This window comes from Salinimicrobium marinum (genome assembly GCF_014651535.1).
In the GTDB taxonomy this organism is placed as follows: domain Bacteria; phylum Bacteroidota; class Bacteroidia; order Flavobacteriales; family Flavobacteriaceae; genus Salinimicrobium; species Salinimicrobium marinum.
This window is the reverse complement of the sequence record NZ_BMXB01000007.1, coordinates 115,343-172,725: the sequence shown is the minus strand read 5'-3', so window position 1 is coordinate 172,725 and position 57,383 is coordinate 115,343. Positions and strand designations below refer to the sequence as shown.

Genomic DNA, 57,383 nt, shown 5'->3' with positions numbered 1-57,383 from the left:
AATAAAGTGGCACCTCCATTTAAAACAGCCGAATTTGACATTATGTATGGAGAAGGTGTTTCCAAAATAGGAGAGATCATTGATGTGGGAGTTGATTACGAGATCATCAAAAAGAGTGGTTCATGGTTTAGCTATGAAGACACTAAACTTGGCCAGGGTCGTGATGCAGTGAAAATACTGCTAAAAGATAATCCCGATCTTATGGATGAACTTGAGACAAAAATCAAGGAGGCCATCAAAATTGCAAAAGCATAATTAAAAATCCCGGAAACGGGATTTTTTTTGTTTTCAGCGCAACCTTTAGGAGTTATTTGCATCTGATAGAGAGACCCCCTCAAATCTTACAACCTGCGATGAAAAAATTTTTACTGCTTTTTATGGCTTTTGCCGTCTTATCTGGTTGCAGTCCGGATGATGATTCTGCCGATTCTTTTCTTCGTGTATTTGTTCCCGTAATTTCTGCTGAATTTCCTGATACTTTTATCGCCGGACAGGAATATGCTATCAAAGTGAGATACAGCCCTCCTACCCGTTGTCACAGATTTGACGGTATGGATTACGAGATCAACGAAAATGAGTTTTTCATTGGAGTGGCCAACTCCTTCTCTCCCAATGATCCATCCTGTAACGAAGAAGAAGGTTTAACAGCTGAAACCAGCTTTAGATTCACCCCCGAAACAAATGATTTTTATATATTTAACTTCTGGAGAGGCCAGGATGAAGAGGGAGAACCATTGTTTCTTACCATACAAGTTCCTGTAGAGCCTGTAGCTTCAGAGCACGAAAGTTGAAAATCGCACAGCTTGGGAATAAAGAAACTCATACGTAAATGCCAAAAGCAGGATATCAAAGCTCAGGAACAGCTTTACAGGTTGTATGCGCATAAGTTATTCCCCGTATGCCTCAAATATTCTTCAAGTTATCAGCAAGCCGAAGATAATTTGCAGGACGCATTTATGATGATTTTTGACAAGATTTCACAGTACCAAAACAAAGGTTCTTTTGAAGGCTGGATGAAACGGATTACCATTAATACAGCACTTCAGAAATACAGAAAACAGTCGGTTTTTGAGATCGTACGGGATGATCAGCTCAAAGAGCCGGAAATAGAAATTGATGATGAAACGGTATCTGTAGATTTTCTTCTGAAGATCATCCAGGAACTGCCGGAAAGATACAGGCAGGTTTTTAATCTCTATGCGCTGGACGGATTTTCCCATAAAGAGATTTCCGAATTATTAAAGATTTCAACAGGAACCTCTAAATCCAATCTGGCACGGGCCAGAATAATTTTAAAAGAAAAAATAGAAGCCGCCCAAGTAAAAACCATTGCCCGGACCGTGTAAAGATGAAAGAAAGAAAAAATATAGACAGATTATACCAGGAGAAATTCCGGGATCTTGAAGCTACTCCAAGAGAAGCTGTCTGGAAATCTATTTCTGCAAAACTGCAGGAGAAAGAAAGGCGGAAATCTGCTGTTAGGCCGTTGTGGTACAGAATTGCCGGGGTTGCCGCTATTATAAGTTTGTTGGTATTGATTGGAGACTGGATCCTTCAGCCTCAACAAACCCAGCTGGTATCTAGCGAAGAACAGACCCTGGACAGAGAAAAGGAAATCATATTACCAAATGAAATTTCCATAGCAGCCACAAATACTTCTGAAAAGGAGACCCTTTCAGAAGATGTGGAGGAAGTTGCTGACAAAACTAATACCAGCAACCTATCTCAGAAGCAGAAAACAGAAGTTTCAGAAATTTCTTCCATAAGTTTATCTGGAATCAGGAAAACGATTTCTTCCTTTACAGGTTTAAGAAGTTCTGTTTCTACGACTGCTGAAGAAAAAGATAAGACTCCGAAAAATTCAGAAGAAAACGCTATTCTGGAAGATTTGAAAGATACATCTAAAGAGGAAGAGATTGCCAGTTCTTTTGAGAAGAGAATCGAAGTGAAAACGCATGCCGCCCCCATTTATTACGGCAACTTCGGAAAAGGGAATTTTCTGGATACTCAGTTTGATGGGAACAGCAGCAAGGGAGAAGTAACTTATTCCTACGGAATTAACATTGCGTATGCCTTTTCTGAAAAGTTGAAGGTACGCTCGGGGATCAATAAGGTATCAATGAGCTATAATACCAATGACATTGCCTACCATTCGGTAGTGAACCCTGCGGCTGTGAGCAGCATAAACTATCGCGACCAGGGCAATATTGAAAATACTGTGATTGGATCATCATCTCCCAGAACCAAAGGTGATGCATTACCTGCCACGGCAAACAAATCTTCTTTTGGAAATTTAGCCACAGGTTTGCTTAATCAAAAATTAGGGTACCTGGAAGTTCCTGTAGAACTTGAGTACAAACTGATCGACCACAAATTTGAAGTAAATATTATTGGAGGGGCGAGTACTTTGTTCCTTGATGAGAATATGATCACAGTGAATTCCGGGAGTTTATCCACAGATCTTGGAGAGGCGAATAACCTAAACAATGTAAGTTTCAGCACGAACATTGGAGTGGGTGTGGATTACAACCTCACCAAACAGTTCAAATTGAATGTGGAGCCTATGTTTAAATATCAAATCAATACTTTTAGCGGAGCTTCTGCCGAAGCTCAGCCATACTACCTTGGAATCTACTCAGGATTTAGTTTTGAATTCTAAGATCCCACCCCTTCTCAAAGGGAAGGGAGTGAAAAAAATGAGTTTAAAAAGCCTGATTTACTTCAACCTGAACCTGGTTCAAGTTCTAAAAATTTCCGGGGAAATCACAGTAACATGATTCTTCTGGAGTAAATTCAGAATAAAAGCTTTTAAAAGATTCACTTTAGAAGCCGAACCTACTTTACAGTTGGATTGGTTAATTCCTCCAGAATCACAGCTCTAGTCTTTTCACGCAATTCCTTTTTTTCAAGCTGAGTTTTTCCGGCTGTTGGAATAAAAGGAAGGATTTTCACCCGCATTTTTCCGGGACTTCCCGAAAAGAATTTATACGAAAACCGTTTTTTGTTATCGTGGAAAACAATTGGAACAATGGAGATTTGATGGTCTATGGCAAGCCGGAAAGCGCCGTCTTTAAAAGTGTCTAATATTAAAGAGCGGTCATCTGGCACTCCGCCTTCAGGAAAAATACAGATACTGGTTCCTTCACTCAGCCGTTTCTGTGCGCGGTCAAAAACTTCTTTCCGGCTCCTTTGATTGCCCCGGTCTACCAGGATGCAGGTACGTTTGTAAAAATATCCGAAGAGCGGAATCTTTGCCAACTCCTTTTTTCCCACAAAAACAAACGGACTTTTCATGACGACCAGCATGAGCATAATATCTGTCATCGAAGTATGATTGGCCACCAGCATATAGCTTTTTCCTTTTTCAAGTTTTTGTCCTTTTTTGATCTTCGGAAGAAACCCCATTCCCAAAAGAATAAAGCCTGCCCATACCCTTGCCTGCCAGAAAAAAGCTGGGTACCACTTCTCCCGGGACGAGGAGATGACTAAAACGGGTAACATTACTATAATGGGAATAGCCATTAAAATGTAAAACCAGATGCGCCATAGTAGTATTAGAAACGATCGTATTATTCCCATAGGCACCAAAAATAAGGAATTGCATTGAGGGAATTCTTTAAAAAAAGTACCTTTGTAAAAAAATAAAAAAGGCAATGTCCAGAATACTTACAGGCGTACAAAGCACCGGAACCCCACACCTTGGAAATCTCCTTGGAGCTATTATTCCCGCTATAGAATTGGCGAATGATCCTAATAATGAATCTTTCCTGTTTATCGCAAACCTGCATTCTTTAACTCAAATCAAGGATGCCGAAACCCTGCGTCAAAACACCTATTCTACCGCTGCGACCTGGCTGGCTTTTGGACTCGACATCGAAAAAACAGTTTTTTACCGGCAAAGTGATATTCCGCAGGTGGCGGAACTTTCCTGGTATTTAAGTTGTTTTTTCCCGTACCAGCGACTTACCCTTGCCCATTCTTTTAAAGACAAGGCAGACAGGTTGGAAGATGTAAACTCCGGATTATTTACATATCCTATGCTAATGGCTGCAGATATCCTGCTTTATGATGCTGAAATTGTTCCGGTAGGAAAAGATCAGTTGCAACATATAGAAATGACCCGGGACGTAGCTGCCAGATTTCATGCAAAAATGGGAGAGATCTTTGTAATGCCCGATGCTAAAGTAGCCGAACAAACCATGTATGTTCCCGGAACAGACGGGGCGAAAATGAGTAAATCAAAAGGCAACACGATCAACCTCTTTTTATCCGATAAAAAACTTCGGAAGGAGATCATGGGGATACAGACAGACAGTACTCCGCTGGAAGAACCGAAAGATCCCGAAACAGATAATGTTTTCAACATCTATAAACTTTTAGCCACAAAGGAGCAGACGGCTGAAATGAGAAATAACTATACATCGGGAGGCTATGGATACGGTCATGCAAAACAAGCTCTGTATGATCTCATCATCTCGACATACGGAGAAGAGCGTGAAAAATATCATTATTACATGCAAAATCCTGAAAAAATAGAAGAAGCCCTTGCCGTGGGAGCAGAAAAAGCGAGAAAAACAGCCGATCAAGTGCTGAAACGTGTGCGGCAGAAACTGGGTTATTAATTTAAAAAGAAGCTGTCTGAAAGTCAGGAGTTAAATCCTTACTTTTCAGACAGCTTTCTATTCTTCTTAAAGTTGGGAATCTTCTAGATCCTAACGTAAACTGTTTCATATTCTCCATCTTCATCCTTGTCCATGACAGTAAATGAGGAGTTGTCTTCCGAAATTGTAATTGGAACAGAATAAGAGTCACCATCTTCAACTGTAAAGGAATAAATGTCATCTGCTAAATAATTCCAGGTTTCTTGCTCCGCCTCAAAAACACAATTTTCTTCAGAATCAATATAATAGTCAATATAAGTTAACTTTCCATTACTAAAAAATTCAATGGTCGACTGCGCTTCACAATCATCGGGTGTATAAAGGCTACCATTAAAAGTAGTACTCTCATACTGCCATTTTCCAATTACTGATTTTTAGTTTTTTGTTGCATGATCATCACTGCTACAGGATGAGATCCCCATCAACAGAAACAGGCATGCAAAAAGGGTGATTTTTTTCATTGAAAATATTTTATAATTAGACCCGGCAAATATGACATAACCTGCTGAAATAAAAAATTATATCGCTTCAAAAAGCTTTCCTGGTAAGGGTTTGACCACCCCTTTAATTTCCATGTTGAGCAACAAAGTTGCTGCTTTAAAGGTGGGAATATTGCATTTAAGGGCAATTAGATCAAGTTGTTCTTTTCCATTTCCTGCAGGAATTTAAACAAAACTTTTTCATCATCCTCCAGTTCAACAGAAAGCCGTTTCTGGACAACATTTTCTTTCCTTTCCGGTTGCCAGTTAAGCATAGAAATAAGATCGGCTGCACTGGTAAGCACATGTGCCTGCTGGCGTTTGATCAATTCGTTACAGCCCCTGCTCAGTAAATCTGCCGGCCTTCCGGGAACTGCAAGAACTTTCCTGTCGTACGAATTTGGAATATCTGCAGTAACGAGGGAACCTCCTTTTTCGGCACTTTCAATCACTATGGTTGCTTCACTTAATCCGGCGATGATGCGTTTTCGTTTCAGGAAATTACTGTGGTCGAAAGCATCTGTACTCCAGAAGTCAGTAAAAAATCCGCCGTTTTCCTCTACACTTTTCATGTATTTGAAATGTACTTTCGGGTAAATCTGATTTAATCCATGCGCAAGACAGCCGACCGTCTGGAGATTGTGGTTGATCGCTGTCCGTTGCGCAGTGATATCAATTCCGTAGGCAAATCCCGAAATGATCACAGGATCAAGAGGCTCCAGGTATTTAATAAACTGCTCACAGAATTCAATCCTATGAGAGGTTGCATTCCTGGTACCTACAATAATTATGATCCTCTTTTTATGAAGATCTATATTACCACGCTGAAAAAGGAGAATGGGACAATCAAAACAATGTTTAAATTTTTCAGGATAATCCTCATCCATGTAACCAAGACTTTTTACGTGCTGCTGCTGAATGAATTTCAGTTCCTTTCTGCTTCCGTTAAATGAACGGGATCCTCCAAGCCATCGATCTCGAAATTCCCGACCCAGTCAATTCTTAAAAGATTCGATTTTTTTCCTGATAAACAGCCTCTGCCGATCCTGCATAACGAATCAGTTTTTTTGCCGTGGCACCCCCCAGATCAGGAACATGTTGCAACGCCATAAGATATTGTTAATAAGAATCTTACATAATATTCATCATGCAATAAAAGAAAAATAATTATTTGTTGATAAAAATTGTGCAGGTTATTTTTTTCAAAAAGAAAATGTTCTACATTTGCTTCTAATGGCAATAGCGACTTACATAAACGATTTACTCTACAGGTACGAATGTGTAATCCTTCCTGGATTTGGTGCTTTTATCACCCAAAGACAATCTGCGCGTATTTACGCTTCTACAAATGAATTTTATCCGCCTCAAAAAACTGTGTCCTTCAACCGGCAACTGGTTAAAAATGATGGTTTGCTTGCAAATCACATTGCTGAGGTAGAAAACATTTCATATGATCAAGCCATCGAAAAACTGAATTTTTTCGTTCAGGATCTTCAAAATGTGCTTCAGAAGAACAAAATGGTGAATTTTCAACATATTGGTTCTTTTACTTTATCTGAAGAGGAGAAATTACAATTTGAACCTGCAGCACAAACCAACTACCTAAAAGAAGCTTTTGGATTAAGCTCTTTTGCTTCTGAAAAGATCCTTAGGGAAAGCTATAAAAAGCAAGCAGAAGAGATCGAAGCGAAAGCTCCTGTTGCTTTCACTCCCGAAAGAAGATCGAGAAGAAAATCTTACCTGCAATATGCAGCCGTTGGTCTTGTTGCCCTTGGTTTAAGTGGATTTGCCGGACTCAACATTTACAGCGACCAGGTAACTGAGCACAATGTAGCTGAGCAGCAAAAAGCTGCCAGCCAGCTGGAAAATCAAATTCAGCAGGCTACATTTGTAATTGACAATCCTTTACCAGCAGTTACATTCAAAGTAGCCAAACAAACCGGAAACTATCATATTGTGGCCGGTGCTTTCCGATTAGAAGAAAATGCTGAAAAACGCGTTCAGGAGCTAAAAAAAGAAGGTTATAAAGCCCGTCAGATTGGAGCCAACAAGTTTGGATTATATCAAGTGGTTTACAGTAGCCACGAGGGACGCAGAGATGCCATAAATGCTTTGAATGCTGTAAAAAGAGCCTCCAATTCCGGAGCCTGGTTACTGGTTCAGGAACTTTAATCCTACATTTTTCAGAAGTATTCCATTGTATTGCCTTTTTCAGGAATAGTAATTTATTATTCCTTTAACGAGGAAAAAATGCGATTCCACCTTACCTTTGCGCAAAAATTAGCTTAAATGGACGCAAAAACTCCCAGTGAATCAAGAACTACACTAACAGATTTAGTACTTCCCAGCGAAACGAACCCTTTGAATAATCTTTTTGGTGGAGAACTGCTGGCAAGGATGGATAGGGCCGCAAGTATCGCTGCTAGGCGACACAGCCGCAGGATTGTGGTTACTGCATCTGTAAATCATGTAGCCTTTAACAAAGCGATCCCACTGGGAAGTGTAGTAACAGTAGAAGCTGCCGTTTCCAGGGCTTTTAACTCTTCCATGGAAATATTTATTGATGTTTGGGTAGAAGACCGTGAAAGCGGCAGAAGAAGCAAAGCTAATGAAGCTATCTACACTTTTGTTGCAGTAGATGAAACGGGAGTTCCTGTTCAAATACCACCTTTGACACCGGAATCTGAGCTTGAAAAGGACCGGTTTGACGCTGCTCTTAGAAGAAAACAGCTTAGCCTTGTCCTGGCAGGAAAAATGAAACCTGCAGATGCTACAGAACTTAAAGCTCTTTTTAAAGATTAAATCCTGACTTTATCTCTATCTATTTATAATCCATTGTTCAGGATCCAGCTTCTGGTTGTTTTTGTAAAGTAAAAAGTGAAGGGTGGTTTTTCCGGAAGAATTACTGGTGGCCACTTCTCCAAGATCCTGCCCTATGGAAACATCATCCCCTCGTTTTACAAAGATCTTATCAAGGTTATTGTAGATGGAGATATAATCCCCATGTCTTACCATAACAGCCTTGTTAGCACCTTTTACAGCCTGGACCTCACTCACGGTACCGGCAAAAACGGCTTTGGCTTTACCGGCTTTTTCTGTATCAATACGTATTCCGTTACTGTTGATGGTTGTAGAAGTAACCACAGGGTGTCGCTGTTCTCCAAAATGCATGGAAACAATTCCCGAACGCACCGGCCACGGTAACTTTCCTTTGTTGCTTTCAAAATTTGCAGCCAAAGCTTTTGCTTCGGGCGTTAATTCAAAGATTTCCCTGGAGGTAGAGCCACTCCCGCTCTCACGGTTGTTCCTGGCAATAGCTTCTGCGATGATTCTTTCAATCTCTCTATCTATGGAATTTATTTCCTGCTGCTTTTGATTAAGTTCGGCAGCAAACTGACCTTCTTTTTTTCGAATGGAGGCTATTAATGTTTGCTGAGACTTCTTATTTTCTGCAAGCCTTGCGCGCGTCTTACGGTTTTCGGCTACCAAACGATCTTTTGCTTTCTTTTGTTCTGCCAGGCTCTCATTAAGGCTTTGTAGTTGAGCCGTACGTGTCTTTATTTCCTCTCCCTGCTGTTTTCTATAGTTCGTGTACTGCTTCATGTATTGAAGCCGTTTATAAGCCTGTAAAAAGCTTTCTGCAGATAAAAGGAACATGATCCTGCTTTGCTGGGATTTGCTCTTATAAGATTTCTGCACCATTCGGGCGTAATCTTCTTTCAGTTTTTTAAGTTCTTCCCGCAACTCCCCTATCTTCCGCTGGTTTGCATCCATCTCGCGGGTCAATAAATTTGCCTGCTGATTGGTTACTCTGATCAGGTTTTCAGTAGACCGGATCTGTTGGTCGAGATTTTCCACTTCGGTAAGGATGGATTTTTCCTTCCGAAGATTGGAGGTACGCAAATCACTGATCCTTTTTATCTCCTGCTGAAGCTGAACACGCCGGTTCTCCAGTTCCTTGCGTTTATCGGATTGTGCAGAAACACTGAAACTGAAAAGGAGAAATACAATAAAGAGACCTTTGAAAAAGAGACTTTTCATACTTATTCTATAATAATTTCATCAGATCCTGAAGGAATGGAAAACGGAAAAGAAACCGGTGCATTAAATTCTACAGATCGAAACTGCATATCAATTTGGGTATTTGAACTTCCTTCATTCGCCACGATTTTTATTTCCTGTGGAAAAATTTGCTGATTCACCGTTTGATATGACGGATATGTAACTGTTACACCACGGCTTGCACCTTCCTGGGATAACTGCTGTGCAAGAGCTTTGTAATTACCTCCGTCCAGCAAAAACAGCTTTTTAATGCCTTCCTCCCGGGCCGGAGCCAGTTGATATCCTCTCGAGGATTCGGTAAGCCTGTACCTTTCCTCCCTAAGATCATAAATGGTCTGGCCCATCAAAAGATTCTGCACTTTATCAAAATCCAGCGGAGTTCCTAAAAGATTACTCAAAAGGCTGAAATCCCCGTCAAAATAAGTTCCGGAGATCTTTTCATAGAATTGAACGCTTTTAGGAGTGATCATTACTTTGGCCAAAGGGAAACCCATCAACTGGGCACTCATCCAAATAGTTTCGTCCTTTTTTATACGATAAGTAACGGTGACGGTCTGATTTTGAGATTCATTCTGAAACTGCACTCTTAGTCTTCCCTGCGCCGTTTCAAAATCGGCTTCATTTTCATAATGGTTTTTGACCACAGCAGCCACGGCAGCATCTTCGGCAGGTGCAGTACCCATTGTTGGTGTCCTTCCGCTTCCGCAGGAAGAAAGTATTACGAGGGTAAGCAGTAAAACAGCAAGTTTTATTTTATTCATCAATAGTTTCCTTTTCTAATTCTGCTGCCATTTTTCGAAATTCCGCAGCTTTTTTATGATTTTTTAATCCTGAATAGGCGACTTCCAGTTGCCGGTAAAATTCCAGCTCCATTGGAAGGTCATCTATTAAGTAATCCAGGCCAAATGTAAGCATTTCCTCTGCCTCTGTAAACTCTCCCAACTGGTTAAGCGCCGTACCGTTAAAAAGGTACAACAGAGGTTGTGAAGGGAAATTTTCCAGCGCCCTTTCACTTAATTGCTTTGCTTCCTGTGATCTTTTTAACTCTAATTGCAGCGATAAAGTATGTTTGAGGAGCGTAAAATCTTTGATCTCTCCCAGTAGAGCCAGTTCAAAAAATTTGAGGGCCTGTGCTTTTTTATTTATTTCAAGGTGAAAAAGTCCTAATTTCCCATACAATTTGGGGTTCTCCTCATCTTCAGAAAATAACTTTACCACTTCTACCAGTTCCTCTTCCAATTCCGGATTTTGAGAAACATAAATTAAAAAATCGTTTAATACCTTAAATTTCGTTTCCATATCTATCTCCTCACTTCGGAAAATGATCTTCATGGAATTCACTGCTTCTTCTGAAGCTTCATCGGTAAGATGAAACTTATATAGTGCAAGGTGCACCAGCTCTGAAGCCGGATTCATCTCCTGAAGTTTTTTGGCCACTTCAAAAGCTTTGTCCGTATTCCCTTCTTCACTGTATACAAAGATAAGGTTCAGGTAATTCTGCTCCTCCTTCGGGTCCTCCTCTATTTTTCTTTCCAGGTCCTGGATATGCGCATCTATGTTTCCGGTTTTAGCGTAGATCTGGTTGCGCAGCATATTGCGGTAACTGCTGTTTCCCCATTGTTCATCCAATTCATTAAGTAACTGTAATGCGCTATCATACTTTTTGTTGATCACATATAAATTAGCGAGGTCCTCAGAAAATCCTGCATTCACCGCAGCCAGTTCTTCCACCACCGGCAAGGCTTCTTTAAACTGATTGTTCAGAAAGTATGTTTGGTATAATTCAGCAAGAACAGCCTCATTTTCAGGTTCGGCTGTTCTTGCTTTTTCTAAATAGGTTCTTGCTTCCTCATATTCTTCCAAAGCATTATAGTTCTTGCCTAATTCAAGAAAAACAGCAGCATTGGATGCATCTATTGCAAGACATTTTATAAGAGCATTGATGGCCTTTTCATGATTTTCAATGGCTTTTTGCTTCAGCGCTTCGAAGAAATACTCCTGAAATGCATCATCTACATTTCCCAGATCATCCTGAGAATCTATCTGAATCACCTTTTGTTCCTCCTGCGAAATGACTTCTGCAGAAAAAAGGAAGAGCGTAAGCGAAAATGCTATTTTCAAATATATTCTCATATCTCTTTTTCATAAGCCCCGAAATACAGGGAAATTATTCAAGTACGGAATAGTCACCAATACTTATCTCCTGAAACTCGCCGTCAAAACGGGCAAAATTACCAATCATGGCATTTTTAAGCTTTGCATTGCTCACTTCAGCAAAGGTTTGGATAAGACTGTTCTCGATACTGGCATTTGTTACCTTACTCCCATTCCCGATAGAAACATTTGGTCCTATTTTGGCATTTTTAAGCACCACGTTCTCACCAATGAAGCAAGGTTCGATGATTTCTGAATTTTCCATTTTCAAATCTTCAGAAACCAGTTGTTCTCCATCTTCCTGAAGGAAATTAAGGATTCTGCTGTTGGTTTCTACCGTTACATTTTTGTTCCCACAGTCCATCCACTCATCCACTTTTCCGGGAACAAAGCGCATTCCTTTGGCTTTCATTGCTTCAATGCCGTCATTGATCTGGTACTCGCCACCACGTATAATATTTTTATCCAGCACCGTTTGTAATTCACCCTTTAGTACAGCTACATCCTTAAAATAATAAATACCTATTACTGCTAGGTCTGATACAAATTCTTCAGGTTTTTCTACCAGATCCACGATCTCTCGTTTATCGTTCAATTGTACTACTCCAAAGGCGCTCGGATTCTCCACCTGTTTCACCCAAATCACCGCATCGGCGTCTTTATCTAACGTAAAGTCAGCTTTGAAAAGTGTATCGGCATAAGCGATCACAGCGGGGCCTTCCAGGGATTCTTTGGCACACATAATTGCATGGCCTGTTCCCAGAGGCTTATCCTGGTAGTAAATAGTACCTTTTGCACCTAAAGATTCAGCTATATTTTTTAGATCTGTTTCTACTTTTTCTCCAAAATCTGCTCCAATAACAAACGCAATTTCATCAATCTTCTCATCCAGCACTTTTGCTATATCCTCTACCAGGCGATGAACAATAGGTTTTCCTGCAATTGGGATTAATGGTTTTGGAACTGTTAATGTATGTGGACGAAGACGCGAACCGCGACCTGCCATAGGTACTATAATTTTCATTTTTTCTTAGATTTTAGATGTAAGATTTGAGATTTTAAATCTTATCTCTCTTTTTATTATTATTTATTGCTTTATTATATGGAGCTGATTCCCTCTAATGCTAATGCTTTTAATTTCTGGAAAAATACCACAGGTGTTTGACTTTTTGCTAAAAAAATTATGTCTACTGGGCGCTGCAAACTTATTTACTCCCGGTACTACCGAAACCTCCTGCCCCACGACTACTTTCTTCAAGAGCATCCACCTCCTGCCAAAAAATGTGCTCATGACGGGCAATAACCATTTGTGCTACGCGCTCGCCGTTTTCAATGGTAAAAGGTTCATTAGAAAGATTTACCAGAATCACTCCAATTTCTCCCCTGTAATCGGCATCTATGGTTCCCGGTGCATTGAGTACTGTTATCCCTTTTTTAGCAGCCAGTCCGCTCCTGGGACGCACCTGAGCCTCATAACCTACCGGAAGTTCTATGAACAATCCCGTTTTCACTATAGTTCTTGCCAAAGGAGCTAAAGTCACCGGCTCTGTCAGGTTTGCCCGTAAATCCATTCCGGCGGAAGAACCGGTGGCATAAGACGGTAATTCGTGTTGAGATTTATTGATTATTTTAACGTTCATTGTTTATCAAATTTCTTCTGATTTCAGGCTTTATCTTTTAGTAAGCATCTGCCGTAACTGATCTTTTTCGGTTAAATAAATAGTGGCAAAAAAGATAAGAATTAATATACTCCCGATGTAATAATTATTTCTAAAAACATAAAAATAGAGTGCTGAAAATCCTATAGAGAGGAATAAATAGCCTCCTATCTTTCCTAAATCATAAGGTACGGGATAATATTTTCTTCCGAAGTAAAAAGACAGCAGCATCATACTTCCATAAGCGGCCAGGGTGGCTACGGCAGATCCCATGTAACTATACTGCGGAATAAGCCAGAAATTAAGCGCCAGGGTAACCACCGCCCCAAAAACAGAAATATATCCTGCAAAACGAGTACGGTCACTGACTTTATACCAAACGGACAGGTTGTGATAGATCCCCAGGAACAGGTTTGCCAGTAATATGATAGGTACCACCGTCATTGCCTCCCAATAAGCAGCATTGGGTATGATTAGGAACTTAAGCAGGTCTGCAAAAACGGTGATTACCACCAGAATAATAGCCCCAAAGATCACGAAATATTTCGTGATCAATGCATAGGTATTCTGTGCATTATCTTCTTTGGCATAACTGAAGAAAAATGGTTCTATTCCCATTCTAAAAGCGGTGGCAAAAAGAGTCATAAACAGTGCCAGGCGGTAACATGCAGAATATGCCCCCACTTCAAATTTTGCAATATCCTCTGGCAGTAAGCGGCCCAAAAGAATTTTATCAAAGGCTTCATTCACAGCAAAACCAATTCCCGCAATAAGAATTGGCGTACCATAGGAGATCATATTCTTCCAAAGCTCAGGATCAAAACGATATTTTAATTTTAAATAGAAGGGTGATACAGCCAGTAAAGTAAGTCCACTCGCAATGAGATTCGCTATGAAAATATAAGCTATTTCAAAACCGGGTTGATAGATCGAGCTGAAAAAGGTATTTTCTTCAGCGAGGTCGGGCAGGAAAACCAGGAAAAAAATGTTCAGGCCCAGATTAACAGCCACATTTCCCACTTTTATAGCGGCATAAACCATGGGTCTTTCGGTGGCTCGCAGCCAGGAAAAAGGAATAACCACCAAAGCATCCAGTGCCAAAATGAGAATTACGTAAGCAATATAATGTGAGGCAATATTTGTTGCCGATGAGATATAATCTCGGGAAAAGAAAGCTAGAATAAGGAATAATATTGTAGACCCCACAAGGGAAATGGTGGAGGTAGCCGTCACCCGCCCTTTATACCTGTCATCATGAAAAAACCTGAAAAAGGCCGTTTCCATTCCATAGGCAAGCAGCACGTTAAATAATATTATCCAGGAAAAGACAATAGAAACCTCCCCAAACTCTTCGGGAGAAGGTAAATAGATGGCGAACAGCGGAGTCAACAGGAAGGACAGCATCCTCGGAACAACCGTAGCGATCCCATAAATGGCAGTTTGTTTAAAAAGCTTCTGGAAGAGCGCCAATATTTCTTTACTTATAATTTACCTGGACAAAGGTACACAGGCTAAACTAATGCTGAATATTTTCGGGATAATTTTTTATTATTACGTCACGGTCTTGTTTCCGCTCTACGACATCCATTTTGTAATAGCCTCTTTTTCCATTTTTCCTGAAGCTTAAAACTGCTTCATTTTCCTCAAGATCAAACGGAAAATCTTCCGTCATCTGAGGCAGCTGATTCCCGTATTCTTCAGTTGGATCTGAGCTCATAATAACGTCTGGCGCCTTATTTGAATTTTCTCCAGTCCTGAAGTATCCAATATATAGGTTCTCATTTTCTGGTTTGAATTGCAGCTCTGCTCTTTTTCCGCGGAAATAAACACTGTCCATTTCTATATCAATATCCTGCGTCTGGATCATCGGAATATAGAAATTTAATCCCGAACCGGCTCCTTTAGTACCGCCCACCCAGGTGGTGTAATAAGCCTGCTCAAGATCTACAGGCGCCTTCTCCTGAATATTTTTACTGTTGGCACAACTCGAAAAACTTATTACGGTAAAAATTCCGAATAAGAAAAAAACACCTGTTTTCATGCTGAAGGGTTTAGAGTTCTTAAATGTAAAGACAAAAGTAGTACCACGTTATCCTTTCTATTGAAAAAGAGCCAGAAAGCAAAAAACCTCATACTGAATATGAGGTTTTTAAGTAAAAAATTTGTTTATAAATAATGTCTGCTACTAGTGCAAACTTTAGTTATTTAAAGCTTCAGCCCCACCAACGATCTCAAGGATCTCGTTTGTAATAGAAGCCTGGCGAGCTTTGTTATAAGACAATTTAAGGGAATCCCTTAGCTCTGTAGCGTTATCTGTTGCTTTATGCATCGCAGTCATCCTTGCTCCGTGTTCAGAAGCGAATGAGTCGCTTAACGCCTTGTACAACTGCATTTTCAAAGACTTCGGAATTAACTCAAGAACGATCTCCATTTTTGAAGGTTCATAAATATAATCAAGCACAATATTCTCATCACTTTCTACCGGAACTATCGGCAGAAACTGCTCATGCTGTACCTTCTGAGTTGCTGCATTCACAAACTGGTTATATACAAGAACGATCTTGTCGTATTTCCCGTCCACGAATTCCTGCATCAATCCTTCGGCAATCTCCGCTACATTATCATAGGAAAGATCGTCGTAAATATCATTTACATTCTTATGGATCTCAAAAGTCTTGGAAAGAATATCATTGGCTTTTTTACCAATAGTCATCACCTCAATATTTTTTCCGGAGTATTGTCTCTCTGCCAGGTATTTTACAGCTTTGATTATATTGGTATTAAAAGCTCCTGCCAATCCTCTGTTCGAAGAAATAGCTACCACAAGAACTTTATTTACCTCACGCTGCTCTGCATACTTACTGCTTTGATCATCTGTTAAAGTAGCACTAAGGCTCTGCAATAATTCAGTAAGCTTTTCGGCATAAGGCCTCATTTGCGTAATCGCATCCTGAGCTTTACTCAACTTTGCAGCCGATACCATTTTCATGGCGCTCGTAATCTGCATGGTTGAAGAAACCGAGGTTATTCTGTTTCGAAGGTCTTTTAAGTTTGCCATAAATTTATTTATGTCATTCCCTCAAAGGAGGGAATCTATTCATTCTATAGGATTCCCGCTTTCGCGGGAATGACACTACTTATTATGCTTCTTTTTTATATTTAGCAGAAAGTTCTTTAATAACAGAAGTCAGTGTATCTGTTACTTCATCGGTTAACTTTCCTGCTTTTAGAGTATCAAGAACATCTCTGTGTTTGGCATCAAGATATCCTAAATAATCTTTTTCAAATTCCCTAATTCTGTCAACCGGTACATCTCTCAACAGGTTTTTAGAACCTGCAAAGATGATAGCAATTTGATTTTCTACAGGATATGGATCATTTTGTGCCTGCTTAAGAATTTCCACGTTACGCTTACCTTTTTCGATCACGCTTAATGTCGCAGGATCAAGATCTGATCCGAACTTAGCAAAAGCTTCCAGTTCACGGAACTGAGCCTGGTCAAGTTTTAAGGTACCTGCAACTTTCTTCATCGCTTTGATCTGAGCCGCACCACCAACCCGAGATACCGAAATACCCACGTTAATTGCAGGACGAACCCCTGAGTTAAATAAATCTGAAGTCAGGAAGATCTGGCCATCCGTAATCGAAATTACGTTGGTAGGAATATAAGCAGAAACGTCTCCTGCCTGTGTTTCAATAAGCGGAAGTGCTGTCAAAGAACCTCCACCTTTCACTTTGTCTTTTAATACTTCAGGAAGATCGTTCATGTTCTTCGCTATCTCATCATCATTGATCACTTTTGCAGCACGCTCCAGTAATCTTGAGTGAAGGAAGAAAACATCCCCTGGATATGCTTCACGTCCCGGTGGGCGACGTAAAAGAAGAGAAACTTCACGGTATGCTACTGCCTGTTTTGATAAATCATCATAAACAATAAGAGCAGGACGACCCGTATCTCTAAAATATTCTCCGATAGCAGCACCTGCAAACGGAGCATATACCTGCATTGGAGCAGGATCTGATGCGTTGGCAGCTACAATCGTAGTATAGGCCAATGCTCCCCTGTCTTCAAGGGTCTTTGCGATCCCGGCAACAGTAGAGGCTTTTTGCCCAATTGCAACATATATACAATATACAGGTTCCCCTGCATCGTAAAATTCTTTTTGATTAAGGATGGTATCGATAACAACAGCAGTCTTACCTGTTTGTCTGTCACCAATAACAAGTTCCCTCTGTCCACGTCCAATCGGCACCATTGCATCGATTGATTTAATACCGGTCTGCAAAGGTTCGGTTACCGGCTGACGATAAATTACTCCCGGAGCCTTTCTTTCCAATGGCATCTGGAAAGTTTCTCCTTCAATAGGTCCTTTTCCGTCAATTGGCGCACCCAGAGTATCTACTACCCTTCCTACAATTCCTTCACCTACATTAATAGAAGCAATACGTTGCGTTCTTTTTACAGTAGCACCTTCTTTTACCTGTCTGTAAGGTCCTAAAAGTACAACCCCAACGTTATCCTCCTCAAGGTTAAGAACAATTCCTTCCAATCCGCCTTCAAATTCAACCAACTCTCCGTACTGTGCATTTGCTAGTCCGTAAACATTGGCAATACCATCCCCAACATTGAGCACGGTACCAACTTCGTCTAAAGAAGCCTTAGCTTCATAACCGGAAAGTTGTTTTTTTAATATTGCTGATATTTCAGCGGGATTTATTTCTGCCATAATATTTCAGAATTAAATGTCACCTTAACAGGTGACCGTTTTAATTAGATTTTAGATATGTATGTATTATTTTGTAATTCTCTTTTTATGGAGGTTAACTGAGAAGCAACACTGGCATTAAACTGCAAATCGCCTACTCTTAAAATAAAACCTCCAATGATGCTTGCATCAACAGTATTTTTTATCTCAGCCTCGTTTCCGGTAAGTTCTTTTACTTTAGCCTGAATCTTTGCTTCAAGTGCCGGGGTTAATGGTACCGCAGTTGTCACCCTCGCTACCTGGATTCCCATCATAGCATTGTACTGTTCATTGTACCGGGTAGCAACCATTGTTAACAATTCTAAACGGTTATTTTCCGCAAGCACTCCGAACAATTGAAAAGTAATAGGATTCACATCTTTAAAGATTTGCTTTAAAGAATTCATCTTTGCACTTTCTTTAACCACTGGACTTTTTAAAACTGAACGCAATTCACTGCTGGACTTTACCGTCTTTGCAATGTAAGTCATGTCTTCATTTACCTCCTTAGCCAGATTCCTGTCTTTAGCCAGACTAAGAATTGCTTTGGCATATCGTTGAGCTGCTCTGCTTCCTGTCATAACCTTAGTTTAAAGTTACATCATCAAGCATGTCATCAACCAGCTTTTGTTGCTCTTCACGCGATGAAAGCTCATGTCTTACCACCTTTTCTGCTATCTGGATAGATAGGGCGGCAACTTTATTTTTAATTTCAGCCAGGGCTGCATTCTTTTCATTCTTAATGGAAACTTTTGCCTGGGAAATCATTTTATCTCCTTCATTTTGAGCTTCTGCACGAGCTTCAGAAATCATTTTTTCTTTGATCTCTCTAGCCTCTTTGATCATGGAATCACGTTCTGCTCTGGCTTCCTGAAGCAATTTTTCATTATCGGCCTGCAGGTTCTGCATTTCCTTTCTGGCTCTTTCAGCAGAATCCAACGCATCCTGAATTCCCTCTTCCCGGCTACTTAAAGCTTCAAGAATAGGTTTCCATGCAAACTTCCAAAGTAAAAAGGCAAGTACAATTAAAATCAGTAACTGCCAAAAAAACAATCCAAAAGAAAAATCGTTGACTAATTTTTCCATAATATCTTATGTAATGTTTAATTTAATGATAATTCAGGCTTTGCAGCCAACCGCTGCAAAGCCTGAATTTTACTAATTTTGATTAGGCTGCGAAAAGTGCAGCAAAAGCAACACCTTCCAGAAGTGCAGCGATAATAATCATCGCAGTCTGAATTTTTCCAGCTGCTTCTGGCTGACGTGCAATTCCTTCCATTGCCGAGCTACCGATCTTTCCAAGACCCCATCCGGCTCCAAGAATAATAATACCAGCTCCAATCATGCTTAAATCTAAGGCTTCCATACTTATCTATTAAAAATTAAACTTACTTACTCTTATTGTTTTTAAATATTGTTATAACACGGGAATATCTTCGTTGTCTGCAGGGTGATGATCATCATGCTCTTCAACAGCCATCCCTATGTAAAGCGCACTCAACAAGGTAAAGATATACGCCTGTAAAAATGCTACTAACAGTTCGATGATCGATATGAAAATGGTGAACCCGAAAAATGCAGGTCCTGCAATCCAGTTTTGGAATACTACGATCAATCCAAGCAACGTCATAATAATGATGTGCCCGGCCGTCATGTTTGCAAAAAGACGAATCATCAATGAAAACGGCTTAATGAAAATCCCCAGTAATTCTATTGGGGCCAGCATTATTTTCATGGGTACCGGTACTCCAGGCATCCAGAAAATGTGTTTCCAGTAATCTTTGTTTCCACTAAATTGTACGATAAAGAAGGTACATAAAGCCAGAGCAAAAGTAACAGCGATATTTCCTGTAACATTCACCCCCAGTGGAGTCATCCCTAAAAGGTTAAGGATCCAGATAAAAAAGAAAACCGTTAAAAGGAATCCTACGTACTTTCTGTAATTCTTACCAATATTCGGTTTTGCGATGTCATCTCTCACATAGATCACTAAAGGCTCTAGCACCCGACCAAATCCTTTTGGGATTGTTCTCGATTTATAAGAGGTCGCAAGGGAACGGAAAAGAATAAACATTAGAACAGAAACCAATAACATTGTCAAAACGTTCTTGGTTATGGAGAAATCCAAAGGACGCTCGTTGGAAGGAAATCCATCCTCGCCATAAGCAATATCTCCCTCGGCATTAGTTTTATAAATTTTACTGTGATACAGTCTGTAATATTGTCCATCTGCCTCAACAACCTCATCACCATGGTGAAATTTTGAAGAAGAGAAAACCTTCAGTCCACCATCCCAAAGAATTATAGGAAGCGGAAAACCATAATGTGCTCCGGTCTCAGCATCTGAAAAGAATGTAAAATCATGTGAATCCTGAAGGTGATGGTCTATATATTCCTTCACTTCTTCTTCGGTATCAATGGCACCAACTTCATCATGCTCAGCAGATTCCTGATGAGTAGCATGCTGCTCGGGCTCAGGGTGTTGGTCATGTTCTTGAGAAATGGCCGGCGTGCTGAACGACACAACCATTAAAAGGCACGCTAAAAAAATCTTCAAAATGTTTTCCTTTTGCATTTTCAGGTAAAGTTTCAGTCCTCCAAATTTGGCTGCAAATGTAAACAATTAAATAAAAATAATTACCCCCTAAAGCTAATTACTTTTTTCACTTAGGAAACTCGCTAATTATTTGTCCTGTCGGAAGTTAGCGGCATTTAACAGCTTTATTACATAAAATAACTCAAGGATGACACACACAACATAAGGCACAAAGAAATGCAAAAACACTGATTTACTAATGGATACGTCTGAAGTTTGGATGAGATAAGCAAAAATTCCCAGCTTAACCGCACCACCTAAAAGATAAATAAATCCCAGTTGATCCTTCAGTTTTTCACTGGCCAGAATGATGGAAGTCGTAAATATAAAAGTAAATCCCACGTTGAATTTGTAGGCGAAGTTGATGAGCTCCACAGATACATCAAAAAAGAGCTGATTTATATAGAGATGAAGGCCATAAGCTATTCCTGTCACCAGGAATAGCAGCAGGGAAAACCTTAAAAGGTGTTGCAGCATGAAAAGATCAATTATCGAATTTTTTTAATTGTTTTAGCACTAAAAATATAGAAGCAAGTAAACCAAAAAGCACCAATCCAATGGTGAACCAGTTCTTATTGGATGGGTATCGCTCGTCCAGTTGTTTGCCAATCCAGGCACACACAAAAATAGTACCGCCCATTTCAAAAGCGATTCCGGTGAAGATGGCCCAGTTTCTAAGCTGACTTTTCTTTTCCTTTTTGGGTTTGTTCCTGTCCTCCTCTTTCATTGTTAATGGTTTTTACGCCGCCTTTCATAGAGCAGGTAGCATTAAAAGTGGCTCCCGGTTCAACCGTTAGTTTTGCCACAATAGCCTCTCCTTCAATCAGGGCCGTAGATCGCAGGCTAAGGGTGTTTTTGATCAAGAGCTTGCCAATAAATTTACCTTCAATATCTGCATTCTCACACTCCAGGTAACCTTTGATAAAACCATCTTTCCCTATGACGACCTTTCCGGGTGTTTTGACATTACCTTCTACAATTCCGTCTATTCTAAAACATCCTTTTGCCTCAAGGTTTCCAATGATCTTTGTGCCTTGTGCTATCTTGTTCTGGTCTTTGCTTCCTTCAGAAGAAAATTTAGACCTTTTTTCTTGTGTAAACATTATTTGGGGGGATTTGTTATGCTTTCTATATAAGAATCTACATTTTTATGTATTTGTACGATCCTGTAGTTTGGGGTGGAAATATAAAAAGAATTTTTGTCGATTTGATACTTCTCATTCACAGAAAGTAATTCTGCAAAGCCTTTTGCTGTACCCGGGCTGGAAAAGCCATGTACCACCACGAAGTCCTGATGCGGATTATAAACATCTATAGACACTTCCTGACCGCTGTAATTCAACTCCTCCAAAGCTTCTTCTATCTCTCTTCTGAAATCTGCTATTTCCTCCACTCCATTTTTTTCAAACGGAAAAACAAGCTTAAAAGAGCGGGCAATACTGTCCTGCTGAAAATTCTTGTCGGCCATTCCCGGAAGGGCATCGTTAAATAACTGCTGCGCTTTCTTCCCCTCTTCACTCTGCGGATAATTGAGGGCCACAAAATTCAAAGCTTCTTTATAAGCCTCAAAACCTTCAAGCCTACCTATGGCCATGGCCTTTAAAAGTTCTAGTTTTGGAGCCATTTGATCTCCAGTAAACCTCACCGATAGTTCTTCAGATTGCAAGATTACTTCCTGATATTCCTGATCCTCAAACATTGTATACAAATCACCGTAAAGAGCCTCCGGACTGTTTTCATCCTGAAGTAAAGCCTCAGGATCCTTCAGGATCATAGCATACCTGGAATCTGGGTGCTGCTCCATAATATCTATTTTTAATGCCTGAGCCTTTGCAGTGAATCCTCCTTCAGAATATATTTTATAAAGATGATATTTTGCAGGCAGCACAAGTCTTTCTTCCGGATTTCCTGCCAGTAACAACTCCAGTTTTTCTGCAGCTAATTCATCTTCTTTGAATTTCTCCCTGTAAATGAGCCCTAATTGATAATAAGCAAAATTTCTCTCTACCACCAGGCTATCGAGAATTTGGGGATCATTGGGTATCTGACTAATATAAGTCTGTGGATCGTACAGGGGATCTGCTTCAAAAGCAGCTTCGGCTATGGGCATCTCATTATCTTGATCCTGATTGCTTACACCGCTCGCTGTCCTCCAGTTATCTGTAAGATCCCGCTCTCCCCATGTCCTGAAGAATTCCTGTTTACCATAAGCAACAGCAGCAGTATTATAGAAATAAAAAGCATTTCCGGGGTTTGGAACTCCCGGCACTCCTGTCCTGTTATTTTCAAAGAATTCCTGAGACCGGGATTGAGCCGGAGCCTGGTTTTCAGCCACTCCCTCTTTCTTTGCTTCGGCTTTAAGTCTTTCTGTATAATCCGTAAAATATTCAATTCGCCCTTCTTCTGAAAGATCTGAGAGGTATAAAATACTGTCACTTTTTCTTGCAATTTCTTCATAAGAAATCACGTCTACCAAATTATCGCGCTTCTTTTTTATAAGCCTGAATTCACGTGAATTGGGTGGTAATCTTGTTAAGGTACTATCGTAATAAGCTCCCGCAACCTGGTAATTGGCAGCGTCAAAATGAATATTTCCCAGTGTTTGATAATCCAGACTTTGCAAATAAGCGTCTTCTGTAGGGGTACGCAGGGATTTGTTATAATAATCAATAGCAAGGTTCACAGAATCTGCCTGATAATGGAATTCTGCCAGCTGAAAATAAATTTTATCTAAAAACGGCCTGTTTTCACGATCCTGTTCCATATCTGTAAGCAGCTCCAGGATGGCTTCCTGGTCTTGCGCACTTCTCGAAAGATTCTGTGTCTTCGCAATATAAGCATTGATCAAATAAATGCGGGGCGACCTTCTCTTAAGATCAATCACTTCATCAAAAGCCATATTGGCACTGTCTTTCATACCCAGGCGATTGTACAACTGCCCAGTGATATAAAGATATCTTCCCTGCTCGGCTTTGTCCCGGGTGAATTCTGCCGCAGTTTGGAGTGGTGTCACCGCACTGTCCAGCTGAGTCAGGTTAATATAGGCCTCTGCAAGCATGGCAGCAGCATCTGCTCTGTCCTGATCCTCCAGATTTTCCTGTTCAAGGATCTTCTTGAGATTTCTTATAGCAAGTTCCTCAAATTCGAGACGGATATTTGCTTTTTCTCTCCAAATCCTGGCGTGATTGATCGTGTTGCTAAGCGGGTATTTATGAAGAATATAATTAAAAGCCTCCAGTGCAGGAATGAACCGCTGATCAAAATACCGGGCTTTTCCCAATAATAAATACGCTTCATCTATCTGCGGATTTTTTTCGCTGCCTTCTATCAGCATCGAGTGCCGCTGAATTGCCTTTACCGCCTTTTGTTCGGCTATTTCGAAGTTAGGATTTCTTGCATCTCCAGGTAGCATTACCTCTTCACTCACCTGCATCCTTTCCACAGGAAGAATATCCCAGTAATTATCAAGGTAATTCTGGTTTAATTCTTCTTTCCCCAGTTCCAGCGCCAAATTCCCGTTATACAGCGTGTTATATTCTGCAGTAACAGCATGCCAGTTACGGTTCAGAAAAGTATTATTTTTCCTTGAACAACCCGCAATACTCAATATTGTAATAAGTAGAAAAAGGCCTTTTGTAAATGCTTTCAAATCAAACGATTCTTTAGTATAGGGATAACTGAATTGTACCTAAATTATTGTGAAGGCAAAAATAGGTTAAATTTTGATTAAAGCATTAGCCGCTATGCTTTAGAGGATTTTAGAGGAGATTTCTTTCAAGTGAGGAGATCTGCACTTTCATGAGGATTTGGTACCATTTCTCCTGAAGAATTTTTATAGTAATATATAGATCCGGCAAAAATAACTATTTGTGCAAAAACGGAGAATATGGAGCCTTCAAAACCAAATTCCCCGCCATTCATTAAATTTGGAGAAGTATAATTAAATTCAATAATCGAATAAAAATCCTGTCCGCTTACGTTGAAACCTAGGTGGGTTTGAAAAAGGTTCCAGCCAAAATGTAAACCAATAGGATACCATAAGTTTTTTGTGTAGATATAGGTGATCCCCAGAATCATCCCGGCGCAAAAAAGATCAAAAAAACTGAACAGGCTCATATTCGGATTGAATCCGTGCATGAGTGAAAAAAGAACAGAGGAAATCACTAGCGCCACATACTTATTGAAAGAAAGCATCAAATTCTTTAACACATAACCCCTAAACAAAGCTTCTTCCACCACTGCAACAATTAGAAACAACAGTACTGAGATGACTATTTCATCATTATTCAAAACTATTTCTGAAAACTTTATTTCCTTCAACCCGAGCAATACAAAAAAACCTAAAACCATCGCCACAAGGGCCACTCCCGTTCCCACAATAAAATCCCAGAATCTGTTTTTCGTCTGAAAACCAAGATCTATAAATCTCTCCCGGTCTATATACTTCATAAAGATCCAAAGCACCAGGAAAGTGCCCAGAAAACCAAAAAATGAAATAATTAATTGCTGTTCAGATGATTCCTTAAAATCCATTTCACCATAAGAAACATCCGATATCGTAAGTCCTATGAACTGAAAGATTCCTACAATAACCAGGTAGGGAAATATAATGAGAAGTATTCGTGCCCAGCCTTTGATTTTTATTTCATTATCCTGCATGTGAAGTACTATTCTGTAGAATGATTTTTTGTGATCTAGAAAAGATAATCTGTCATTAAATTATAGATTAAGACCCCCAGAAAAGCCGTTAGAAAAGGAATAATAAATCCGCCTGATTTATAAGATTGTATTACTGGCTTATTGTCCTTGTAAAAATCTATTGCCAGCCCATACCTGCCCATACCCGTTACCAGCCTGCAATTAACTTCGGAATCCGAATCTTTGATCTTGAAGAAATGTTCGGTACCCGACAAAGATCTTTTTTCTGAAACTATCTCTTCATTCACCTTCACTGTTTCCTTCCCAAAAATTGAATTGAAAAATTCAATTTTTGAATCTCCTGATTGTATGGTCGTAACTTTCAAACTTATGAGATTTTAAGATAGATCCTCCTGAACTTCCTGCACCTGCTGGTCTCCTGCAAAATAAGACTCCAGTTCTTTAAGGGTAGCTTCAGAAGTTTTGATGTCATTCACCACTTTTCCCTTGTCGAGAACCACAATACGTTCACAAACTTCGGTCACATGAATAAGGTCATGGCTGGAGATAAGCACCGTAACTTCTGAACTTTCAGTAAGATCCCTTATTAGCTTTTTCAGTTTGATTTGTGTGGTAGGATCAAGGTTGGCAAAAGGTTCATCAAGAATAATGACCTTTGGATCACCAATCAAAGCAGCGACAATACCCACTTTCTTCTGATTTCCCTTCGAAAGGTCACGAAGATATTTTTTCTGATTCAGGATCTCTCCGTTAAAGAAATCCTCGAAATCCTTCAGGAATGTGGCTACATCGGCTTTATTCCGGTTCCGGAGTTCTCCAATGAAATTAAAGTATTCTTCAGGAGTGAGATATCCTATTAAAAAACTTTCATCAATGAAAGAGGCCGTAAAAGGTTTCCACTCCTCACTCTGGCTCACGGTGATATCATTGTTAAATACATTTCCGGAAGAAGGCCGTATCAAATCGAGCAGGAGGCTGAACAGCGTTGTTTTTCCTGCACCGTTATTTCCCACTAATCCGAAGCTTTGACCTTTGGGAATCTTAAGATGGTCTATATTTAGGACGGTTGTACCGTTGTAATTTTTTGACAAATTTGTAATTGTAATCATCTCCTTAATTTTTTTAGGTTATTCCCCTGTTTGTTTAAAGCCCTCAATCATTGCATACTTGTTTTTGCGATATGCTCTTTCAATAAAATCCATTATAGGACCTCTTAAAATGATTCCAAGTAAGCCGAGTCCGGCTAATACTGCTACTCCTACTTCGTAGGAAACCCACCTGGTAAGCGGCCAGAAAATAGCAACAGGGATTAGCATAAGTGGAATTCCCACCAGCCATTGTGCGGCTCCCGTTCCCTGGTAGTTCATAAACGGACTTTTCTCAAGCTCAATCCTTTTCCGGTTAAAAGAGCCGGTGTATAATAAAATAGGAACATTTACGCCAATATTATAAATGGCACAGGCAATATTCATGACCAGAATATGAGTTCCGAAGTAGACATACGGAGTAGTAAGAATCGTTAATACCACAATGCTGAAGGTAATCAATCCAACTTTTGAAGCCAGGTATTTCTTTAATGGGATGTTCTGGGACATCATCATGGAATAGTAGGTGGCATCCCAGGCGGGGATAAATTGTCCAAAATTGATCATGAAAATTCCTGTCATGAAGATTCCTACAAAAACATACATCGTTCTCATGCTCTCGTACGTGTCCTGCGGATAAAAAATGAGTCCGTACCCCATGATGATCAGCGAGAGAAAAATAGTAGTTTTTGGTCTTTTGTTTCGCCAGATAAGTTTTAGGTCCAGCTGAAGAAATGGCGCAATATCTCCAAATCTTCTCACCCAGTTAAACTCCTGGGTGTTAACTTCTTTTGCAGGTCCTCCCAGGGAATCATCCAGGTAAAATCTGCGCTCCAGGTTATGCTGATTCAGTTTGTACAGGGCAGCAAAAAGAAGTACAGGAACGATCGCCAGCCATGGATTCTCAACAAGATAATCCATACCATTCCCAAAATAGAGGGTAATCCTAAAAACATCAAAATACTCCAGCGCTGCCAAAACCGCTGCAATGAGCACTAACGGAAGTAAAGCTTTCAGGTTATCTGTAAACTTCTTCTTTATAAGAAAATTAAAATAATCTACAGAAAGTATAAGCGTATACACGGCTACCATCCACCCAATGATAGAAAGAGGAGCGATCTCTGTTTTGAAGGAAAGGAAAATTCCGAAGGGAATGATCAATAGAAGCGGTAACAGATTATAAAAAGAAATTAATGATTTTATGAGAACATAATTCACCACTTTTCTCTTCTTGATGGGAGCGATCAACAAGGGCTTCACCGTCATTACCGGAAGGGTTTTCAACATAAACCTGAAAACCAGTTCCATCACCAGCCATAACAACACAAATCTATTGGCCATGTGAAGCGGAGGCTGATCGGGATAAAATTCGGTAAGCAGCGGATACATTCCAATTCCTAAAAGGAGAAAAATGACAGCAAAATAAATGGCAAGGAATCCCATGAGGATTTTTAGGCCAATGCTTTTTCCAAGACTGGAAGACCTGAAAAACGCTTTCCACTGAAGATAGATGAAATGTTTAAACATTATGGTTGGCTTTTATGCTTATTAGTGGAGAATTTCCCGATTTGTTACAGAAGTATCATGAAAATTTCATTTCCGGGTGTACCTTTTTCAGGATCTCGTCCTTTTTTTTCGGTAGTCTATTAAAACAAATGTAGCTGGTGAGAGCTATTATCACTATCAGGAATGCCATTAAAAGATTTACATAAAAATTACCGGATGCCTCTGAAATATTCAGAATATGGAATGGCAGCCACATAAAAGTAAAAAAACCACCTGAATGTAGAATTATAGTTTCCAGAAGATAGATTTTCACACCGCTTTTCTTTTTTCTTTTGAGGGCAGCAGATTTTTTAGTCATATAGATGATGGAGAAGACAAATAACAGAACAACAAGAGCCATAAGACCATATATTCCTTCCTGAAAAGTAAGCAGGAAATAAGAACCTCCAAACAGGAAAATGATAGGAAGTGCCATTTTTGGCTCCCTGATAATGCTTTTCGATTCTTTCCAGATGAACTTCCAGTATTTTTTCTCCATTGCTCGCTGCCGTTTTCCCATAACTTCTGAAAAGCCAAAAACTCCGAACTTTTTAAATTCCTTTTGTAAAGCTTTTTCAAAAGGAATTTCGGGGTTTTCTGTCCACTGTGCTTCAATTCCATTAGCAAGATGGTCTACCAGCTCCGTCTGCACGTCATAATATTCCACATAATGCGCACGTGTGAATTGGTAAAGAGCCGCAACTTCTTTTTCAGAAACTTTTCTCATAACAACATAAAGTTTTCCATCTTAACCAAATTTTGGGTTCAGGTTTAAGATTCCTCGCAGGGTTTCCATGAATTCTTCCAGCTCGTTTAGCTTACTGGCAGTTTCTTTTGTTCCTTTTTCGGTGAGTTTATAATACTTCCGTAGCCTGTTATTTACTTTCAAAACTTCCACATCAAGCAATCCTTCGGCTTCAAGTTTATGCAAAGCAGGATATAGCGCACCTTCAGTAATCTTAAGCTTTCCCTTTGTAAGCTCCTTTACTTTTTGGGTGATTTCATAACCGTACATCTTGTCATTCCCGCTTAACAGTTTGAGGACGATAGTGGTTAAACTTCCTTTATAAAGATTGGAATCGGGCATCAGCTTTTTATTCAGTACTTTCAAACATACTAAAAAATAGTTTACATAAGATTCTTAGGTATAGCTTTTTTTGAATTTGTTAAGGGATTTACAGCTCATACTTCGTATTTTTGCTCTTAAATAAACTGAAACAATGAGTGATTTTTTTTCTCTGAAAATCAAAGAAATTATAAGGGAAACTCCACAGGCTGTGAGTATAGCTTTTGAAATTCCTGATGATCTGAAATCCGAATTTTCCTTTAAAGCCGGCCAGTATATTACCATTAAAACTGAAATTGACGGAAAAGAGGTGAGACGGGCTTATTCCCTGTGCTCCCCGCCCGATGGTGATAGTTTTAAAGTTACCGTTAAAGAAGTTAAAGGCGGAACATTTTCTGTGATTGCCAATAACAAATTAAAGGCAGGAGATACACTGGAAGTACATCCTCCCGAAGGAAAATTTGTTTACGAACCTTCTGAAGGGACAAAGCCCAACACATACGCTGCCTTTGCTGCCGGAAGCGGAATTACTCCCGTACTTTCTATCCTGAAAAATGTCCTGGACAAAGAACCTCTTAGCAGATTCGTCCTCGTCTACGGAAACCGAACTCCCGATGAAACCATCTTTTTCAGGGAATTACTGGAGCTTCAGTCAAAATTTCCGGACAGGCTTTTTATAGAGTTTGTTTACAGCCGTTGCAATGAAGAAAATTGTCACTACGGAAGAATAGATCAGGGTACGGTGAATTACGTGGTGAAGAATAAATTTAAATCTGAAGAATTCTCAAAATTCTATCTGTGTGGCCCGGAACAAATGATCGATACCGTTAAGGAGATACTTCAGAAAAATGGTGTGGAAAAGGAAAAAATTACATTTGAACTCTTTAATACCAGTGACGAAGGTGAGGTAAAAGCCGATCTTAAAGGAGCCACCCAACTAACGGTGCTGGTGGATGATGAAGAAACTACTTTTACCATGGAACAAACTGCTACCGTATTGGAAGCGGCCCTGGAGCAGGGACTGGATGTTCCATACTCCTGCCAGGGCGGAATTTGCAGTAGCTGCGTTGCCAGAATTACCGAAGGGAAAGCAGAAATGGCCAAAAATTCCATTCTTGTGGACAGCGAAATTGAAGAAGGACTTGTCCTGACTTGCCAGGCGCACCCAACAACCCCAACGTTGAAGGTGGATTATGATGATGTGTAGATCCCTGAATCCCCGAAGGGGGGAGTTTTATACTCAAATCTAAATAATTTAAAGCGGCTTTTAGCCGCTTTTGTTTTATATTAATACGAGCGAAAAACTCCTACGTCTGAGAGTTTCCCCTTTGGGGGTTAGGAGGCAGTGCCGTTTAGAGGACTACCTCTTCTATTTTCTTTACCACCATTTCGGGAGTGATAGTTCGCATAGCATCTTCGTAACCTTCGGGAACGGTTTTTCCGTAGACCGAGGTGGGAATTTTGGTGTATTTTTTCAGATCGGGAATGAGATTGTTTGCTTTCGGTTGTCCGTAGGGAGCGAATCCGGTGAAGGGATGAGTAAGACCCCACATTATAATTACCGGAATGCCAAAATTAGCCGCTAAATGGCCGTTTCCGCTGTCCATGGACAACATAGCGTCCAGATTGGAGATAAGCGCCAGTTCATCTTTAAAAGAGATCTTTCCGGCCATACTTATGACATTACTGAATTGATCCTCCCATTCGGTCAAAATCTCTTTCTCTGTGGCCCCGCCACCAAAAAGAAATATTTGAAGCTGTTCATTTTTCTCAAGCTGCCGCAGCACCTCCTTCATAAGATCCAGCGGATAAACCTTGGAGGTATGCTGCGCAAAAGGAGCAATTCCAAGCCATTTTTTAGGCTCCTTGCCTGTTATTTTTCTTATTTCAGGAGAAAGTGTCTTTTTCTTCAGAAAATCAAAGGATGATATGTCCACCGGAAGTCCCAGAGCGTCGAAAACATCTGCATACCGTTGATGGGTCATTTTCAGCTGCTTGAAAACTTTATTGTTCGGGCGGGTGAGGGATTTTTTACCAGATCTTCCTTTGTTGATCTGCTTCACCGGAATTCCGTAGAACTTAAAACAGGTTTTCAGGATCTTTGAACGCAGTACGTTGTGAAGATCGGCTACCGCGTCTATGCCTTCATTTTTTAACTCTTTAGCCAGTTTTTTCAGACCAGGAATTCCCTTGTGCTTTCCTTCCACATCGGCTTCAAAAATGCTGACATTGGGCAGGTCTTCAAAAATGGGTGCAAAAAATTTTCGGGTAAGAATGGTAAACTTCATGTCCGGGTATTCTTCCGAAAGGCTTTTCAACACAGGAATAGTCATGGCGATATCTCCCATGGCAGAAAGTCTAATGACAAGGATGTGCTTCGGAATCTTCATAATCCGGAGCCCTTAAAAGGGCTTTATTTATTTCCTCTTAGTACGGGATTCAGTTCATCATCATTGTACATTTTCATTTGCTTATAAACCTTCATGTACTTTTTACCTGCAGCAATATCCTCCAAAAGCTGATTAATAGCGGTAGAAAGATCGACTCTTTGCTCCAGCAATACATCCAGCTTTGCCTGACATTTCATTTGATGCTCCTGTGAAGCATCTGCCCGGTTAGCCTCCTCATTCATGTGATAGATCTTAAGCGCCAGGATAGAAAGACGGTCAATCGCCCAGGCCGGGCTTTCAGAATTAATGGTAGCATCTTCCTTTGGCTTCACATCTTTAAACAAATCAAGGAAATAACTGTCGATATACTCCACCATATCGGTACGATCCTGATTGGAGGCATCAATTTGACGTTTCAGTTTTAAGGCAGCTTCAGGGTTGATGTTTGGATCACGAATAATATCTTCATAATGCCATTGCACAGTGTCAATCCAGCATTTTCTGAACAATAAATGCTCAATTAACTGCTCTTTTTCATCATAGGGATTAGTGAACTCCTGCCCGACTGTATTTACAACGTGATATTTTTCGATTACCTCCTGAAATACCTGATTTGCTTTATCTGAAAACATACTTTTTATTTTTTCAATATGTGTAAAAATTCTGTACCGAACCTGAACATTTTTTCAGATTTCGGTAGTCACAAAGGTATTATATTTTGCCGTAGTTTCTAAGAGTTGAACGCCAGATTGAAGCCGGCGGGGCTGCTGCTTTAGGATATGATATTTCTTATCAGGTTAAAAAGCGATCAAAAGAACCGCCGGAAGCAGAATTATTACCCATAAAAGTGTTTCCTGAAACCATTTATCATTCAGTAATTGAAAATAATTAGTGACAATTATAGCCAGAGGAGCAAGAAAGAAAATTAATTCACTGCTGTCTTTTGTAGGAGCAAGAACTGCAACTCCAATTGCCAGAAAGAAGTTCAGCAAAAACAGCATGAGTGAAGATTTCAACATGGAGCTGGCTCTTTGAATAATTCCCATATAAAAGAACAAAGACCAGAGACTAAGAGCTAAAATAAATGATACAGGAATAAGAACAGAAAGGTCCCTGTATTGTGAAAAGTCAAAATTACTCGGTTGAAACCAATCAGAAAAAGAATAGAAACTGTCATTTATTGCCAAATTGCCGCAGGTAACCAGAGATAGAACAGTTAAAAATGCCAGCACCGGCACCAGCCAGTTTTTTACATTATGGCTCACATGAATAATAATTCCGAAGAAAACCACTCCCATGAAAAGTATAGACCCGAAGTAAAATAAAGAGGCCACACAGATCCAAAGTGTGGCATCAAAAATCTTCTTTTTAGTCTCTCTTTGCGATTTTAAACTTATTACCCGTCGCAGTGCCAGCAAGACAAAGAAGTTGGAGATGATCACATCATTGTTCTGCAAAACTCTGAATAGCATACACGCAAAAGCGGCAAAAAGAATAGTTTTGTAAGCATTTCTGGAGGTGACTTCATTCCTTTTAGCTATAAAATCAATGAGTACACTACTTAAAATAAAGAGCAGAAGTACAATTACTTCTTTGAAAATATTACCCACAGTTGGCTCAAAACCGCTTTGTAAGGTGGCCATAACATAAAATATTACCATATAAACAGCGATGACCACAAAGTTTATAGGTGTTGATTTGCTAAAAAAGCTTGTTAGCATTCTTGTTTTTTATATTTTTGTAGCTCTAAATATATGTACAATGAGGGATATTTTTGAAGGGATACAGTCATTTTTTGAAGATTTTGCTTTTGCTCCGTTAGATTATTTGCGCAACCTTGAGCTGGACAGCTGGTGGTTTGCAAACCTTATCAACTGGTTGTTTGTGATCATAGCTATTGCTGCATTTGCTTACTGGATGAAACAATTAAAAATCTTTCATGACAGAAAGGAAGACCAGCAAGATACTACCGCTCATTCTTACTTAGGATAAGTCGAAACCAAGGTCTTTTCTAAAATACATCTTATCGAAATGAAGTTTATCTACATTTTGGTAAGATTTTTTTAGTGCCTTTTTGTAATCGTCCCCAAAGGAAGTAACTGCTATTACCCGACCCCCATCGGTTTTCACTTTTCCATTTTCTTTGGAAGTACCTGCGTGAAAAACTAAGGACCCTTCGATATTTTCAAAACCTGAGATTTCCTTTCCTTTCTCATAAGCTTCGGGATATCCACCTGAAACCAGCATCACTGTGGCAGCTGTTTGTGCATCGATCTCCAGGCTTACCTCGTTTAGTTTTCCCTCAGCAACTTTTTGAAAAACCTCCACAAGATCTGACTTTATCCTTGGGAGAACTACTTCTGTTTCGGGATCGCCCATTCTTACGTTGTATTCTATTACGTAAGGCTCATCCCCCACTTTTATAAGTCCGATGAAAATGAATCCTTTATAGGTAATTTCCTCCTTTTTGATCCCTTCCACTGTAGGTTTAATGATGCGATCTTCTACTTTTTTCATAAAGACCTCATCTGCAAACGGAACCGGTGAGATTGCTCCCATACCGCCTGTATTCAGGCCTGTGTCTCCTTCACCAATTCTTTTATAATCTTTTGCTGTAGGAAGGGTTATATAGTTCTCTCCGTCTGTAAGCACAAATACGCTCAATTCTACCCCATCCAAAAATTCCTCAATCACCACAATAGAACCTGCTTTTCCAAATTTACTGTGGGTAAGCATATTTTCCAGTTCTGTTTTAGCTTCTTCAATATTTTCCAGGATCAGCACCCCTTTTCCGGCGGCCAATCCATCGGCTTTTAAAACGTAGGGTGGCTGTAAGGTTTCCAGAAATTGTTTTCCGGCGTCTACGCTTTCCGCAGTAAAACTTTGGTAGGCAGCTGTAGGAATGTTGTATAAAGCCATGAATTCCTTGGCACGTTCCTTACTTCCTTCCAGCAAAGCACCTCTTTTGGATGGGCCAAGCACCATTACCTTATTGAGCTGCAGATCTTTTTCAAAGAAATCCTGAATTCCTTCTACCAAAGGATCTTCGGGCCCTACTATGAGCATTTCAATTTTTTCTTTCAGTACAAAATCCTTTATGGCTTCAAAATGGGTCACCTGTATCGCGACGTTGGTAGCCACTTGTGAGGTTCCCGCATTTCCGGGGGCAACGAACAGTTTGCTGCAGTTTTTGCTTTCGGCAATTTTGTATGCGAAGGTATGTTCACGCCCGCCTGAACCCAATATTAGAATATTCATATTTGAAAGTAGTTTTAATTGTTGTGTCAAAAATAAATGTTTGTAAATTGAAGCACCAATTTATTCACACAAAAATCAAATAATTTAGGCATTGAACTGGTTTAGCCTCTCTTTACAACTCAACAGATTTCCGATTAAAAAAGCACAGCAGGCTTTACTGGAAATTCAGGAAATTCCGGAATCGGAGTATTCCCGGTATGTAGAGCAGAAAAAAGAGGAAATAGTTCAATACCATCGTAAGAACAACAGCTTCTATAAAAATTTCTTCGGAAGTAAGCCTTTTCTGCAGTGGAAGGACGTGCCTGTCATGAAAAAGAAGGATTTGCAACAGCCTTTGGAAGAGCGTCTCAGCGATGGGTTTAACCTGAAGAAGGTGTATGTTAGCAAAACATCGGGTTCGAGCGGAAATCCGTTTATTTTCGCCAAAGATCGGTTCTGCCATGCCCTTTCCTGGGCAGAATTCATTGACCGCTACAAATGGTATGGCATCAATCTCGACAGGTCCATACAGGCCAGGTTCTACGGAATCCCTTTGGACCGGTTCGGATATTTTAAGGAACGGATCAAAGACCGCTTCGGATTTAGGTACAGGTTTCCAATTTTTAACCTGAATGAAACGAAAATGGAGGAATTTTTGGATGATTTCAGGAATAAAAAATTTGATTATATCAACGGGTATACAAGCTCTATCGTACTTTTCGCAAAGTTTCTTGAGAAAAAGAAAATCATTCTCAAAGAGCTTTCTCCAAACCTAAAAATCTGCATTGTGACCAGTGAAATGCTTTTTAAGGAGGATAAAAAGCTGATGGAAAAACAATTTGGCGTTCCTGTTGTTAACGAATATGGAGCCAGCGAACTGGGACTTCTGGCTTTTGAAAATCCTCAAAAAGAGTGGGTTTTTAACAGTGAAACCATGTTCGTGGAGATCCTGAATGAAAAAGATGAAATTTTGCCTGCCGGGCAGGAAGGACGTATTGTGGTAACTTCACTCTACAACAAGTCACATCCTTTTATACGCTACGATATTGGTGACACCGGAATTCTGGATCCTCAAAGTAGCCCTAAAAAACCGGTTTTAAAGCAACTTTTGGGACGAACCAACGATGTTGCCGTTCTTCCAAGTGGAAAAGTGGTCCCCGGACTTACTTTTTATTACGTTACCAAAAGCATTATTGAAGACGATAGCCTGGTCAAGGAATTCATTGTTCAACAAACAGCGCCTCATACCTTCAGGATCATTTACGTTTCGGAAAGTGAACTTTCAGCAGAAAAACTGCAAAGCATTAAAAAAGCAATGGATACATACCTTGAAGAAGGTTTACAAATAGAATTTATTCACAAAACTATCTTAACCCGAAGCAAACGTGGCAAGCTAAAACAATTCGAATCACTTCTTTAGCGGAACCAGCTGTTTGCTTTTGACGAAAAACTGCTCATATAAAAACCGTGTGATCCAATAGCTGCTCTTCACTGCCGAGAAATTTAAAACTTTGCGATAAACCTTATAATTATATTCCAGCATCTCCTTCTTATTTGCAGAAATAGAACCTTTCCTTACCCTGTATTTAGCCAGAGGTTCAACAATTCCCCTGGCCTCCCCTGCCAGTTCCAATGCCTTTAACCACATTGCCCAATCCTGCCTTTTTCGAATGGGCGGGCAGTAAATCTTCCCCAGCATTTTGGAATTATACATCCCGGTAAGATTTCCCACGTAATTGGCTCTCAGTAATTTTGAAAAAGCAAGTATTTCAAGAGCTTTTACCATCTGATTCATACTTTTCCCTTCCTCATCCATCAATTCATAGCTGGAATAACTCACCTTCAGATCATTTTTTTTCATAAAATCCAGCTGTGTTTGCAGCTTGTGCGGTTTCCACAAATCATCTGCATCCAGAAAAGATATATACTCTCCTTCGGAAGCTTTTATCCCAATATTTCGGGCAAAGGCGGCTCCCTGGTTGACCGGAAGAGAGTGTAATGTAATACGTGGATCTTGTTGGATGTAGTTTTTTACCAGGTAATCTGTTTCATCTTTTGAGGCATCGTCTATCACTAGCAATTCCCAGTCTTCAAAGGTCTGCTCTCTCACAGAAGTGATACTTTCAGAAATAAACCGTGATGCGTCATAGGCAGGCATCACTATAGAAACAACAGGAGAATTCTTCATTAAATTGCCTTTTACGGCTACGGTACAATTTTATTTTCAGATTTAAAAATCTTCGTTTAAAAATTCACCCAAAAATCTACTGATTTACTTTCGTATGTGTCGGGAGAAATCCTTATGTTCACTTTTGTTTAGTTCCTCCTGACTAAGGCTTTTGAAGTATTCGTAAGTCTTTTCCATACCTTCACTCCTGGAAACTTTTGGCTCCCAGCCCAGGATTTCCCTGGCACGGGTGATATCCGGCTGTCGCTGCATAGGATCATCTTGAGGCAGAGGCTTGTAAATAATCTTCTGATTTGTCCCCGTTAACCTGATAATCTCTTCTGCAAAATCTTTGATCGTGATCTCATGCGGATTTCCAATATTCACAGGTTCGGAATAATCACTGAGCAAAAGCCGGTAAATCCCATCTACCTGATCATCTACATAACAGAAGGAGCGGGTTTGTGAACCATCACCAAACACGGTAAGATCTTCCCCTCGCAAAGCCTGACCAATAAAAGCCGGAATTACACGTCCGTCATTTAACCTCATCCTGGGTCCGTAGGTATTGAATATCCTCACAATTCTTGTTTCCAGGCCGTGGTACCTGTGATAAGCCATGGTAATAGATTCCTGGAAACGTTTGGCCTCATCATAAACTCCGCGTGGACCTATGGTATTCACGTTTCCATAGTATTCTTCTGTTTGAGGATGCACCAAAGGATCTCCGTATACTTCAGAAGTGGAAGCTATTAAAATTCTTGCATTTTTTTCTTTCGCCAGTCCTAAAAGGTTGTGAGTTCCTAAAGATCCCACCTTAAGCGTTTGAATTGGAATTTTTAAATAATCTATCGGGCTGGCTGGAGAAGCGAAATGAAGAATATAATCTAGTTTTCCCGGAACATGTACAAACGTGGTTACATCATGATGATAGAATTCGAAATTTTCAAGTTTGAAAAGATGTTCAATATTGCGACGGTCTCCGGTAATGAGATTGTCCATCCCCAATACATGATATCCTTCCCTTATAAACTTATCGCACAGATGCGAACCAAGGAATCCCGCTGCCCCTGTAATGAGTATTCTTTTTGCCATTGGTTGGTTAATTTATTTTGAAAATAAGCAAATATATTTAGTTCCATCTGCTTCTGCCTCTGGAAATTTAATCCTTAACTATATTTTTTGATTTTTATCCATTTTTTTGTTCGCTGTTCCCAACTTTCTGAAGATATTCTTTTAAGTATAATTTAACCCTATCCACTAGCATATTATGTTCAATTTATATCCTTAATCATTAACTTGAAAGTAACTTTAAAAAGAAAAATATGAAAAGAATAAAAATACCGGGATTTAACCCAAACGTGAGTAAAACAGAACGCATCTTATCCTTACTGGGAGGTGCATATATGATTTACGACGCTTTAGGGAAGAAAAACAAGAGCTTTACAGAAGCAGCATTTGCAGGATATTTACTCTTTCGTGGTTCCACAGGGCATTGTGCAGTGTATAATGCGATGGGCAAAACTAAACCCGACAATGAAAGCAGAAATGTTAATATACAGGTAACACAGCTGGTGGGAAGACCACCCGAAGAAGTCTATGAGTTCTGGCGAAAATTCGAAAACCTGCCATTGTTCATGGAACACCTGGAAAGCGTCAAAAGTCTCAATGACCATATTTCTGTCTGGAAAGCAGAACTTCCCGGAGGCGTAGGAAATTTAAGCTGGAAAAGCGAGATAGTGAAAGAGAGACCTAATGAGTTCATTGGCTGGCAATCTCTCCCCGGATCTGAAATTGAAAACGCCGGAAAAGTAGAGTTCAAAGACATTCCCGGTTACGGTACAGAAGTTCATGTAGTGTTATCCTACACTGCTCCAGGAGGAATTCCCGGAGAAGGTGCCGCAAGAATTCTGAATCCACTTTTTGAGAAAATGGTGAAGGATGATGTAAGAAATTTTAAACAATTTATGGAGGAATGGAAAGGGTCGGAGGCTTAGAACCTCCAGATCCAATATAGAAAACCATCTGGAATTAATTATATAGTCGGGCCAGACTTTCTTTCCAGGGCAATATTTCCTCCGGAAATGTCTTCCCGGCTTTTTCTTTGTTTAAAACGCTGTATCGAGGCCTTACTGCCACTGTACGATAGCTGTTATCTTTATTCAGTTCTACATCTTTTAATTTCCCGGAAAGATTTAGAATCTCTTTTGCAAAGTCGAACCAGGTAGCCTCTCCAAGATTGCTAAAATGGTATAGCCCATACTCTTTATTTCCTTCTGAAATTATGGTAAGAACATAATGTGCCAGATCATAGGCATTGGTAGGTGTGCCTTTTTGTTCGGTGGTGATGTTAAAAACCGCACCGGGTATCGCTTTTTTAAGGATCGTATTGTAGAAGTTATGTCCAATATCAGAATAAAGCCAGGAGGTCCTGAAAATATAATATTCCTCCAGGTTTTGTTGTATGTGGTCCTCTCCATATAGTTTGGAAGCTCCGTAAACATTCAGCGGATTCGTTTTATCTTCTTCGGAATAGGGTGTATTCTTCTCCCCGTCGAAAACATAATCTGTTGAAAAATGTACAAGTACCACCTTGTTTTCTACACAAACTTCCGAAAGGTTTTTCACTGCTTCAGAATTGATCAGAAATGCCATTTCTCGGTTGGTCTCTGCCTGTTCCACATTTGTATAAGCCGCACAGTTGATACAGTAATCAAATTCGTTTTTCCTGAAATAAGCACTTACCAATCCAAAGATGGAGAGATCTATTTCATCTGAAGTCGTAAATGTAAATTCCATGCCGGGAAATTCTTCGGCATATTTTTTAAAACATTGCCCCAACTGACCGCCGGCTCCGGTTACCAGTACCTTTTTCATAGTTCCAGTTCCTTTAAAGTGGGAAGCAAGGCATCTTTTTCAGAAAGTATGATCTCATCCTCCGGAAACTCCCAATCGATTTTAAGGGTGGGATCGTTCCAAATGATCCCTGTTTCACTTTCCTTATGGTAATATTTGTCGCATTTATAAGCGAAAACAGAAGTCTCAGAAGTCGTTAAAAAGCCGTGAGCGAATCCGGCAGGAACAAACAGCTCTAGCTTGTTCTCGTTGCTTAAAAGCACCTTAAATGACTTTTTAAATGTTGGGGAATCGGGTCTTAGATCCACCACAACATCCAATACCTCCCCAGCAACAGCTCGCACGAGTTTTGCTTGCGCATAAGCTCCTGTCTGGAAGTGAAAGCCCCGCAACACACCTCTTGTGGAAGTAGATTGATTATCCTGCACAAAATTTATCTTCAAACCTGTGGTTTCTTCAAATCTTTGCTGATTAAAACTTTCATAGAAAGTGCCTCTTTCATCTTCAAAAACACGAGGTTTTAGTATGAAACAATCTTTTAACGGTGTTTTTTCCAGTTCTAACATTAATCTACTTGTAATAAATATTCACCATACCCGCTTTTCACCAAAGGCGCAGCAAGTTCATGAAGTTGTTCTTTATTAATAAAACCCATTTTATAGGCAGTTTCTTCTATTGCACCAATCTTTAATCCCTGGCGTTCCTCAATCACCTGTACAAACTGTGAAGCATTCATTAGAGATTGAAAAGTCCCCGTGTCCAGCCACGCTGTACCTTTGTCCAGGATACTTACGTGAAGTTTTTCTTCTAAAAGATAATGATTGTTAATGTCTGTAATCTCCAGTTCCCCACGAGTTGAAGGTTTGATGCTTTTTGCGATTTTCACCACTTCATTATCATAAAAGTAAATCCCTGGGACTACATAATTGGATTTTGGGGCGGTAGGTTTCTCTTCTATGGAAATGGCTTTTCCGGATTTATCAAAATCTACTACGCCATACCGTTGCGGATCCTGAACATGATAAGCATAAATGATTCCGCCATCGGGGTCACTGTTGTTTTGCAGTAAAACATCCAATACGGATCCGTAAAAAATATTGTCCCCGAGAATTAGTGCGACTTTATCATTTCCGATGAAATTTTCCCCAATGATAAAAGCTTCAGCAAGACCATTTGGCTTTTCCTGAACAGCATATTCAAATACACAGCCATACCTACTGCCGTCCCCCAGTAATTCTTTAAACAGTGGAAGGTCTTTAGGTGTAGAAATGATAAGGATCTCATTTATCCCCGCCATCATTAAAGTGGAAAGCGGGTAATAGATCATAGGTTTATCAAAAACCGGCATTAACTGCTTGCTTATTGCCAGCGTCAATGGGGGTAGTCTTGTTCCCGAGCCTCCTGCCAGAATGATTCCTTTCATGAACTATATTTTTTAAATACCACTTCACCGTTTTTTCAATTCCACTTTCAAAATTTTCTATTGCTTTCCAGCCAAGTTCATTCTCTATTTTGGAAGCATCAATCGCATATCTTTTATCGTGACCGGGACGATCTATTACAAATGTAATAAGATCTTTATAGGATTTTTTATTTTTTCGGGGAGTTAGGGTATCCAGTATATCACAGATCTTTTGAGCGATGTAGATATTCTCACGTTCGTTCCTTCCGCCAATATTATACGTCTCTCCAAATCTACCTTTTTGGAGCACAAGTTTAATCCCCTTACAATGGTCTGAAACATATAGCCAGTCCCTTACGTTCTTTCCGTCACCGTAAATTGGAATCGGCTCTTCTTTTAAAGCAGTTCTTATAATAGTAGGAATAAGCTTTTCATCATGCTGATTTGGTCCGTAATTGTTGGAGCAGTTCGTAGTCAAAACCGGCAATCCGTAGGTATGGAAGTAGCTGCGCACCAGGAAATCTGAAGATGCCTTTGAAGCAGAATACGGGCTATTCGGTGCATAAGAGGTTTCTTCGGTGAATAGACCTTCTTTCCCTAAGGTTCCATACACCTCATCCGTGGAAATATGCAGAAACTTAGTATTTTCAAAACCTTCTCTTCTTACAAAAGGCTTTTCCATCCAAAGTTTATGAGCATTCTGAAGCAAATTAAAGGTTCCGGAAATGTTCGTTTCCACAAATGCTGAAGGATCTAAAATAGAATTATCAACATGAGATTCGGCAGCAAAATGAATTACCTGCTGAAACTGATATTTTTCAAAAAGACTTTTCAGAATCTCTTTATCACATATATCCCCCTGCACAAAAGTATAATCCGGATTACCTTCGACGTTAATGTTTTCAAGGTTTCCGGCGTAGGTTAACTTATCAAGGTTCACAACATGTACATTTTCTTCTGAAGTGTACATATTTACGTAGTTTGAACCAATAAACCCGGCTCCTCCTGTGATTAAAATGTTCCTCACTTTCTCTTCCATTTTCCGGCGTTAGTAGTCAATTTTATACCCTCTTCAGAAATATATTGAATTATGAATTAAAAATTTGCTCCAGGATTTTTTCAGTAATTAAATAAGTAGGTTTTACACCTGTAGTGCCCAATCCGCCTGAAGCCAGAGTGCTACCTGTTTCCAAAGGGTTATCTGAAGCGTAATATGCATAGCGGACTTTCACATCCTCATTGATGTTCTTCCTTAACCTGGACGCTGCCTGGATAGCCTTTTGATAATGTGCTCCTTCCATTTCCAGTCCTACCACATTCCAGGTGGACTCATGGAAAAACTTAAGGATATCTTTATTTTGAAGAGAAGTACCCAATACGGTGATCATAGATCCGTCACATACAGGGATTCCATTCCCATCTAAATCTTCCTTTGAAAGTTCATTTTTAAACGGATAATTATCTGCTGTTCCTTCAAATAAATGTGCCGAAGGAATCATAATATCTCCTTTTCCGCCTACAAGAATTCCGGCTTTTCCCATAATAGAAATAGAAGCTACGTTCATCCGGATATTACCATGTTCACTTTGGTAAGGCTTCAGCATTTCATCCATTGTTTCATAAGCCTGCTCCCCAAACGCATAGTCCATTACCATGATTACAGGCTTCTCATTGTCCTTCAGGCTCTTATCCATTTCGAATCTGGAATTTCCGGTAGCATAGGCAGCAGTATCAAAGATTTGAACGTCAATATTGGCACCACTGGTATCCTCTATAAAAGTCATTCCTTCATCCAGGGCTGTTTTCATAACTTTCATGCGGAGCTTACCATTCGCATTATTACTAAGATCTTCGTAAATACCTGAGATTGACTTTTTGGTAAGTTCTGTTTTTAGTGCTTTGGGGGCATAGAGCGTATTCATTACGCTATGCATGTTTGCACTAATAATATGCAGTGGCCTTGACAAAAGGTTCTTTTCCAGCAAAGTTTCCTTGATCTTGTTTGCCCATATCTCTCCGTGAATGTGATGCCCCAGCCTCTCTCTAAGCACCGGACTAAATGTTACAATCCGTTTTTTATTCTGCATCATCTCATCCAATGCCAGTTGGCCCAGCCAATAGATAATATGCAGAAAACGCTCCTTATTAGCCGGAATACTGAACATTGGGTAAATACTGGTAACTTCCTTAAACGTTCGGCCAAGGATGTTGGCAGTATGGGTAAGGGCTACTTCCCGTTCTGCCTGCGTAAGGTCTCCTTCCTTCAAAACAGCTTTCTGCAACTTTTCCCAGTCTCTTGTTACTTCCCCTTCATCATCAATAAGCACGCGCCGCATGATCTTATGAGATTCCACAAAAATAAAGGTAAGGTGAGTAAGTATATCGTAAATCTCAGACCGGCCGCGGGTGATTTCGATGTTCATTTGCTCCTCATCGATCCTGTAGCAGTTTCTGCGTCTTTTTGGTGGTACAATTGGTTTAAAATGAGAGTTGCCATAGCCTTCGTCACTGGTAAGGTTAATATATCTACATTCTTCGATTCCAATTGGAAGCCGGTCTATCACATAAAGTAAACCATTTAATTCTACCTTTTCCTCTGCAATGGATCCATAAATTTCGGGCCGAAGTACAAGCAAAGCCTCACGCAGTGTTTCTCCCGAAACTCCCATAGGCTTATAGAACCCCCTGTTAAACAAATGTCTCATCGTTATATACATTCGTTCAATGGCATTTGAACTTTCCTGTGCCCTGGTACGCCCTCTCAATTTTAAATTACTCATATATTCTTTAATCTTTCTTTTATAATTTTTCTAAAAATTCCGCTATTTTCCGATCGTTGGACAATCTCGGCAATTTATTCTGTCCTCCCAATTTTCCGATAGATTTCATGTACTTCTGAAAACCTTCTGAAGGTATTTTTGTGATTACTAACTGCTGAAGGATCTTACCATCAATTAAATCTTTATAGTAGGAGTTTTGCTCCTGAAGCGATTTGTCCAAAGTTACTTTAAAGGCATTCATATCTTCTGGTTCCTTCTCGAATTCTATAAACCATTCGTGATATGGCAACTGGTCACCCGAAGGATTTGTTTGCGGAGCTACGGTAAATTCAGAAATACTTGCAGCATGTTTTTTTACCGCTTCCTGCATGGCCTGCTCCACTTCTTTGGCGATTACATGTTCCCCAAAAGCCGATGTGAAATGCTTGATCCTTCCAGAAACCATCACTCTGTATGGTTTTAAGGAGGTAAACTGGATTGTATCCCCGAGATTATAAGCCCATAAGCCTGCACTGGTAGAAACGATCATCACATAGTTCACATTCAGTTCTATCTGGCCAATGGTAAATCGTTCGGGATTATCAGAATGGAATTCATCTGCTTTAATAAATTCATAGAAGATTCCGGAGTTTAGGAGTAGCAACATTCCCTTTACATCCTGCTTATCCTGGTATGCAAAAAACCCTTCCGAAGCGGGGAAAAGCTCAATACTATCCACTTTCCGGCCAATAAGGCTTTCAAATTTTGCCCTGTACGGCTCAAAATTAACTCCGCCGTAAATGAAAAGGTTGAAATTGGGGAAGATCTCTCCTACCTTTTTCCCTGTCTTTGCCTGCAGCCTCTCAAAATACATCTGTACCCACGATGGAATCCCGCTAATGACCGACATATCTTCCTTCACTGTTTCCTCCACAATCGCATCTACTTTGGTTTCCCAATCATCAATACAATTTGTTTCCCAACTGGGCATCCTGTTCTTCTGAAGATATCCCGGCACATAATGCGCTGATATTCCTGAAAGACGACCCACTTTTACGCCGTTTTTCTCATCCAGCTCGGGGCTACCCTGAAGAAAGATCATCTTCCCGTCTACAAAATCGGCTTTTCCTGTATCATTAATATAGCAAAGAATGGCATTCCGGGCTGCCTCAATGTGCGTGGGCATAGATTCTTTAGTCAACGGAATGTATTTTGCCCCACTGGTAGTCCCTGAAGTTTTAGCGTAATATAACGGTTTTCCCGGCCACAGCACATTTTCTTCCCCGGCCACCATTCTTTCGACATAAGGTTTCAGCTCTTCATAATCCCGAACAGGTACTCTTTTAGCAAATTCCTTCATGCTGGATATTGACCTGAAATGATGATCTTTTCCAAACTGCGTATTTTGTGCTTTGGAAAGCAATTCCTTAAATACCTTTTGCTGGGTTTCTTCCGGTTTGGAAGCCCATGTATTTATTTTACGTTGTATATACCGGGCAAATAATTTTGCCCCAAATGTTTTTATAGACATATTTTATTTTTACTGAAAATCAATGAAATCTGTAGGATTTACCGATTGTCCCTCACTCCATAATTCAAAGTGAAGATGTGGGCCGGTAGAATATTCTCCTGTGGAGCCAGCTGCGGCGATGACTTCTCCTTTTCTCACTCTTTCCCCCTGCTCCTTCGTAAGGGAAGAATTGTGCTTATAAACAGAAACAAGACCGTAACTGTGTTCTATAATAATAACATTTCCGGTTTCGGCAGTCCATTCTGCAAAGATCACCGTTCCGTCTGCTACAGACTTCACCGGAGCATTCTGCGCCACCACTATATCTATTCCGTAGTGCATTTCTTTAATATTGTAGCCTTCGGTCACCGGTCCCATTACAGGCGGAAATAATGCATAGTTAGCTCTTGAAGTTGCCGTTTCCAAAAGATTGTACTTATCCTCATGAACCACTATTTCCCTAAGAAGTGTATCTTCCCTGGAAGGTGCGAGATCTACGTTATCACGCTGAATCCTGTGAGCTTCACTAAGGGAATCCCTGTTGAAGTCAACAGATGTTACATCGCCCGCAAGAACTTTTTTTATAGAACCATAATATTGATTATTCAACTCCACGACGTTCTGCAATGAATCGGTTTTATATGCAAGCATTACAGCCCGTTGTTTTAAAGCAGTAGACGAATATCCCGGAATGTATTCTCTTAAACCTGTAAAGGCAATAAGAATAGTGGTTCCAGCGATTAATAATATAGCCGCAAGGGTTACAACCACAAACACATTTAAACGGGTTAACCTTAAGGATGCCTTCTCTTCAAAAGTATCTTCATTGAGAATAACCATCCTGTATTTGTGCAGCAGCTTTTTAGTGAATTTCTTTTTGGGTTCTTTATTTTTTGTCATTTTCTTCTACAGACTATAGCAAAGATAGGATAAAGTTAATTTTAATCTTTTTATTCTAAATAGAAACCAAGGTTTTAAAGTTTTATTGTTAACTTTGCCACATTAAATTAATCATTATGAACGCAGTTTTTTTACCATTGTGGATCGGAACGCCTCAGATTATATTTATTGTAATTGTGGTGCTGTTATTATTTGGCGGAAGAAAAATTCCTGAATTAATGAGGGGATTAGGGAGCGGTATTAAAGAATTTAAAGATGCTTCTAAAGATGATGAACCTGCCGAAAAAACGGGAGAAGGCCAGAAAAAGATTTAAAAATCAAAATACAGTTAAAAAACCCAACTTGAAAAAGTTGGGTTTTTTTATGCTTTATCCCCTTTTCCGGAACCCTATTTGAACTTAGCCGATTTTAGAATAGCTTCCAGTTCAAACATATTATCCCTCTTACTGGCCGAAGGTGCAAAAGCAAAACCTTCTAAAACTACAAATCTGTTGTTCTTTTCATCCAGTACAGCATAATTCACAAAAGGTCCGGCCATGAATACATTTTTATTCGTCTCCCAGGTTCCCTTGGTTTCATAAGCAAATTTTCCGTCTACTTCTGTAGTAAAAAGATAGGGTGCATATGCTGCTTCTGTTATCATATGGCTGTCCAAAGGTCCGGGTATATGTTGCTCGCCAATAGAATCACGCATTTCTATGATGTTACCTATAATATTACTGTCCTTTTGAATGGTATTTACGGGAACTTCGTAAACAATTATCTCCATGCTTCCGTTAGGGATATCTTTCCTGATCCAGAAAAAACTATCTTCATCTTTAGCATAACGATAGGCATCTGGAAATTTTATGGAAACACCCAGCTCCTCTTCCAGCCGGGAATCATCTTTTAAGGATTTTGAAATCCTTCGTTGTTTTTCCTTGAGCTCGGTCTTTTTGAAAGCACTTATCATGTTTTCGGCATTCTCTGCAATCAGGGAGGCAATTTCCTCATCTGTTTCTCCGCTCACAATTACACCAGTTTGTGGCTGGGCGAAGAGGTCATTACCAACTTTTATATCTGCAGGCTTTCCTTTCTCTATTTTAAGGAATATTCTGTTTTTTCGGGTAAATCCTGAAAACGCTTCAGGAGGCATCTGGTTCATAGAAAACAGAGGTTCATCCTGTGGTAGTCCATCTACAGGTGCTGCAAGATGATCTCTAATGGCTTCACCTACCTCACCCTGCCAAAGATCATTTTCCATTATAACAGATAAATTATTAATATTTCCCGAAGAGGTGGAGAGAATACGATCATTCTCCTTACCGTTATCATCGCAGGATATAAACGTAAAAACAGCCACCAGTAAAAGCAAAAATCTATACATAGTTATTAGTTTAGGAAGGATTTTATCCTTCAGAAAGTTTAATCTTCATTCCGGGTTTCAGGTTATTACCGCTCATGTTGTTCAGAGACTTTAGTTTCTGAACCGTTACCCCCGGAAATTTCTTAGAAATACTCCAAAGGCTATCCCCTTGCCTAACCGTGTACAACCTGGGATTCTTACCTGTACGAGTTTCTGTATTTGTGCCCGAAGCAACCACGCCTGAAGTGTAAATCACCAGTCGCTGTCCAATTCTTAGATTATTACCTCTAAGACTGTTCCATTCTTTAAGACTACTTACCCTCACTCCATGTCTTTCGGCTATTTTCCCCAGGTAATCGCCTCTTTTCACTCTGTAGGTAATCCTGGTTTCCTCCAAAGATTCCCCTTCCTCCTCTTCTGCTTCGGCTAACTGAGCCTTTGCATACTCGTAAATGGTTTCTTCATTGTTTACAAATAAACCTGCTTTGCTTCGGGGAAGACGTAAGGTATAAGCTTCTTCAGGAACATGTGGAATCACATCCAGCTTATAACTCGGATTCAAAAATTGCAGCAACTCCTTCTCTACTCCTGTTACTTCTGAAATCTGTTCAAATGATAGCATTCGCTTTGTCTGAATGGTATCGGTTTCAAAATAAGTAGTGATAGGTTTTGGTGGCTGAAATCCGTGTTCTTCGGCATATTCAAAAATATACAGCGTAGCAAGGAAAGCAGGGACGTACCCCGCTGTTTCCCGTGGAAGAAATGGTCGTAATTTCCAGTAATCTTTAGAACCACCGCTCCTTCGAATAGCTTTGGAAACATTTCCGGGGCCTGAATTATACGAAGCTAATACAAGATCCCAGTCTCCAAATACTCTGTAAAGCGTAGAAATATATTCTGCTGCAGCTTCTGTAGATTTTACAGGATCCATTCTATCATCTACATAAGAAGTTACATCCAGCCCGTGCATTTTACCGGTAGCATACATGAATTGCCATAATCCGGTGGCACCCATCCTGGAGCGGGCACGCGGGTTCAAAGTAGATTCTACAATAGCCAGGTACTTTATTTCCAGAGGAATATTGTACCTGTCAAGCTGTTGCTCGAACATTGGAAAATAATACCCACTCAAGGCCATAAGCGTCTCGTAAGATTGTTTATGACGTTTAAGGTAGGAATGAATGACATTCTCCAGTAACGGATTGTATTCTATACTAAAGGGTGTTTTGGCATTAAGCCTTTCAAGACGCATTTTCAAAGTATCTGTAGGCAGATCCTTGAAAACGTCCTCGTTGTAATCCTGATCTATAATATCGTTGTGAAAATCGTGGTATAAGCTGGATGTAAACAACTCTTTTTGCCAAATGGAGTCCATAAGGGCAGCATCGGGATCGTCCGCGAGATTAGCCACTACAGAGTCTCTTAGTACTGCAAATGATACCTTGTTAGCAAAATCCACATCCTTACTGTTTTTTAAAGAAAACAGGTTTTTATGAATGCTGATAAGGCTATCCATACTCACCGAATCTATGGCTGCCTGCCCCGATTTTTCCTCCTGCCCTATCTTTTCGTGCTGAGAAAATGCACTTACTGAAAAAAGCAGGAATAAAAATGGCAATATTTTTTCCATCATAATATGTTCTTATACCTTCTCCTCAATTATCATACCTGATTATTTTATGGCTTCAATCCCGGGTAAACTTTTTCCTTCCAGCATTTCAAGCATAGCACCACCACCGGTAGAAACGTAACTTACTTTATCTTCAAAACCAAATTTCTTCACTGCTGCAACAGAGTCTCCTCCTCCAACTAGTGAAAAAGCTCCATTTTTAGTAGCTTCGGCAATTTGCTCACCTATAGCGATGGTTCCTTTCGCAAAAGTTTCCATTTCAAAAACGCCTAAAGGACCATTCCATAAAATAGTTTTTGAATCAGTAATGACTCGTCCGAATTTCTTAATGGTTTCAGGACCTACATCCAGTCCCATCCATCCATCAGGAATTTCTTTTACAGATACTACTTTGGTGTCTGCCATTTCAGAAAAACTGTCGGCAATAACCGAATCTACCGGCAAATGTACCTGCACTCCTTTTTCTTCTGCAGACTTCAGAATTTTTAACGCCAGGTCCTGCTTGTCTTCTTCTACAAGAGAATTTCCAATATGTCCACCCTGCGCTTTGATAAAAGTATAAGTCATTCCTCCACCAATGATAAGGTGGTCGATTTTATCAAGTATATTTTCTATTACGGTGATCTTTGTAGAAACCTTTGCTCCTCCAAGAATTGCTGTTACAGGTTTTTCTGAACTCCCCAATACTTTTTCAAGGCTTTCTATCTCCTTCGCCAGTAATAATCCGAAGCATTTTTCATCAAAATATTTGGCAACTATGGTCGTAGAAGCATGAGCTCTATGTGCTGTACCAAATGCATCATTCACATAGATATCTCCAAGGCTGGCAAGTTCTTTTGAAAAACTTTCATCACCTTTCTTTTCTTCCGGCTGAAATCTAAGATTTTCAAGAAGTAAAATTTCTCCCGGCTGCAGGTCTTTTGCAGCTTTTTTGGCTTCCTCTCCAACAGAATCGGATGCAAATTTAACTTTGACTCCAATTATTTCAGAAACCTTGTCGACGATGTGCTCCAGGGAGTATCTTTTTTCAATACCCTCGGGTCTTCCCAGGTGGGACATTAGGATGGCGCTCCCTCCATCTTCCAGTATTTTGAGGATAGTAGGTTTAGCAGCTTCTATACGGCTCGTGTCTCCTACCTCTAGTTGATCATTTAAAGGAACATTGAAATCAACCCTTATTAATGCTTTTTTATTTTTAAAATTAATGTCATTAACTGTTTTCATAATAATTGGTTTAGAATGCAAAGATAATTTTTCCCTAAGATATAAAAGTGTGGATAAATTTTATCTTTGCTTATGCTATTTTCTGAAGTATTAGGACTACCACATATCAAGAACCATTTAACGACTACAGCAGATAAAAGTCGTATCCCCCATGCACAATTGTTTGTTGGGCCGGCTGGTAGCGGCACCCTTCCTATGGCAATTGCTTATGCACAGTATATTCTCTGCAATAATTCGGGTGGTGAAAATAATTCCGGAAACCAGGCCTGCAACACGAAACTTGGTAACCTTTCCCATCCCGATCTGCATTTTGCATTTCCGGTGGCTACCAATGATAAAATTAAGAAACACCCTGTTTCCAACATGTTCCTGGAGGACTGGCGTAATTTCATCAAAAAGAATCCCTACGGAAGTTTATTCGACTGGTACCAAAATATCGGAATTGAAAACAAGCAGGGACAAATGGGAGTTGATGAAGCCCAGGAGATCGTGAAATCACTTTCGTTAAAATCCTATGAAGGCGGATTCAAGGTAATGATCATCTGGATGGCAGATAAAATGAATACCGCCTGTGCCAATAAGCTTTTAAAATTAATTGAAGAGCCGCCGAATAAAACGCTGTTTATCCTTATTTCTGAAGAAGAGGAAAACATCATTCAAACCATAAGGTCTAGATGCCAGGTACTCCATTTTCCGCCATTAAATGGAAATATTATTGCTGAAGGTTTAATGCAACGCGAGCAGTGTGATGAGAGCAAAGCTTTGACGATTGCACATAGAGCCAACGGAAATTTCACCAGTGCACTGCATATTTTACGCAATAATGAAGGTGATGAACAATTTGAAGAGTGGTTTATAACCTGGGTAAGAAGTGCTTTTAGGGCTAAAGGAAATAAATCGGCCATTAACGACCTTATTTCCTGGAGTGAAACTATCGCTGCAACAGGAAGGGAAACTCAGAAAAAATTCCTTTTGTTTTGTATGGATTTTTTCCGGCAGGCTTTACTTCAGAATTATAAGGCCAATGATCTTGTTTTTATGGAGCCCCAAACAAAAGGATTTACCCTTGATAAATTTTCTCCCTTTGTTCATGGTAATAACATTTTGAGCATCACTCAAGAATTACAGGACGCAATTTATCATATAGAAAGAAACGGAAACGCGAAGATAATCCTAACCGATCTTTCCATTAAATTAACCAGGTTGTTACATCAAAAAGCTTCATAAAATGGAAAATATTTCAAACAATATTCCGGAACTTTTAATTCTGGTTTTCATCCTCATTACCTTTTTACAGTCTGGTCTCGACAAGCTTTTTGACTGGAAGGGAAATGTGGGGTGGCTAAAAAGTCATTTCGGAGAAACTTTTCTGAAAGGTACGGTGCCTTTACTTGTAGGAGTGATCATGATAATTGAAATCATCACAGGGATACTTGCCATAGCAGGAATTTATACACTTGCAGCAAACAACAGCACAACTTTCGGCCTCTCAGCTGCCGTTCTTGGTGCTGTTACGCTTCTCATGCTCCTGTTTGGACAACGGGTGGCAAAGGATTATGCAGGAGCTTTCACCATTACGGGATACTTCATGGTAGTGATCTTCGGTATATATCTTTTAACCACATAAAAAAAGGCTCAGTTTCCTGAGCCCTTATACTTATATGTGAATCGGGGATTAATTTCCTCCATAGGAAGCATTCAATTCTTCAAGCACTTCATCTGTGATATCCAGTCCTTCTTCAGCATACATAATATTGGCAGACTCGTTGGATCCAAAAATATACGTGTAGTTATTTTCTTTCCCATACTCTCTTACAAAGTCTTTTACTTTAGTAACAACAGAATCTATTACCTGATCGCTTTCCTGTCTTAAAGTGCCTCCCATTTGCTGCTGCTGTTGTTGTAGTCTTTGCTGCGTTTGCATAAGTCTGCTTTCAGTTTCTTCACGCTGTGCCTGGGACATATTATTCATTTCCTGCTGATATGCCTGAACCTCCTGCTGAAAACCTTGCGCTACAGAATCAAATTGTCTCTTCATCTCATCAGACCTCGTTGTGAACCTTGCCTCTACTTCCTGCATTTCTGAATATTCCTGAATAAGCGTCGTGGTATCTACATACGCTGTTTTTTGATCTGAACATCCTACAAGGACGGTTCCTAGAAAAAGTACAGCTACTAATTTTTTCATTTTATTGATTTTTTATTTTAGACAAAAATAAGAAAGCAAATGTATTTTCTTATATAATCTTATAAAATCTGAAGCAATAGCAGATACTTATAATTAATCACCCATAAATAATATATTTCTATCAAAAAATGCTTTCAGAAGAAGAATTTTAGAAGCTTTTTCTAAAAAGGGAATACACCAGCATCTGAAACAAGATAAACCGCCTTAAATTGCTTTAAAATCGCTATTTTAGTTTTTCTGAAGAAAATATGCAACAGAGGAATATTCTTTGGTGGATTTAGCCTTTAAGTTGGACAGCAAACCCGTGAAAAGAGCAGATATGGAAAAATTAGATCCCGATTTATATTTTGCTGAAAGCAGGCTTACATAAAAAGCATCAAACTCCAGTCCTCTGGTTTTTTCTATTTTGAATCCATGTGGTTCAAAAATATTGTGAATCGAGGTTCTGGAAAAATGCCACAGGTGTCTTGGCACATCATAAGCGGCCCAGAAATTTTTAAATTTTCCGGCATCATAACTTTTAAAATTAGGAGCCGCAATCACCAGGAGTCCGTCTTTCTTTAAAAGCCGTGTTAATTCCATTATTTGTTCTTCAAGATTGGGAATATGTTCCAGAACATGCCACATAGTAATTACATCAAAAGATGCAGAAGGGAAATTTAAAGAGTCTTCTGCAAGGTTGACTCCTTTTTTCAAAGCTAGTTCTCTGGCCCGGAAATTAGGTTCGGTTCCTTTTACATTCCAGCCCCTGGATTTTGCCCTGAACAAAAAATCCCCTGTTCCGGCTCCAATATCCAAAAGATCTTTTCCTTTTGCTGCCTCCTTCTCTATCCATTTAATCTTTTTATCAATCATATAGGTCTTCACCCATTGGTAGATTTTTTCAAACAAGGAACTGCTGGAATCGGTGTGAGAAATATAATTTTCACTTTTGTAAAATTCCGGTAGTTCCTCCAAAGTGGGCTGCGGAAAAGTTACCAGCATATCCCTTTTTTGATCATACCGCAGCTCATATTCATTTCCACTTACAGTATGATCTTTACATTTTAACTGGTAATTAGCTGATGCTTTTTCGGAGCTCATTCAAAAAAATATCTTTTTAAAATAGATTTGGATTCTAATGTTCCACGTGGAACGATCATTTTATCTTCCCATATAAACCAGCAGAACCGAAATATCATTTGGACTTACTCCGCTGATTCTTGATGCTTGAGATACCGATATTGGCTTCACCTTTTTTAGTTTCTCCCTTGCTTCAAAAGACATGGATTTTATCCTGGAATAATCGAATTCTGATGGGATTTTAATATCCTCCAGTCGATTTAATTTATCGGCATTATTCTTTTCCTTTTCAATATATCCTGAATATTTAACCTGAATTTCCGTTTGTTCAAGTTCCTCTTCAGATAAAGAATGCTGTTCGATAAATTCATTTACTCCGCTAAAGTTCCGAACATCATCCATAGTAATGTTAGGTCTGGAAAAGATTTTAAAAATCTTATCACTTTGCTTAACAGGAGCAGAATTTTTATCTTCTAAAACAGCATTTGCTTCTTCTGGAGCCACGCTTGTATCTTTCAGAAATTGCACAAAGGCAAAAGATTTTTCCTTCTTCTCCTCCATTTTCAGCATCCGCTTTTCAGAGGCCAAACCTATTTTATAAGACTTTTCAGTTAATCTGAAATCGGCATTATCCTGGCGTAATAAAGTTCTGTATTCTGCACGGGAAGTAAACATCCTATACGGTTCTTCTGTACCTTTTGTAATAAGATCATCAATTAATACCCCAATATAAGCTTCGTCCCTTTTCAGAATAAATTCATCTTTCTCCTGAATTTTTAAGGCTGCATTTATACCTGCCATCAATCCCTGAGAAGCGGCTTCTTCATAACCGGTAGTACCATTAATCTGACCCGCGAAATACAATCCTTCTACCAGCTTTGTTTCCAAAGTATGCTTCAATTGTGTCGGCGGAAAATAATCATATTCGATGGCATACCCAGGCCTAAAGAATTTTACATTCTCGAATCCTGCGACAGAACGCAACGCTTTAAACTGGACATCTTCCGGCAAAGAAGTAGAGAATCCATTCACATACATTTCTACCGTATTCCACCCTTCAGGTTCAATAAACAATTGATGTCGGTCTTTATCTGCAAACCGGTTAATCTTATCTTCAATTGAAGGGCAATATCTCGGACCTATACTTTTAATTCTTCCGTTGAACATGGGAGAACGATCAAAGCCTTCCTTAAGTAAATTATGAACTTCTGGAGAGGTGTAGGTCATCCAACAAGAACGTTGTTTTTTCAAAGCGGAAGTTTCATCTAAATAAGAAAATTTAGAAGGAATTTCATCACCGGGCTGCTCTGTCATTTTTGAATAATCCAGAGATCTTCCATCGACCCTGGGAGGAGTTCCGGTTTTCATTCTTCCCGCTTCAAAACCTATTTGAACAAGATCTTCAGTAATACCTTTTGAAGCTCTTTCCCCAGATCTTCCACCACCCATTTGTTTATCTCCAATATGTATGAGTCCGTTCAAAAAAGTCCCGTTTGTAAGAACAACAGATTTCGCTTTTACTTCAATTCCAAGGGAGGTTCTAACACCAACTATTTTACCATTTTCAATAACCAGCCCTGAAACCATTTCCTGGTAAAAATCAAGATTCTTAGTAGCCTCCAGTCTCAATCTCCAGTGTTCAGCAAACATCATTCTATCACTCTGCACCCTAGGACTCCACATTGCAGGTCCTTTAGATTTGTTAAGCATTTTAAATTGAATAGCACTGGTATCACTAACGAGTCCGCTGTATCCACCAAGAGCATCAATCTCCCGAACGATCTGTCCTTTTGCAATTCCACCCATAGCAGGATTACAACTCATTTGTGCAATATTCTGCAGGTTCATTGTAATCAATAAGGTGCTGCAACCAACATTGGCAGCTGCAGCTGCGGCCTCACTGCCAGCGTGACCACCCCCTACTACAATAACATCATATTCTTTATCAAACATAGATTTAGTTTCTATTGTTCCACGTGGAACATTTTCATTTTTTCCTCTTCCCTTTGGCGCATTAAACTTTTTTCTTCCTCCGTTTTATCTTTATATCCGGCAAAATGAAGAATGCCATGCACCATCACTCTCTTTAGTTCCTCATCAAAATTCACATCAAAAGTTTTAGCATTTTCGGCGACCCTATCAGTACTAATAAAAATATCTCCCTGGAGAATTTTTCCTAAGGTATTATCAAAACTTATAATATCTGTGTAGGTATCGTGATCGAGATATTTCTTGTTGATCTCAAGAAGATATTCGTCGTTGCAAAAGATAAAACTAATTTCTCCTGTCTTCTTCCCTTCGGAAGCAATTACCTTCTTAAGCCAATTTTCATACAGTTCCTTATCCTGTAATTCAAAATCGTTTTCTGAATAAAAATTAATGATCTCCGCGTTCAAAATATTCCTTTACTTTTCGTTTGTAAATTTGCCGCAAAGGTAAGGTTTGTCTGTTTAAAATTTCAGTAGTATTAAAATATTCTTTAGCCTTAAGAATTTGATTTTTAGAGGTGTTTTCAAACTCTTCAGTATTTGTATTTGACTCCCTTTCCATTTTTTGTCCCTGCTCCAATGAAGCTCCCTCCAATTCAAGCAATTTATGTTCCAGATTTTGCATTTTACGAAGAGTTTCTTCATTAAAACCACTATTGAGCAAGTCCTCTTCAATCTTTTCCATATCTTCTTTTAATGCTTTTCCTTTGTCACCCAAGCCCTCTTTTTCCAGCCTGTCCTCCAGCAATTGTCTCAATATTTGCTGCTCCTGAAAAATCCTGAAAAGTTCTCCATTCTCTTCTTCACCCTGTCGCTCTCCTTCTTCACCTCTCTTTTCCTTTCCTTGCTGTTGCTTTTGTTTTTCCAGCCCTTCCTTCATTTCCTCGCCCAACTGTTCCTGCTTCTTTATAATATCAGGCAACTGCATATCACCCCTGCCACCACCACTGGAAGAACTGCTCATCATATTCTCCATATTTCCTAGTATCTGACTCAGGAAATAAGCGAGATCATTGGCACCAGTCACCACATACTGCTGACTGGCCAATCCTTGAGGAAGGCGGTTTTGTGCAAGCCTGTCCAGAGCCTTGTCAAGATCAAATTCAATATCTGTAAGTTTCTCCGTAATGTTTTCGGTAATCATTGGGTTTCGCAGAGCCAGTGCATATAAACTGTCATCTACATGCTGAAAATGTTCCTTTATGATATTCTGCCTTTTGATCCCTGAAGCAAAGCCGGGGTTATCCCGTCCCATCTCTTTAAAATTATCCAAAAGCTCCTCCTGTTCAAAAGAAAAAATAACCAGATTATCCAGTATTTTACGAAGCATCACAGCATCCTCCTGCAATTGTTCCCCAGCCGACATTTGTTGCTGTTGTTTCATTTTACTGCTTAATTCCTTCATCTTTTCAGAAGCGTTTTTTTGATTCTTTTTAGCGTCACTCTTTTGCTGTTTCTCCAAACTCTCACTGGCTTTTTCCTGCTCTTTCTTAATCTCTTCTTCTGCTTGTTCATCTGAACCGGTTTCTGTTGGTTTCTGCAACTTCCGATTTTCCTCCTCAAGCTCCTTTAAATTCTCTCTAATTTCATTAAATTCCTCGTTCAATGAATCCTGAGCATCTTTGTTATTAGCTTCATCATCCTCTGCCAACTTCTCTTGTTCTAATGCCAGTTTCTCAAGATCCCTTGAAATTTTTGCAGCTTTTTCCTCCACATAATATTTCTTGGTAAGTTCCAGAAGTTGTTCTAAACTCTTTTCTTGATTTTGATTATTCCTGGAAAGTTTTTCTAATTTCTCCCCTAATTCCTCTTCATTAATTTTCTCCCCATACTTACGTAATTCTTCCAGCAAATCTTCATTCTCTTCCAGTTTATCTTCTCTATTTTTAAGCCTCTCCTCCAACTGTTCTTTCAACTTGTTTTTTTCCCGTGGCGAATCCCCATTTAGACTTTTTTTTAAGTTTTCTGCATATTCTTTCATCATGGCATTTTGCTTCTTTTGACGGTCCAGGAAA

Annotated in this window: 61 protein-coding genes (2 of these 61 running past the window's edge); 14 read left to right on the top strand and 47 right to left on the bottom strand. The window is 39.7% G+C overall.

The window, feature by feature from the left end:
• The 4 genes from recA to IE056_RS10620 form a co-directional block, all read left to right on the top strand.
• On the top strand, positions 1-255 hold the 3' end of the coding sequence (recA, locus tag IE056_RS10635; protein ID WP_189604694.1) for a recombinase RecA. The gene continues 759 nt to the left of window position 1, outside the view; the window shows 255 of its 1,014 coding nt (coding positions 760-1,014); its start codon lies beyond the left edge, outside the window; its stop codon occupies positions 253-255.
• A 98-nt stretch (positions 256-353) separates the two neighbouring features.
• Positions 354-791, top strand: coding sequence for a hypothetical protein (locus IE056_RS10630; protein ID WP_189604693.1), 438 nt, complete (start codon positions 354-356; stop codon positions 789-791).
• Between the two features lie 12 nt (positions 792-803).
• Entirely contained in the window at positions 804-1,346 is a 543-nt protein-coding gene (locus IE056_RS10625) for an RNA polymerase sigma factor (RefSeq protein WP_189604692.1), read from the top strand.
• Between the two features lie 2 nt (positions 1,347-1,348).
• Positions 1,349-2,659, top strand: a complete 1,311-nt coding sequence (locus IE056_RS10620; protein WP_189604691.1) for a hypothetical protein — start codon at positions 1,349-1,351, stop codon at positions 2,657-2,659.
• 176 nt (positions 2,660-2,835) lie between these two features.
• Here IE056_RS10620 and IE056_RS10615 read toward each other — a convergent pair whose 3' ends face one another.
• Positions 2,836-3,579 (bottom strand): lysophospholipid acyltransferase family protein, encoded by a 744-nt coding sequence (locus IE056_RS10615; protein WP_189604690.1) that lies wholly within the window; start codon positions 3,577-3,579, stop codon positions 2,836-2,838.
• A 74-nt stretch (positions 3,580-3,653) separates the two neighbouring features.
• Between IE056_RS10615 and trpS the strand changes: the two genes are divergently transcribed.
• Positions 3,654-4,622 carry a tryptophan--tRNA ligase gene (gene trpS / locus IE056_RS10610; RefSeq protein WP_189604689.1) on the top strand — a complete coding sequence of 323 codons (969 nt, stop codon included), beginning with the start codon at positions 3,654-3,656 and terminating at the stop codon, positions 4,620-4,622.
• A gap of 83 nt (positions 4,623-4,705) precedes the next feature.
• On the opposite strand, the gene IE056_RS18780 is transcribed toward trpS, so the two are convergent.
• Positions 4,706-5,026, bottom strand: a complete 321-nt coding sequence (locus tag IE056_RS18780; protein ID WP_189604701.1) for a lipocalin family protein — start codon at positions 5,024-5,026, stop codon at positions 4,706-4,708.
• A gap of 263 nt (positions 5,027-5,289) precedes the next feature.
• Positions 5,290-6,027, bottom strand: a complete 738-nt coding sequence (locus tag IE056_RS10600) for a DNA-processing protein DprA (protein ID WP_308427627.1) — start codon at positions 6,025-6,027, stop codon at positions 5,290-5,292.
• Between the two features lie 346 nt (positions 6,028-6,373).
• Here IE056_RS10600 and IE056_RS10595 point away from each other — a divergent pair, with 346 nt between their 5' ends.
• Complete coding sequence (locus IE056_RS10595; RefSeq protein WP_189604688.1) at positions 6,374-7,312, top strand: HU domain-containing protein; 939 nt, start codon at positions 6,374-6,376, stop codon at positions 7,310-7,312.
• A gap of 117 nt (positions 7,313-7,429) precedes the next feature.
• The gene (locus tag IE056_RS10590) at positions 7,430-7,942 is read left to right on the top strand and encodes an acyl-CoA thioesterase (RefSeq protein ID WP_189604687.1); all 513 of its coding nucleotides are present in this window, start codon (positions 7,430-7,432) and stop codon (positions 7,940-7,942) included.
• A 15-nt stretch (positions 7,943-7,957) separates the two neighbouring features.
• On the opposite strand, the gene IE056_RS10585 is transcribed toward IE056_RS10590, so the two are convergent.
• From IE056_RS10585 to IE056_RS10475, 23 genes are all read right to left on the bottom strand, one after another.
• Positions 7,958-9,181: a murein hydrolase activator EnvC family protein gene (locus IE056_RS10585; RefSeq protein WP_189604686.1), complete on the bottom strand. Its 1,224-nt coding sequence runs from the start codon at positions 9,179-9,181 to the stop codon at positions 7,958-7,960.
• A 2-nt stretch (positions 9,182-9,183) separates the two neighbouring features.
• Positions 9,184-9,963, bottom strand: a complete 780-nt coding sequence (lolB1, locus tag IE056_RS10580) for a lipoprotein insertase outer membrane protein LolB1 (protein ID WP_189604685.1) — start codon at positions 9,961-9,963, stop codon at positions 9,184-9,186.
• Entirely contained in the window at positions 9,956-11,335 is a 1,380-nt protein-coding gene (locus IE056_RS10575; RefSeq protein WP_189604684.1) for a tetratricopeptide repeat protein, read from the bottom strand. The genes lolB1 and IE056_RS10575 overlap by 8 nt, the downstream gene beginning before the upstream one ends.
• 34 nt (positions 11,336-11,369) lie before the next feature.
• Positions 11,370-12,380, bottom strand: a complete 1,011-nt coding sequence (locus IE056_RS10570) for a sugar phosphate nucleotidyltransferase (protein WP_189604683.1) — start codon at positions 12,378-12,380, stop codon at positions 11,370-11,372.
• A 181-nt stretch (positions 12,381-12,561) separates the two neighbouring features.
• On the bottom strand, positions 12,562-12,996 hold the full coding sequence (gene dut, locus IE056_RS10565; protein ID WP_189604682.1) for a dUTP diphosphatase: 435 nt from the start codon (positions 12,994-12,996) through the stop codon (positions 12,562-12,564).
• Between the two features lie 30 nt (positions 12,997-13,026).
• Positions 13,027-14,484 carry an oligosaccharide flippase family protein gene (locus IE056_RS10560; RefSeq protein ID WP_189604681.1) on the bottom strand — a complete coding sequence of 486 codons (1,458 nt, stop codon included), beginning with the start codon at positions 14,482-14,484 and terminating at the stop codon, positions 13,027-13,029.
• A 46-nt stretch (positions 14,485-14,530) separates the two neighbouring features.
• Positions 14,531-15,055 (bottom strand): hypothetical protein, encoded by a 525-nt coding sequence (locus IE056_RS10555; protein WP_189604680.1) that lies wholly within the window; start codon positions 15,053-15,055, stop codon positions 14,531-14,533.
• A gap of 156 nt (positions 15,056-15,211) precedes the next feature.
• Entirely contained in the window at positions 15,212-16,072 is an 861-nt protein-coding gene (atpG, locus tag IE056_RS10550) for an ATP synthase F1 subunit gamma (RefSeq protein WP_189604679.1), read from the bottom strand.
• 82 nt (positions 16,073-16,154) lie between these two features.
• The gene (gene atpA / locus IE056_RS10545) at positions 16,155-17,741 is read right to left on the bottom strand and encodes a F0F1 ATP synthase subunit alpha (protein ID WP_189604678.1); all 1,587 of its coding nucleotides are present in this window, start codon (positions 17,739-17,741) and stop codon (positions 16,155-16,157) included.
• A gap of 44 nt (positions 17,742-17,785) precedes the next feature.
• Positions 17,786-18,340 (bottom strand): ATP synthase F1 subunit delta, encoded by a 555-nt coding sequence (atpH, locus tag IE056_RS10540; protein WP_189604677.1) that lies wholly within the window; start codon positions 18,338-18,340, stop codon positions 17,786-17,788.
• 4 nt (positions 18,341-18,344) lie between these two features.
• Positions 18,345-18,845, bottom strand: coding sequence for a F0F1 ATP synthase subunit B (locus IE056_RS10535; protein WP_189604676.1), 501 nt, complete (start codon positions 18,843-18,845; stop codon positions 18,345-18,347).
• An 82-nt stretch (positions 18,846-18,927) separates the two neighbouring features.
• Positions 18,928-19,125: an ATP synthase F0 subunit C gene (gene atpE / locus IE056_RS10530; protein ID WP_189604675.1), complete on the bottom strand. Its 198-nt coding sequence runs from the start codon at positions 19,123-19,125 to the stop codon at positions 18,928-18,930.
• A gap of 51 nt (positions 19,126-19,176) precedes the next feature.
• On the bottom strand, positions 19,177-20,334 hold the full coding sequence (atpB, locus tag IE056_RS10525; RefSeq protein ID WP_189604674.1) for a F0F1 ATP synthase subunit A: 1,158 nt from the start codon (positions 20,332-20,334) through the stop codon (positions 19,177-19,179).
• Between the two features lie 108 nt (positions 20,335-20,442).
• Positions 20,443-20,832, bottom strand: a complete 390-nt coding sequence (locus IE056_RS10520; protein WP_189604673.1) for a hypothetical protein — start codon at positions 20,830-20,832, stop codon at positions 20,443-20,445.
• Between the two features lie 7 nt (positions 20,833-20,839).
• Positions 20,840-21,082: an AtpZ/AtpI family protein gene (locus tag IE056_RS10515; RefSeq protein WP_189604672.1), complete on the bottom strand. Its 243-nt coding sequence runs from the start codon at positions 21,080-21,082 to the stop codon at positions 20,840-20,842.
• Positions 21,030-21,458: a bactofilin family protein gene (locus tag IE056_RS10510; protein WP_189604671.1), complete on the bottom strand. Its 429-nt coding sequence runs from the start codon at positions 21,456-21,458 to the stop codon at positions 21,030-21,032. The genes IE056_RS10515 and IE056_RS10510 overlap by 53 nt, the downstream gene beginning before the upstream one ends.
• Positions 21,458-24,004 (bottom strand): type IX secretion system periplasmic lipoprotein PorW/SprE, encoded by a 2,547-nt coding sequence (gene porW, locus IE056_RS10505; RefSeq protein ID WP_189604670.1) that lies wholly within the window; start codon positions 24,002-24,004, stop codon positions 21,458-21,460. Before porW ends, IE056_RS10510 begins: the two co-directional genes overlap by 1 nt.
• 125 nt (positions 24,005-24,129) lie before the next feature.
• Entirely contained in the window at positions 24,130-25,014 is an 885-nt protein-coding gene (locus IE056_RS10500) for a CPBP family intramembrane glutamic endopeptidase (protein WP_189604669.1), read from the bottom strand.
• A gap of 35 nt (positions 25,015-25,049) precedes the next feature.
• A complete protein-coding gene (locus IE056_RS10495) occupies positions 25,050-25,379 on the bottom strand; it encodes a hypothetical protein (protein WP_189604668.1) in 330 nt (109 codons plus the stop codon).
• Between the two features lie 12 nt (positions 25,380-25,391).
• Complete coding sequence (locus IE056_RS10490; protein ID WP_189604667.1) at positions 25,392-26,123, bottom strand: ABC transporter ATP-binding protein; 732 nt, start codon at positions 26,121-26,123, stop codon at positions 25,392-25,394.
• 18 nt (positions 26,124-26,141) lie between these two features.
• A complete protein-coding gene (locus IE056_RS10485; RefSeq protein ID WP_189604666.1) occupies positions 26,142-27,626 on the bottom strand; it encodes a DUF5687 family protein in 1,485 nt (494 codons plus the stop codon).
• Between the two features lie 55 nt (positions 27,627-27,681).
• On the bottom strand, positions 27,682-28,371 hold the full coding sequence (locus IE056_RS10480) for a hypothetical protein (protein WP_189604665.1): 690 nt from the start codon (positions 28,369-28,371) through the stop codon (positions 27,682-27,684).
• A 21-nt stretch (positions 28,372-28,392) separates the two neighbouring features.
• Positions 28,393-28,731, bottom strand: a complete 339-nt coding sequence (locus tag IE056_RS10475) for a PadR family transcriptional regulator (RefSeq protein WP_189604700.1) — start codon at positions 28,729-28,731, stop codon at positions 28,393-28,395.
• 133 nt (positions 28,732-28,864) lie between these two features.
• On the opposite strand from IE056_RS10475, the gene IE056_RS10470 reads away from it, so the two are divergent.
• Complete coding sequence (locus IE056_RS10470) at positions 28,865-29,917, top strand: ferredoxin--NADP reductase (protein WP_189604664.1); 1,053 nt, start codon at positions 28,865-28,867, stop codon at positions 29,915-29,917.
• 145 nt (positions 29,918-30,062) lie between these two features.
• On the opposite strand, the gene IE056_RS10465 is transcribed toward IE056_RS10470, so the two are convergent.
• The 3 genes from IE056_RS10465 to IE056_RS10455 form a co-directional block, all read right to left on the bottom strand.
• A complete protein-coding gene (locus IE056_RS10465; protein WP_189604663.1) occupies positions 30,063-31,100 on the bottom strand; it encodes a glycosyltransferase family 9 protein in 1,038 nt (345 codons plus the stop codon).
• Positions 31,101-31,123: 23 nt separating this feature from the next.
• Positions 31,124-31,732, bottom strand: a complete 609-nt coding sequence (locus IE056_RS10460; RefSeq protein WP_189604662.1) for a DUF4254 domain-containing protein — start codon at positions 31,730-31,732, stop codon at positions 31,124-31,126.
• Between the two features lie 165 nt (positions 31,733-31,897).
• Positions 31,898-32,821: a DUF6427 family protein gene (locus tag IE056_RS10455; protein ID WP_189604661.1), complete on the bottom strand. Its 924-nt coding sequence runs from the start codon at positions 32,819-32,821 to the stop codon at positions 31,898-31,900.
• A 40-nt stretch (positions 32,822-32,861) separates the two neighbouring features.
• Between IE056_RS10455 and IE056_RS10450 the strand changes: the two genes are divergently transcribed.
• The gene (locus tag IE056_RS10450) at positions 32,862-33,092 is read left to right on the top strand and encodes a DUF6341 family protein (protein ID WP_189604660.1); all 231 of its coding nucleotides are present in this window, start codon (positions 32,862-32,864) and stop codon (positions 33,090-33,092) included.
• Here the strand turns inward: IE056_RS10450 and purD are convergent.
• Positions 33,084-34,358, bottom strand: coding sequence for a phosphoribosylamine--glycine ligase (gene purD, locus IE056_RS10445; RefSeq protein WP_189604659.1), 1,275 nt, complete (start codon positions 34,356-34,358; stop codon positions 33,084-33,086). The two genes, IE056_RS10450 and purD, sit on opposite strands and share 9 nt — an antisense overlap.
• A 91-nt stretch (positions 34,359-34,449) precedes the next feature.
• Between purD and IE056_RS10440 the strand changes: the two genes are divergently transcribed.
• Positions 34,450-35,757 carry a phenylacetate--CoA ligase family protein gene (locus tag IE056_RS10440; RefSeq protein ID WP_189604658.1) on the top strand — a complete coding sequence of 436 codons (1,308 nt, stop codon included), beginning with the start codon at positions 34,450-34,452 and terminating at the stop codon, positions 35,755-35,757.
• Here the strand turns inward: IE056_RS10440 and IE056_RS10435 are convergent.
• A complete protein-coding gene (locus IE056_RS10435) occupies positions 35,746-36,525 on the bottom strand; it encodes a glycosyltransferase family 2 protein (protein ID WP_189604657.1) in 780 nt (259 codons plus the stop codon). The two genes, IE056_RS10440 and IE056_RS10435, sit on opposite strands and share 12 nt — an antisense overlap.
• A gap of 84 nt (positions 36,526-36,609) precedes the next feature.
• On the bottom strand, positions 36,610-37,599 hold the full coding sequence (locus IE056_RS10430; protein ID WP_189604656.1) for a UDP-glucuronic acid decarboxylase family protein: 990 nt from the start codon (positions 37,597-37,599) through the stop codon (positions 36,610-36,612).
• A gap of 230 nt (positions 37,600-37,829) precedes the next feature.
• Here IE056_RS10430 and IE056_RS10425 point away from each other — a divergent pair, with 230 nt between their 5' ends.
• The gene (locus IE056_RS10425) at positions 37,830-38,501 is read left to right on the top strand and encodes an SRPBCC family protein (protein ID WP_189604655.1); all 672 of its coding nucleotides are present in this window, start codon (positions 37,830-37,832) and stop codon (positions 38,499-38,501) included.
• Positions 38,502-38,535: 34 nt separating this feature from the next.
• On the opposite strand, the gene rfbD is transcribed toward IE056_RS10425, so the two are convergent.
• The 7 genes from rfbD to IE056_RS10390 form a co-directional block, all read right to left on the bottom strand.
• A complete protein-coding gene (gene rfbD / locus IE056_RS10420; RefSeq protein ID WP_189604654.1) occupies positions 38,536-39,381 on the bottom strand; it encodes a dTDP-4-dehydrorhamnose reductase in 846 nt (281 codons plus the stop codon).
• Positions 39,378-39,926 (bottom strand): dTDP-4-dehydrorhamnose 3,5-epimerase, encoded by a 549-nt coding sequence (gene rfbC / locus IE056_RS10415; protein WP_189604653.1) that lies wholly within the window; start codon positions 39,924-39,926, stop codon positions 39,378-39,380. Before rfbC ends, rfbD begins: the two co-directional genes overlap by 4 nt.
• On the bottom strand, positions 39,926-40,783 hold the full coding sequence (gene rfbA / locus IE056_RS10410) for a glucose-1-phosphate thymidylyltransferase RfbA (protein WP_189604652.1): 858 nt from the start codon (positions 40,781-40,783) through the stop codon (positions 39,926-39,928). The genes rfbC and rfbA overlap by 1 nt, the downstream gene beginning before the upstream one ends.
• Entirely contained in the window at positions 40,695-41,789 is a 1,095-nt protein-coding gene (gene rfbB, locus IE056_RS10405; RefSeq protein ID WP_189604699.1) for a dTDP-glucose 4,6-dehydratase, read from the bottom strand. The genes rfbA and rfbB overlap by 89 nt, the downstream gene beginning before the upstream one ends.
• A 61-nt stretch (positions 41,790-41,850) precedes the next feature.
• Complete coding sequence (locus IE056_RS10400; protein WP_189604651.1) at positions 41,851-43,542, bottom strand: DUF6909 family protein; 1,692 nt, start codon at positions 43,540-43,542, stop codon at positions 41,851-41,853.
• A 19-nt stretch (positions 43,543-43,561) separates the two neighbouring features.
• Complete coding sequence (locus IE056_RS10395) at positions 43,562-45,052, bottom strand: GH3 auxin-responsive promoter family protein (RefSeq protein WP_189604650.1); 1,491 nt, start codon at positions 45,050-45,052, stop codon at positions 43,562-43,564.
• Positions 45,053-45,061: 9 nt separating this feature from the next.
• Positions 45,062-45,931, bottom strand: a complete 870-nt coding sequence (locus IE056_RS10390) for a M23 family metallopeptidase (RefSeq protein ID WP_189604649.1) — start codon at positions 45,929-45,931, stop codon at positions 45,062-45,064.
• A 116-nt stretch (positions 45,932-46,047) separates the two neighbouring features.
• Here IE056_RS10390 and IE056_RS10385 point away from each other — a divergent pair, with 116 nt between their 5' ends.
• Positions 46,048-46,245 (top strand): Sec-independent protein translocase subunit TatA/TatB, encoded by a 198-nt coding sequence (locus tag IE056_RS10385; protein WP_189604648.1) that lies wholly within the window; start codon positions 46,048-46,050, stop codon positions 46,243-46,245.
• A 74-nt stretch (positions 46,246-46,319) separates the two neighbouring features.
• Here IE056_RS10385 and IE056_RS10380 read toward each other — a convergent pair whose 3' ends face one another.
• From IE056_RS10380 to IE056_RS10370, 3 genes are read right to left on the bottom strand one after another with little or no spacing between them, the layout of a single operon-like run.
• Complete coding sequence (locus IE056_RS10380; protein WP_189604647.1) at positions 46,320-47,297, bottom strand: DUF4837 family protein; 978 nt, start codon at positions 47,295-47,297, stop codon at positions 46,320-46,322.
• A 22-nt stretch (positions 47,298-47,319) separates the two neighbouring features.
• Positions 47,320-48,909: a lytic transglycosylase domain-containing protein gene (locus IE056_RS10375; RefSeq protein WP_229793729.1), complete on the bottom strand. Its 1,590-nt coding sequence runs from the start codon at positions 48,907-48,909 to the stop codon at positions 47,320-47,322.
• Positions 48,910-48,948: 39 nt separating this feature from the next.
• Positions 48,949-50,130, bottom strand: coding sequence for a phosphoglycerate kinase (locus IE056_RS10370; RefSeq protein WP_189604646.1), 1,182 nt, complete (start codon positions 50,128-50,130; stop codon positions 48,949-48,951).
• A 72-nt stretch (positions 50,131-50,202) separates the two neighbouring features.
• On the opposite strand from IE056_RS10370, the gene IE056_RS10365 reads away from it, so the two are divergent.
• Positions 50,203-51,357 carry a DNA polymerase III subunit gene (locus IE056_RS10365; protein ID WP_189604697.1) on the top strand — a complete coding sequence of 385 codons (1,155 nt, stop codon included), beginning with the start codon at positions 50,203-50,205 and terminating at the stop codon, positions 51,355-51,357.
• Position 51,358: 1 nt separating this feature from the next.
• Positions 51,359-51,757: a DoxX family membrane protein gene (locus IE056_RS10360; RefSeq protein ID WP_189604645.1), complete on the top strand. Its 399-nt coding sequence runs from the start codon at positions 51,359-51,361 to the stop codon at positions 51,755-51,757.
• 48 nt (positions 51,758-51,805) lie between these two features.
• Here IE056_RS10360 and IE056_RS10355 read toward each other — a convergent pair whose 3' ends face one another.
• From IE056_RS10355 to IE056_RS10335, 5 genes are all read right to left on the bottom strand, one after another.
• Positions 51,806-52,318 carry an OmpH/Skp family outer membrane protein gene (locus tag IE056_RS10355; RefSeq protein WP_189604644.1) on the bottom strand — a complete coding sequence of 171 codons (513 nt, stop codon included), beginning with the start codon at positions 52,316-52,318 and terminating at the stop codon, positions 51,806-51,808.
• Between the two features lie 228 nt (positions 52,319-52,546).
• A complete protein-coding gene (locus IE056_RS10350) occupies positions 52,547-53,401 on the bottom strand; it encodes a class I SAM-dependent methyltransferase (RefSeq protein ID WP_189604643.1) in 855 nt (284 codons plus the stop codon).
• Between the two features lie 60 nt (positions 53,402-53,461).
• The gene (gene mnmG / locus IE056_RS10345) at positions 53,462-55,333 is read right to left on the bottom strand and encodes a tRNA uridine-5-carboxymethylaminomethyl(34) synthesis enzyme MnmG (protein WP_189604642.1); all 1,872 of its coding nucleotides are present in this window, start codon (positions 55,331-55,333) and stop codon (positions 53,462-53,464) included.
• Positions 55,334-55,344: 11 nt separating this feature from the next.
• The gene (ybeY, locus tag IE056_RS10340) at positions 55,345-55,764 is read right to left on the bottom strand and encodes an rRNA maturation RNase YbeY (protein WP_189604696.1); all 420 of its coding nucleotides are present in this window, start codon (positions 55,762-55,764) and stop codon (positions 55,345-55,347) included.
• On the bottom strand, positions 55,757-57,383 hold the 3' portion of the coding sequence (locus IE056_RS10335; RefSeq protein ID WP_189604641.1) for a DUF4175 family protein. 1,631 nt of this gene lie beyond the right edge of the window; only the last 1,627 of its 3,258 coding nucleotides appear in the window; its start codon lies off the right edge, out of view; its stop codon occupies positions 55,757-55,759. The genes ybeY and IE056_RS10335 overlap by 8 nt, the downstream gene beginning before the upstream one ends.

Excerpts from the sequence above, each read along its gene's own strand:
- IE056_RS10460 (WP_189604662.1), bottom strand. The coding sequence starts at position 31,732 with ATGTTTTCAGATAAAGCAAATCAGGTATTTCAGGAGGTAATCGAAAAA.
- mnmG (WP_189604642.1), bottom strand. The coding sequence starts at position 55,333 with ATGTTTGATAAAGAATATGATGTTATTGTAGTAGGGGGTGGTCACGCT.
- IE056_RS10630 (WP_189604693.1), top strand. The coding sequence starts at position 354 with ATGAAAAAATTTTTACTGCTTTTTATGGCTTTTGCCGTCTTATCTGGT.
- atpG (WP_189604679.1), bottom strand. The coding sequence starts at position 16,072 with ATGGCAAACTTAAAAGACCTTCGAAACAGAATAACCTCGGTTTCTTCA.
- IE056_RS10355 (WP_189604644.1), bottom strand. The coding sequence starts at position 52,318 with ATGAAAAAATTAGTAGCTGTACTTTTTCTAGGAACCGTCCTTGTAGGA.
- IE056_RS10385 (WP_189604648.1), top strand. The coding sequence starts at position 46,048 with ATGAACGCAGTTTTTTTACCATTGTGGATCGGAACGCCTCAGATTATA.
- IE056_RS10370 (WP_189604646.1), bottom strand. The coding sequence starts at position 50,130 with ATGAAAACAGTTAATGACATTAATTTTAAAAATAAAAAAGCATTAATA.
- IE056_RS10470 (WP_189604664.1), top strand. The coding sequence starts at position 28,865 with ATGAGTGATTTTTTTTCTCTGAAAATCAAAGAAATTATAAGGGAAACT.
- IE056_RS10425 (WP_189604655.1), top strand. The coding sequence starts at position 37,830 with ATGAAAAGAATAAAAATACCGGGATTTAACCCAAACGTGAGTAAAACA.
- IE056_RS10520 (WP_189604673.1), bottom strand. The coding sequence starts at position 20,832 with ATGCTGCAACACCTTTTAAGGTTTTCCCTGCTGCTATTCCTGGTGACA.
- IE056_RS10400 (WP_189604651.1), bottom strand. The coding sequence starts at position 43,542 with ATGAGTAATTTAAAATTGAGAGGGCGTACCAGGGCACAGGAAAGTTCA.
- rfbA (WP_189604652.1), bottom strand. The coding sequence starts at position 40,783 with ATGAAAGGAATCATTCTGGCAGGAGGCTCGGGAACAAGACTACCCCCA.
- IE056_RS10600 (WP_308427627.1), bottom strand. The coding sequence starts at position 6,027 with ATGGATGAGGATTATCCTGAAAAATTTAAACATTGTTTTGATTGTCCC.
- IE056_RS10390 (WP_189604649.1), bottom strand. The coding sequence starts at position 45,931 with ATGACAAAAAATAAAGAACCCAAAAAGAAATTCACTAAAAAGCTGCTG.
- IE056_RS10435 (WP_189604657.1), bottom strand. The coding sequence starts at position 36,525 with ATGAAGAATTCTCCTGTTGTTTCTATAGTGATGCCTGCCTATGACGCA.
- IE056_RS10450 (WP_189604660.1), top strand. The coding sequence starts at position 32,862 with ATGAGGGATATTTTTGAAGGGATACAGTCATTTTTTGAAGATTTTGCT.
- IE056_RS10575 (WP_189604684.1), bottom strand. The coding sequence starts at position 11,335 with ATGAGAATATATTTGAAAATAGCATTTTCGCTTACGCTCTTCCTTTTT.
- IE056_RS10475 (WP_189604700.1), bottom strand. The coding sequence starts at position 28,731 with ATGCCCGATTCCAATCTTTATAAAGGAAGTTTAACCACTATCGTCCTC.
- IE056_RS10515 (WP_189604672.1), bottom strand. The coding sequence starts at position 21,082 with ATGAAAGAGGAGGACAGGAACAAACCCAAAAAGGAAAAGAAAAGTCAG.
- IE056_RS10465 (WP_189604663.1), bottom strand. The coding sequence starts at position 31,100 with ATGAAGATTCCGAAGCACATCCTTGTCATTAGACTTTCTGCCATGGGA.
- rfbD (WP_189604654.1), bottom strand. The coding sequence starts at position 39,381 with ATGAAAAAGGTACTGGTAACCGGAGCCGGCGGTCAGTTGGGGCAATGT.
- IE056_RS10595 (WP_189604688.1), top strand. The coding sequence starts at position 6,374 with ATGGCAATAGCGACTTACATAAACGATTTACTCTACAGGTACGAATGT.
- purD (WP_189604659.1), bottom strand. The coding sequence starts at position 34,358 with ATGAATATTCTAATATTGGGTTCAGGCGGGCGTGAACATACCTTCGCA.
- IE056_RS10485 (WP_189604666.1), bottom strand. The coding sequence starts at position 27,626 with ATGTTTAAACATTTCATCTATCTTCAGTGGAAAGCGTTTTTCAGGTCT.
- lolB1 (WP_189604685.1), bottom strand. The coding sequence starts at position 9,963 with ATGAATAAAATAAAACTTGCTGTTTTACTGCTTACCCTCGTAATACTT.
- IE056_RS10430 (WP_189604656.1), bottom strand. The coding sequence starts at position 37,599 with ATGGCAAAAAGAATACTCATTACAGGGGCAGCGGGATTCCTTGGTTCG.
- atpA (WP_189604678.1), bottom strand. The coding sequence starts at position 17,741 with ATGGCAGAAATAAATCCCGCTGAAATATCAGCAATATTAAAAAAACAA.
- trpS (WP_189604689.1), top strand. The coding sequence starts at position 3,654 with ATGTCCAGAATACTTACAGGCGTACAAAGCACCGGAACCCCACACCTT.
- IE056_RS10555 (WP_189604680.1), bottom strand. The coding sequence starts at position 15,055 with ATGAAAACAGGTGTTTTTTTCTTATTCGGAATTTTTACCGTAATAAGT.
- IE056_RS10570 (WP_189604683.1), bottom strand. The coding sequence starts at position 12,380 with ATGAAAATTATAGTACCTATGGCAGGTCGCGGTTCGCGTCTTCGTCCA.
- IE056_RS10535 (WP_189604676.1), bottom strand. The coding sequence starts at position 18,845 with ATGGAAAAATTAGTCAACGATTTTTCTTTTGGATTGTTTTTTTGGCAG.
- IE056_RS10480 (WP_189604665.1), bottom strand. The coding sequence starts at position 28,371 with ATGAGAAAAGTTTCTGAAAAAGAAGTTGCGGCTCTTTACCAATTCACA.
- IE056_RS10360 (WP_189604645.1), top strand. The coding sequence starts at position 51,359 with ATGGAAAATATTTCAAACAATATTCCGGAACTTTTAATTCTGGTTTTC.
- IE056_RS10585 (WP_189604686.1), bottom strand. The coding sequence starts at position 9,181 with ATGAAAAGTCTCTTTTTCAAAGGTCTCTTTATTGTATTTCTCCTTTTC.
- rfbC (WP_189604653.1), bottom strand. The coding sequence starts at position 39,926 with ATGTTAGAACTGGAAAAAACACCGTTAAAAGATTGTTTCATACTAAAA.
- dut (WP_189604682.1), bottom strand. The coding sequence starts at position 12,996 with ATGAACGTTAAAATAATCAATAAATCTCAACACGAATTACCGTCTTAT.
- IE056_RS10380 (WP_189604647.1), bottom strand. The coding sequence starts at position 47,297 with ATGTATAGATTTTTGCTTTTACTGGTGGCTGTTTTTACGTTTATATCC.
- IE056_RS10500 (WP_189604669.1), bottom strand. The coding sequence starts at position 25,014 with ATGCAGGATAATGAAATAAAAATCAAAGGCTGGGCACGAATACTTCTC.
- IE056_RS10620 (WP_189604691.1), top strand. The coding sequence starts at position 1,349 with ATGAAAGAAAGAAAAAATATAGACAGATTATACCAGGAGAAATTCCGG.
- IE056_RS10455 (WP_189604661.1), bottom strand. The coding sequence starts at position 32,821 with ATGCTAACAAGCTTTTTTAGCAAATCAACACCTATAAACTTTGTGGTC.
- IE056_RS10590 (WP_189604687.1), top strand. The coding sequence starts at position 7,430 with ATGGACGCAAAAACTCCCAGTGAATCAAGAACTACACTAACAGATTTA.
- atpH (WP_189604677.1), bottom strand. The coding sequence starts at position 18,340 with ATGACAGGAAGCAGAGCAGCTCAACGATATGCCAAAGCAATTCTTAGT.
- IE056_RS10365 (WP_189604697.1), top strand. The coding sequence starts at position 50,203 with ATGCTATTTTCTGAAGTATTAGGACTACCACATATCAAGAACCATTTA.
- IE056_RS10615 (WP_189604690.1), bottom strand. The coding sequence starts at position 3,579 with ATGGGAATAATACGATCGTTTCTAATACTACTATGGCGCATCTGGTTT.
- IE056_RS10510 (WP_189604671.1), bottom strand. The coding sequence starts at position 21,458 with ATGTTTACACAAGAAAAAAGGTCTAAATTTTCTTCTGAAGGAAGCAAA.
- IE056_RS10395 (WP_189604650.1), bottom strand. The coding sequence starts at position 45,052 with ATGTCTATAAAAACATTTGGGGCAAAATTATTTGCCCGGTATATACAA.
- atpB (WP_189604674.1), bottom strand. The coding sequence starts at position 20,334 with ATGCAAAAGGAAAACATTTTGAAGATTTTTTTAGCGTGCCTTTTAATG.
- IE056_RS10350 (WP_189604643.1), bottom strand. The coding sequence starts at position 53,401 with ATGAGCTCCGAAAAAGCATCAGCTAATTACCAGTTAAAATGTAAAGAT.
- IE056_RS10375 (WP_229793729.1), bottom strand. The coding sequence starts at position 48,909 with ATGATGGAAAAAATATTGCCATTTTTATTCCTGCTTTTTTCAGTAAGT.
- atpE (WP_189604675.1), bottom strand. The coding sequence starts at position 19,125 with ATGGAAGCCTTAGATTTAAGCATGATTGGAGCTGGTATTATTATTCTT.
- IE056_RS10490 (WP_189604667.1), bottom strand. The coding sequence starts at position 26,123 with ATGATTACAATTACAAATTTGTCAAAAAATTACAACGGTACAACCGTC.